The 57,671-nt window shown below is 41.6% G+C and carries 45 protein-coding genes and 1 pseudogene (1 of these 46 running past the window's edge); 23 read left to right on the top strand and 23 right to left on the bottom strand.

Going from position 1 to position 57,671, the window contains the following annotated elements:
• Positions 1-1,267, top strand: partial view of a hypothetical protein gene (locus tag IQ246_RS08135; protein ID WP_194001843.1) — the 3' portion only. Its footprint begins 245 nt before the window's first position; the window shows 1,267 of its 1,512 coding nt (coding positions 246-1,512); its start codon lies beyond the left edge, outside the window; the stop codon is at positions 1,265-1,267.
• A gap of 265 nt (positions 1,268-1,532) precedes the next feature.
• On the opposite strand, the gene IQ246_RS08130 is transcribed toward IQ246_RS08135, so the two are convergent.
• A complete protein-coding gene (locus IQ246_RS08130; protein WP_194001833.1) occupies positions 1,533-3,689 on the bottom strand; it encodes a polyribonucleotide nucleotidyltransferase in 2,157 nt (718 codons plus the stop codon).
• A 101-nt stretch (positions 3,690-3,790) separates the two neighbouring features.
• Positions 3,791-3,916: a hypothetical protein gene (locus tag IQ246_RS30805; RefSeq protein ID WP_255515496.1), complete on the bottom strand. Its 126-nt coding sequence runs from the start codon at positions 3,914-3,916 to the stop codon at positions 3,791-3,793.
• 147 nt (positions 3,917-4,063) lie between these two features.
• Between IQ246_RS30805 and IQ246_RS08120 the strand changes: the two genes are divergently transcribed.
• The 5 genes from IQ246_RS08120 to IQ246_RS08100 all read left to right on the top strand — a co-directional run bounded on the left by IQ246_RS08120 (position 4,064) and on the right by IQ246_RS08100 (position 10,664).
• Positions 4,064-7,336, top strand: coding sequence for a DEAD/DEAH box helicase (locus tag IQ246_RS08120; protein WP_194001831.1), 3,273 nt, complete (start codon positions 4,064-4,066; stop codon positions 7,334-7,336).
• 291 nt (positions 7,337-7,627) lie between these two features.
• Positions 7,628-8,464: an SWIM zinc finger family protein gene (locus tag IQ246_RS08115; protein WP_194001829.1), complete on the top strand. Its 837-nt coding sequence runs from the start codon at positions 7,628-7,630 to the stop codon at positions 8,462-8,464.
• A 155-nt stretch (positions 8,465-8,619) separates the two neighbouring features.
• Positions 8,620-8,919 (top strand): CU044_2847 family protein, encoded by a 300-nt coding sequence (locus tag IQ246_RS08110; RefSeq protein WP_194001827.1) that lies wholly within the window; start codon positions 8,620-8,622, stop codon positions 8,917-8,919.
• 470 nt (positions 8,920-9,389) lie between these two features.
• Entirely contained in the window at positions 9,390-10,127 is a 738-nt protein-coding gene (locus IQ246_RS08105) for a Crp/Fnr family transcriptional regulator (protein ID WP_194001825.1), read from the top strand.
• Positions 10,128-10,253: 126 nt separating this feature from the next.
• Complete coding sequence (locus IQ246_RS08100; protein WP_194001823.1) at positions 10,254-10,664, top strand: response regulator; 411 nt, start codon at positions 10,254-10,256, stop codon at positions 10,662-10,664.
• A gap of 163 nt (positions 10,665-10,827) precedes the next feature.
• On the opposite strand, the gene IQ246_RS08095 is transcribed toward IQ246_RS08100, so the two are convergent.
• The 6 genes from IQ246_RS08095 to IQ246_RS08070 all read right to left on the bottom strand — a co-directional run bounded on the left by IQ246_RS08095 (position 10,828) and on the right by IQ246_RS08070 (position 18,792).
• Entirely contained in the window at positions 10,828-11,532 is a 705-nt protein-coding gene (locus tag IQ246_RS08095; RefSeq protein WP_194001821.1) for a class I SAM-dependent methyltransferase, read from the bottom strand.
• A 188-nt stretch (positions 11,533-11,720) separates the two neighbouring features.
• Positions 11,721-12,707 (bottom strand): catalase family protein, encoded by a 987-nt coding sequence (locus tag IQ246_RS08090; RefSeq protein WP_194001819.1) that lies wholly within the window; start codon positions 12,705-12,707, stop codon positions 11,721-11,723.
• 136 nt (positions 12,708-12,843) lie between these two features.
• On the bottom strand, positions 12,844-13,530 hold the full coding sequence (locus IQ246_RS08085; protein WP_194001817.1) for a class I SAM-dependent methyltransferase: 687 nt from the start codon (positions 13,528-13,530) through the stop codon (positions 12,844-12,846).
• Between the two features lie 275 nt (positions 13,531-13,805).
• Positions 13,806-16,598, bottom strand: a complete 2,793-nt coding sequence (secA, locus tag IQ246_RS08080) for a preprotein translocase subunit SecA (protein ID WP_194001815.1) — start codon at positions 16,596-16,598, stop codon at positions 13,806-13,808.
• Between the two features lie 345 nt (positions 16,599-16,943).
• Positions 16,944-17,507 (bottom strand): cytochrome C, encoded by a 564-nt coding sequence (locus IQ246_RS08075; protein WP_194001813.1) that lies wholly within the window; start codon positions 17,505-17,507, stop codon positions 16,944-16,946.
• A gap of 142 nt (positions 17,508-17,649) precedes the next feature.
• Positions 17,650-18,792, bottom strand: a complete 1,143-nt coding sequence (locus IQ246_RS08070; RefSeq protein ID WP_194001811.1) for a BMP family ABC transporter substrate-binding protein — start codon at positions 18,790-18,792, stop codon at positions 17,650-17,652.
• A 336-nt stretch (positions 18,793-19,128) separates the two neighbouring features.
• Between IQ246_RS08070 and IQ246_RS08065 the strand changes: the two genes are divergently transcribed.
• The 3 genes from IQ246_RS08065 to glpK all read left to right on the top strand — a co-directional run bounded on the left by IQ246_RS08065 (position 19,129) and on the right by glpK (position 24,534).
• On the top strand, positions 19,129-20,667 hold the full coding sequence (locus IQ246_RS08065; RefSeq protein WP_194001809.1) for an acyl--CoA ligase: 1,539 nt from the start codon (positions 19,129-19,131) through the stop codon (positions 20,665-20,667).
• Positions 20,668-21,392: 725 nt separating this feature from the next.
• Entirely contained in the window at positions 21,393-22,571 is a 1,179-nt protein-coding gene (locus IQ246_RS08060; protein ID WP_194001807.1) for a helix-turn-helix domain-containing protein, read from the top strand.
• A 427-nt stretch (positions 22,572-22,998) separates the two neighbouring features.
• Complete coding sequence (glpK, locus tag IQ246_RS08055) at positions 22,999-24,534, top strand: glycerol kinase GlpK (protein ID WP_194001805.1); 1,536 nt, start codon at positions 22,999-23,001, stop codon at positions 24,532-24,534.
• A gap of 178 nt (positions 24,535-24,712) precedes the next feature.
• Here glpK and IQ246_RS08050 read toward each other — a convergent pair whose 3' ends face one another.
• Together IQ246_RS08050 and IQ246_RS30205 are read right to left on the bottom strand one after the other, a co-directional pair.
• On the bottom strand, positions 24,713-25,750 hold the full coding sequence (locus tag IQ246_RS08050; RefSeq protein ID WP_194001803.1) for a hypothetical protein: 1,038 nt from the start codon (positions 25,748-25,750) through the stop codon (positions 24,713-24,715).
• A gap of 10 nt (positions 25,751-25,760) precedes the next feature.
• Positions 25,761-26,006, bottom strand: a complete 246-nt coding sequence (locus tag IQ246_RS30205; RefSeq protein ID WP_244141959.1) for a hypothetical protein — start codon at positions 26,004-26,006, stop codon at positions 25,761-25,763.
• Between the two features lie 1,043 nt (positions 26,007-27,049).
• Here IQ246_RS30205 and IQ246_RS08045 point away from each other — a divergent pair.
• Positions 27,050-27,613 carry a hypothetical protein gene (locus IQ246_RS08045; RefSeq protein WP_194001801.1) on the top strand — a complete coding sequence of 188 codons (564 nt, stop codon included), beginning with the start codon at positions 27,050-27,052 and terminating at the stop codon, positions 27,611-27,613.
• Between the two features lie 194 nt (positions 27,614-27,807).
• Here IQ246_RS08045 and IQ246_RS08040 read toward each other — a convergent pair whose 3' ends face one another.
• On the bottom strand, positions 27,808-28,275 hold the full coding sequence (locus IQ246_RS08040) for an Hsp20/alpha crystallin family protein (RefSeq protein ID WP_194001799.1): 468 nt from the start codon (positions 28,273-28,275) through the stop codon (positions 27,808-27,810).
• A gap of 269 nt (positions 28,276-28,544) precedes the next feature.
• Here IQ246_RS08040 and IQ246_RS08035 point away from each other — a divergent pair, with 269 nt between their 5' ends.
• A complete protein-coding gene (locus IQ246_RS08035) occupies positions 28,545-28,736 on the top strand; it encodes a hypothetical protein (RefSeq protein ID WP_194001797.1) in 192 nt (63 codons plus the stop codon).
• Here IQ246_RS08035 and IQ246_RS08030 read toward each other — a convergent pair.
• Positions 28,726-29,589 carry a lysophospholipid acyltransferase family protein gene (locus tag IQ246_RS08030; protein ID WP_194001795.1) on the bottom strand — a complete coding sequence of 288 codons (864 nt, stop codon included), beginning with the start codon at positions 29,587-29,589 and terminating at the stop codon, positions 28,726-28,728. The genes IQ246_RS08035 and IQ246_RS08030 overlap by 11 nt on opposite strands.
• Before the next feature lie 1,057 nt (positions 29,590-30,646).
• Between IQ246_RS08030 and IQ246_RS08025 the strand changes: the two genes are divergently transcribed.
• The 7 genes from IQ246_RS08025 (at position 30,647) to IQ246_RS07995 (ending at position 41,648) form a co-directional block, all read left to right on the top strand.
• Positions 30,647-33,724 (top strand): peptidase domain-containing ABC transporter, encoded by a 3,078-nt coding sequence (locus IQ246_RS08025; protein ID WP_194001793.1) that lies wholly within the window; start codon positions 30,647-30,649, stop codon positions 33,722-33,724.
• 99 nt (positions 33,725-33,823) lie between these two features.
• Positions 33,824-35,368, top strand: coding sequence for an HlyD family efflux transporter periplasmic adaptor subunit (locus IQ246_RS08020; protein ID WP_194001791.1), 1,545 nt, complete (start codon positions 33,824-33,826; stop codon positions 35,366-35,368).
• Positions 35,369-35,451: 83 nt separating this feature from the next.
• Positions 35,452-36,219, top strand: a complete 768-nt coding sequence (locus IQ246_RS08015) for a peptidylprolyl isomerase (protein WP_194001789.1) — start codon at positions 35,452-35,454, stop codon at positions 36,217-36,219.
• Between the two features lie 837 nt (positions 36,220-37,056).
• The gene (locus IQ246_RS08010; RefSeq protein ID WP_194001786.1) at positions 37,057-37,356 is read left to right on the top strand and encodes a hypothetical protein; all 300 of its coding nucleotides are present in this window, start codon (positions 37,057-37,059) and stop codon (positions 37,354-37,356) included.
• Between the two features lie 771 nt (positions 37,357-38,127).
• Positions 38,128-38,673 carry a hypothetical protein gene (locus tag IQ246_RS08005; protein ID WP_194001784.1) on the top strand — a complete coding sequence of 182 codons (546 nt, stop codon included), beginning with the start codon at positions 38,128-38,130 and terminating at the stop codon, positions 38,671-38,673.
• A gap of 635 nt (positions 38,674-39,308) precedes the next feature.
• Positions 39,309-40,205, top strand: a complete 897-nt coding sequence (locus tag IQ246_RS08000) for a calcium-binding protein (RefSeq protein WP_194001782.1) — start codon at positions 39,309-39,311, stop codon at positions 40,203-40,205.
• A gap of 147 nt (positions 40,206-40,352) precedes the next feature.
• The gene (locus IQ246_RS07995; RefSeq protein WP_194001780.1) at positions 40,353-41,648 is read left to right on the top strand and encodes a calcium-binding protein; all 1,296 of its coding nucleotides are present in this window, start codon (positions 40,353-40,355) and stop codon (positions 41,646-41,648) included.
• Between the two features lie 1,149 nt (positions 41,649-42,797).
• Here IQ246_RS07995 and IQ246_RS07990 read toward each other — a convergent pair.
• From IQ246_RS07990 to IQ246_RS07965, 6 genes are all read right to left on the bottom strand, one after another.
• Positions 42,798-43,322 carry a tetratricopeptide repeat protein gene (locus IQ246_RS07990; protein WP_194001841.1) on the bottom strand — a complete coding sequence of 175 codons (525 nt, stop codon included), beginning with the start codon at positions 43,320-43,322 and terminating at the stop codon, positions 42,798-42,800.
• Positions 43,323-43,580: 258 nt separating this feature from the next.
• Positions 43,581-44,396 (bottom strand): transporter substrate-binding domain-containing protein, encoded by an 816-nt coding sequence (locus tag IQ246_RS07985; RefSeq protein ID WP_194001778.1) that lies wholly within the window; start codon positions 44,394-44,396, stop codon positions 43,581-43,583.
• 12 nt (positions 44,397-44,408) lie between these two features.
• Positions 44,409-44,765: a 50S ribosomal protein L20 gene (rplT, locus tag IQ246_RS07980; protein WP_194001776.1), complete on the bottom strand. Its 357-nt coding sequence runs from the start codon at positions 44,763-44,765 to the stop codon at positions 44,409-44,411.
• A 21-nt stretch (positions 44,766-44,786) separates the two neighbouring features.
• Positions 44,787-44,984, bottom strand: a complete 198-nt coding sequence (gene rpmI, locus IQ246_RS07975; RefSeq protein WP_194001774.1) for a 50S ribosomal protein L35 — start codon at positions 44,982-44,984, stop codon at positions 44,787-44,789.
• Positions 44,972-45,229 (bottom strand): hypothetical protein, encoded by a 258-nt coding sequence (locus IQ246_RS07970; RefSeq protein WP_194001772.1) that lies wholly within the window; start codon positions 45,227-45,229, stop codon positions 44,972-44,974. The genes rpmI and IQ246_RS07970 overlap by 13 nt, the downstream gene beginning before the upstream one ends.
• Positions 45,230-45,253: 24 nt before the next feature.
• On the bottom strand, positions 45,254-47,704 hold the full coding sequence (locus IQ246_RS07965) for an ATP-dependent helicase (RefSeq protein ID WP_194001770.1): 2,451 nt from the start codon (positions 47,702-47,704) through the stop codon (positions 45,254-45,256).
• A gap of 269 nt (positions 47,705-47,973) precedes the next feature.
• On the opposite strand from IQ246_RS07965, the gene IQ246_RS07960 reads away from it, so the two are divergent.
• Positions 47,974-49,665, top strand: a complete 1,692-nt coding sequence (locus tag IQ246_RS07960) for a glycosyltransferase family 39 protein (protein WP_194001768.1) — start codon at positions 47,974-47,976, stop codon at positions 49,663-49,665.
• 70 nt (positions 49,666-49,735) lie between these two features.
• Here IQ246_RS07960 and IQ246_RS07955 read toward each other — a convergent pair whose 3' ends face one another.
• Complete coding sequence (locus IQ246_RS07955) at positions 49,736-50,821, bottom strand: RuBisCO accumulation factor 1 (RefSeq protein WP_194001766.1); 1,086 nt, start codon at positions 50,819-50,821, stop codon at positions 49,736-49,738.
• A gap of 394 nt (positions 50,822-51,215) precedes the next feature.
• On the opposite strand from IQ246_RS07955, the gene IQ246_RS07950 reads away from it, so the two are divergent.
• Positions 51,216-52,172, top strand: a complete 957-nt coding sequence (locus IQ246_RS07950; protein WP_194001764.1) for a response regulator — start codon at positions 51,216-51,218, stop codon at positions 52,170-52,172.
• A gap of 90 nt (positions 52,173-52,262) precedes the next feature.
• Here the strand turns inward: IQ246_RS07950 and IQ246_RS07945 are convergent, their stop codons facing one another.
• Positions 52,263-52,412, bottom strand: coding sequence for a hypothetical protein (locus tag IQ246_RS07945; RefSeq protein WP_194001762.1), 150 nt, complete (start codon positions 52,410-52,412; stop codon positions 52,263-52,265).
• On the opposite strand from IQ246_RS07945, the gene ubiE reads away from it, so the two are divergent.
• Together ubiE and IQ246_RS07935 are read left to right on the top strand one after the other, a co-directional pair.
• A complete protein-coding gene (ubiE, locus tag IQ246_RS07940; RefSeq protein ID WP_194001760.1) occupies positions 52,390-53,082 on the top strand; it encodes a bifunctional demethylmenaquinone methyltransferase/2-methoxy-6-polyprenyl-1,4-benzoquinol methylase UbiE in 693 nt (230 codons plus the stop codon). The genes IQ246_RS07945 and ubiE overlap by 23 nt on opposite strands.
• Positions 53,083-53,161: 79 nt before the next feature.
• Positions 53,162-54,397, top strand: a complete 1,236-nt coding sequence (locus tag IQ246_RS07935) for a DUF445 domain-containing protein (protein WP_194001758.1) — start codon at positions 53,162-53,164, stop codon at positions 54,395-54,397.
• Positions 54,398-54,460: 63 nt separating this feature from the next.
• On the opposite strand, the gene IQ246_RS07930 is transcribed toward IQ246_RS07935, so the two are convergent.
• Together IQ246_RS07930 and IQ246_RS07925 are read right to left on the bottom strand one after the other, a co-directional pair.
• Positions 54,461-55,051, bottom strand: coding sequence for a Uma2 family endonuclease (locus IQ246_RS07930; RefSeq protein ID WP_244141958.1), 591 nt, complete (start codon positions 55,049-55,051; stop codon positions 54,461-54,463).
• 106 nt (positions 55,052-55,157) lie between these two features.
• Positions 55,158-56,057, bottom strand: a complete 900-nt coding sequence (locus IQ246_RS07925) for a bifunctional 2-polyprenyl-6-hydroxyphenol methylase/3-demethylubiquinol 3-O-methyltransferase UbiG (protein WP_194001756.1) — start codon at positions 56,055-56,057, stop codon at positions 55,158-55,160.
• 548 nt (positions 56,058-56,605) lie between these two features.
• Between IQ246_RS07925 and IQ246_RS07920 the strand changes: the two genes are divergently transcribed.
• On the top strand, positions 56,606-56,794 hold the full coding sequence (locus tag IQ246_RS07920) for a hypothetical protein (RefSeq protein ID WP_194001754.1): 189 nt from the start codon (positions 56,606-56,608) through the stop codon (positions 56,792-56,794).
• Positions 56,795-56,884: 90 nt separating this feature from the next.
• Here the strand turns inward: IQ246_RS07920 and IQ246_RS07915 are convergent.
• Positions 56,885-57,429, bottom strand: a pseudogene (locus IQ246_RS07915) (ISAzo13 family transposase); the annotation flags it as partial.
• Positions 57,430-57,671: the final 242 nt, after the last annotated feature.

The raw sequence follows: 57,671 nt of genomic DNA, 5'->3' as shown, positions 1-57,671 counted from the left end.
AGTAAATTCATTGATAACCAATGCAGATATTAAGCTAGAAAGCCAAATCAGATGTAGAAGAATCTATCAGTTAATCAAAGATGCCAATTACATTGAGGATTTAGCTGCTCTGCACTTATTAGATTTTATAGTTTCTTCCTCGAAGGCTGAGTCATCAGTTGGTGAGCGCTACAATATTTCTAGTCAAAGTTGTAAATTGATAAAAATTGAACAATGTCTGGAAGATGCCTTGACTAAATCTCAATTAAGTGAAGCTGAGAAGCAGTCAGTGCAAGGAATATACCAATGTATCAGAGCAGGAGAAGGTATAGCTGATTTTGACGTTCTTAATAATCTTGATTCTATTATTCAGAGTTCTTCACTTGCGAACGAACTCAAAGAATTTTACTTTCAGTACAGTGTTACATCTAGGGCAATTACTACTGATTTATTTATTGTTGATTTAATTAATAGTTCCTCTAGTACTTCCACCAGCAGTATAGACAAATCCAAGCTACTTGATGCCTACTCTCAACTTAGAGATGCTAAAGAAGTTTCTGAACAAGAGGTCTTGATTTCATTAGATTCACTCATATTAAATTCTGATATCCCAGATGATTGTAAAGTAATTTACAAGTTGATGCGTGAGCCAGTAACCAACCGTCAAGGAAAGAATCAAAAAGATGATGATATCTTTGCCAAAGTAAAAAAAGTTTATGACTCAGTTAAAAAAGCATCTGGGGTTGTTCCTGCTGTTACAACAATCGGTACAACTATAGGCGCAAAAGCAGGAACAGGAGCAGCATTTGGTACTTTTTTTGGAGGTGCAGCAACTAATGCAACCTTAGCTTTATTAGGGGGTGGTTCTGTTGCTACGGGTGGCTTAGGAATGTTAGGCGGATTAACCGTAGCCACCGGTGGAGCTGCTTTGATTGGTGCAGCAGCTCTAGTGTCTGTTGCTTCTATTGCTCAAATGGGTTCTGAAGAGAAAAAGAATTTAGGAATCGCAGCAGGAGTAGGAGTTGCAAGTAGTGCAGCGGCTGTTGGAACAGCTTGGGCCGCTATGAGCGCCTTTGGTGTGGCTGGTACAGGTACAGCGATTAGTGCTTTATCAGGAGCGGCAGCTTATAGTGCTGCTATGGCAGCTCTTGGCGGGGTTGGTGTTATGACTGGAGGGGCTGCCGTTGTTGCATTTGGCGCAGGTTATGCAGCTTGGAAATTTCTTGGGGGAAATAAAAATGATCCTAAACGCCAACTAAAAGAGTTGGAGGCGAAACTATATTCCTAATATTTCTAATAAAAGAATTAAATGATTGCAAAAAATCCTTTGGTAGAGACGTTGCATTGCAACGTCTCTACAATGGTTTATCTGTCACATTTTTTTCAATTGGGATAATTTCGTCGAGCCTGCGAAAGCAGGCTTTGTTTTTATAGCCGCGACTTCAGTCGTTCGGCTCCATAATCTTCTTGACAATTGATTCAGAGAAGCATACGGCGATGCCAAATGCGTTGGCATCGCGGATTTTAGATGCAATCTAAAATCCTAAATCGATTTAACGATTCACTGCCGCAGCTTCTCGCGCCGCAGCTGCTTGATCTGGGTGGATACCCAAACGTGTGAGATTAATCCGACCTTTATTGTCAATTTCGCGCACTTTGACAATTACTTCGTCTCCGACTGCTACTTCATCCTCAACTTTACCAACACGGTAGTCAGCTAGTTGAGAAATATGGATCATGCCTTCTTTTCCAGGCAAAAATTCCACAAATGCACCTATTGGTATAATCCGAGTAATGCGTCCTACGTAGACATCCCCTTCATGCAGCTTGCGGGTCATACCTTGGATGATGTTACGTGCTCTTTTTGCCTTGCTCTCATCCACAGCGGAAATCGTCACGGTGCCGTCATCTTCGATGTCAATTTTTGCACCGGTTTCCTCGGTAATGCCCTTGATAGTCTTGCCTCCGGGGCCGATAACCAGACCAATCATGTCTGAATCAATCTTGATTGTTAACAGACGTGGGGCATAGGGTGAGGTTTCAATGCGTGGTTGCTCAATGCAGGCGAGCATTTTTTCCAGAATGTGCAGCCTGGCTGATTTGGCTTGATGGACGGCTTGGGCGATAACCTCCAAAGACAGTCCGGAGATTTTCATATCCATTTGCAGGGCAGTAATCCCAGCATCTGTCCCGGCAACTTTGAAGTCCATGTCGCCTAAAAAGTCTTCAATGCCCTGAATGTCGGTTAGGACTCGTACTTCGTCGCCTTCCTTAATCAGACCCATTGCTGCGCCACTGACGGGTTTGAGAATTGGTACACCAGCATCCATTAAGGCTAGGGTGGAACCGCACACCGAACCCATGGAGGTGGAACCGTTGGAGGAAAGTACTTCCGATACGATGCGAATCACGTAGGGAAATTGTTCTTTCGATGGTAGTACAGGTAAGAGCGATCGCTCTGCTAATGCCCCGTGACCGATTTCACGCCTTCCTGGCGCACGCATTGGCTTGGTTTCCCCGACTGAGAAAGGCGGGAAGTTGTAATGATGCAGATAACGTTTTTGTTGATCTAGCTGCATGTCATCGTTGAGGTTTTGGGCATCCCCTGGTGTACCCAAAGTACAAGTGGATAATACCTGAGTTAGTCCCCGGTTAAATAACCCACTGCCGTGGACTCGCTTTGGTAAAACACCAACTAAACAAGAAACGGGACGTACTTCATCGAGTTTGCGACCATCAACGCGGACGTTATCTTCGATGATTTGTCGGCGCATGAACTTCTTGGTAATGTCTTTAAAAGTGTTACCAAGTGCCTTGCTGTTTATAGTTGCGGCAATTTTAACTGGGTCTTGTTCTGGTAGTTCAACGATCGCAGTTGCAATTGTGTCTTTGACAATATCCAAAGCTGCATCGCGTTCCGGTTTGGTGAATTCAAATTGCGACAAGATTTTTTTAATTTCGCTGCTGGCGCGATCGCTGATATAGTTTTCCAGCGTCTGGTCTACCTCTGGTGGTGCTTCTTGCACTACTTGTAGACCCAATTCTGCCAATAAATCTTGCTGCGCTTTAATTAAGTCCCGTACCGCTTCGTAGCCAAAATCAATCGCCTCGATAATATCTCGCTCTGGTAACTGATTTGCTCCTGCCTCCACCATGATCACGCCATGTGGTGAACCTGCTACGATCAGATCTAAGTCTCCAGCTTCAATTTCTGCATAAGTGGGGTTAATAATGAAATCATCTCCCACTAAACCAACCCGCACTGCCGCCATTGGCCCATTAAAGGGAATTTGGGCAATTAGGGTAGCAATTGAAGCCCCAGTAACCGCCAGTACATCGGGTGGTACTAGCTCATCCATCGATAGCGTTAGGGCAATAACTTGCAGGTCATCCCGTAACCATGAAGGGAACAGAGGACGCAAGGGACGATCTATAAGACGGCTGGTGAGAATTGTTTTTTCTGGTGGACGACCTTCCCGGCGCATAATTCCTCCGGGAATTCTACCAGCGGCATATAGCCTTTCTTCGTAGTCTACTGTGAGCGGAAGAAAATCAATGCCTTCTCTGGCTTGCGATCGCGTAGCCGTCACCAAAACCGCAGTGTCCCCCGATTGTATCAAAACTGACCCACCAGCCTGGGGAGCTAATAGGCCGACCTTCAGCCGAATATCCCGTCCATCGAAGGATATTGACTTATCAACTTCTGCCATTCAGTTTTTTTTCCTTCTCTTTCGCTATTCTCTCTCTGTGGCAATCCTAACATTTATGCCCTATGGCTGACCTTTGTTACATACAAAGATGCACAAGTCGTTCAATGCCAAGGACGATACATCGACAATGGGTCTACCACTTGTTTATCTTTTAGCTTTACTGCACCGGGAATACGCCCAATAGTCTGAAATTCTAACGATTGCCAAAGTGTAATGGAAAATATCATGATTAATAATATTTATGATGCCTGACTAATTTGATGTTCTTATTATATTTAATTGTATGATTAAATGAATGATTTACAACACAGCAATTAAGTAGAAAAAACAAATATTTCCTGCTTGAAGTTGGTGAAAATACAATTAATTAGCAAATGGCGATCTTACACGGTAATTGGTTATTAAAAAATCAAAATGGTTGTTTATTTGTTTGGGGCGAAATTTGGCGATCGTCGCGGGTAAATTTCGATTTGAGTGCATCGCCAGATGTGCCACCACATCCATTGGCAATGACATTAGTTGAGTTAAGCGAGTGGTTGCGATCGCAGAACATGACAATTGCCGACTTAACGCAGCAACCGCAAGCTACCTTCGCGAATACAGGGCGAACTCGCAAAGGCGCAAATACTACTGAATTAAATTTACCAACGCACTCCCAAATAATTTCTCTACCAACTTATATTTCAGAAAGTAACGGGGGAACGGTATTAATTTCCCCAGTACATTCTGCCTCTACCACAGTAGACTTGGAAACAGAATCCCCACAATATTTACAACCGTGGCGAGTTGAGGGTTTTTGTCTTAATCCCACCGCAGCGATAAAATTTCTCACTTCTATTCCCTTAAATGCTGTTAATGGAGAGGATGCCTTTTGGGGAGGAGATCTACGTTTTTGGTCGCAAGCCGCCCGCTGGAGTTTAGATTTAATCTCGCGCTGTAAATTTTTACCGACAATTCAACAGCAATCTGATGATTCTATCGCTGCGAAGTGGCAAGTACTCTTAGACAGTGCTGTAGACGGAACCCGCCTAGAAAAATTTTCGGCGAAGATGCCATTAGCTTGCCGCACTTATCAAGGAGAAGAGAAAGGGGAGAGGGAAAGAGGGGAACAGGGGGGAGCAATATCTTTCTTATCTTCTCACCTAGTAGTGGACTTCCTCATCAAACCTCAAGAATTGTTGTTGGGATTTCTCAATAGTACGATAGATGCCCAAGTGCGAGAAATGGTGAGTTCTCAACCTCCAATGGAAGCCAAGGTGATGGCATCTCTACCGTCTGCGGTGCGACAGTGGTTGCAATCTTTAACTAGTGCATCTCATATAGTGAACACAGATGCAATTGGAGTTGAACGACTGGAAGCGGCGCTCAAAGCTTGGACTATGCCGCTACAATACCAATTAGCTCTAAAAACTCTGTTTCGCACCTGTTTTCAACTGCGTTCCCCGGAGCCTGGGGAAACAGATTGGATATTGGCGTATTTCCTTCAGGCGGCTGATAATCCAGAGTTATTGGTGGATGCAGCAACTATTTGGAACAATCCCGTTGAGCGATTGGTTTATGAAAATCGGACAATTGACGAACCTCAAGAAACATTTTTGGGTGGTTTGGGATTAGCTTCAAGATTGTATCCCGCGCTCGCATCCAGCTTAGAAACTGAATATCCCCAATCTTGTCGTCTCAGTCCCATACAGGCGTATGAGTTTATTAAGTCTGTGGCTTGGAGGCTGGAAGATAGTGGTTTGGGCGTGATTTTACCTCCAAGTTTGGCAAACCGCGAAGGATGGGCGAACCGTTTGGGATTGAAAATTACTGCTGAAACTCCCAAGAAAAAACAAGGAAGTTTGGGGTTACAGAGTCTGTTGAATTTTCAATGGCAATTGGGAATTGGCGGACAGACTATTTCTAAAACCGAGTTTGATAAACTTGTGGCATTGAATAGCCCACTTGTAGAAATTAACGGCGAGTGGGTGGAGTTGCGTCCCCAAGATATCAAGACAGCCCAAGCCTTTTTCGCCTCTCGCAAAGACCAAATGGCGCTTTCTTTAGAAGATGCTTTGCGTCTTAGTACAGGGGATACCCAAGTTATTGAAAAGTTACCAGTAGTCAGCTTTGAAGCATCTGGAGCATTGCAAGAATTAATTGGGGCCCTAGCCAATAATCAAGCGATCGCACCTTTACCTACACCTAGTGGCTTTCAGGGACAGTTGCGGCCGTATCAAGAACGAGGTGCTGCTTGGCTAGCCTTCTTGGAGCGTTGGGGCTTGGGCGCGTGTCTAGCCGACGATATGGGATTGGGTAAGACCATTCAGTTTATCGCCTTTCTTCTGCATTTGAAAGAACAAGGTGCATTAGAAAAGCCAACTTTACTAGTTTGTCCAACTTCTGTTTTAGGAAACTGGGAAAGGGAAGTTAAGAAATTCGCGCCAACGCTGAAGGTTTTGCAGTATCACGGTGATAAACGACCTAAAGGGAAAGCCTTTGTCGAAGCAGTTCAAAAGCACGATTTAGTCATTACTAGTTACTCATTAATTTATCGAGATATCAAGTCATTACAAAGCCTTTCTTGGCAAGCAATTGTTTTAGACGAAGCGCAGAATGTCAAAAATCCCGATGCGAAGCAGTCACAAGCAGTCAGACAATTAGAAACTACATTTCGGGTTGCTTTGACGGGTACACCAGTAGAAAATAGATTACAGGAATTGTGGTCGATTTTAGATTTTCTCAATCCTGGATATTTGGGTAAGCGACAATTTTTTCAACGGCGGTTTGCCATGCCAATTGAAAAGTATGGTGATACAGCTTCTTTGAGTCAGTTACGTGCATTAGTCCAACCATTTATTCTGCGCCGTCTGAAAAGCGATCGCGAAATCATTCAAGACTTGCCAGATAAGCAAGAAATGACCGTCTTTTGCGGTTTGACTGCGGAACAAGCTGCGCTTTATCAAAAAGTTGTAGAACAATCTTTGGCAGAAATTGAATCGGCTGAAGGATTACAACGTCGGGGAATGATTTTGGCTTTACTAATCAAGCTCAAACAAATCTGCAATCACCCAGCCCAATATTTGAAACAAGCTACATTAGAGCAACATAATTCCGCCAAACTTCTGCGGCTAGAAGAAATGTTAGAAGAGGTTTTAGCAGAAGGCGATCATGCTTTAATCTTCACTCAATTTGCTGAGTGGGGTAAATTACTCAAACCCCATCTAGAAAAAAAACTTGGGCGAGAAATATTGTTTTTATATGGGAGTACCAGTAAAAAACAACGCGAGGAAATGATTGACCGTTTTCAACACGATCCTCAAGGGCCGCCAATTATGATTCTTTCATTGAAAGCAGGTGGCGTAGGACTGAATTTAATACGAGCAAATCATGTATTTCACTTTGATAGATGGTGGAACCCAGCCGTAGAAAATCAAGCTACAGATAGGGTATTTCGTATTGGTCAAACTCGCAACGTACAAGTACATAAATTTGTCTGTACTGGCACTTTAGAAGAGAAAATTCATGACATGATTGAAAGTAAGAAACAATTGGCAGAACAAGTTGTAGGTGCAGGTGAAGAATGGCTGACTGAACTAGATACAAATCAGCTCCGTAATTTACTATTACTTGATCGCAATGCAGTAATTGATGAAGATGCAGAATAAGTAGAGACGTTGCATTGCAACGTCTCTACAATGCAACGTCTCTACAATGCAACGTCTCTACAATGCAACGTCTCTACAATGCAACGTCTCTACAATGCAACGTCTCTACAATGCAACGTCTCTACAATGCAATGTCTCTACAATGCAACGTCTCTACAATGCAACGTCTCTACAATGCAACGTCTCTTAACCCACCTGAAAAACATATAATTCTCAACTTTGATAAAATAAAACGTCTTGACAACGTGGGATATTTACTCACTAATACTTAATTAATAAAATTGGAAAATCATGACTAATTATACCCTTCAGGCAAGTCGAGAATGGTGGTCACAACGATGGCTTGATTTGCTAGATTCTTATCGGTTTAAAAAGCGTTTAGAACGTGCGAGAAACTATGCTCGTCAGGGAAATATCTTGAGCATCGAGTTTAAAGGTGCAAAAGTCTTGGCTAGAGTACAAGGTAGTGAAGCAGAACCTTATAAAGTTTCCCTTTCCCTTGACCCCTTTAGTGATGAACAGTGGGGTTATATAATTGAAACAATGTCACATAAAGTAACTTTTGCTGCTAAGTTGCTAGCAGGAGAAATGCCACAAAATATTGAAGAAGTGTTCACAGCTAATGGTCTTTCCTTATTTCCTTTTACCCTCTCTGATATCCACAGTAAATGCTCTTGTCCTGATAAAGCAAATCCTTGCAAACATATTGGTGCTATTTATTATCAGTTAGGCGATCGCTTCAGTGAAGACCCGTTTGTACTATTTCAATTGCGTGGACGTACAAAAGAGCAAATTATTAGCGATTTACGAAAATTACGTGGTGTTAAGGTTGAAGCTCAGACTATTGAAACGCCTGAGACTCAACAGTTAGTTCCCAACAACCAATACTCGGTAAAAATTGATGCTTTCTGGCAATATAACGAGCCACTAGAGTCATCTTTGGTAGTGATTGCGCCGTCAAGTAGTGAGACGATATTAGATGTATTAGGAGCAATTCCCTTAGCGAAAGAGGCAGAAAATATCGCAAACCTAAATTCTAGTGATGTGGTAATGAGCTATTTGGATGTAGTTTACAAAGATGTTAGCCAGAAAGCATTTTTAGCCGCAATGAACGTGGGAGTGAGTTGACTGGGTAAATTTAGGTTATTCCCTGGTGCTCCCTGCTTAACATCAGGATAGGGTGCTTACGTACAACAGGGAGCCGAGGCTACCTGGAAATTAAAAGTTCTCTTGAATACTAGTGATTGAATGTTATAAAAGCAGAGTAATCCAGTCAAATCAACATGGAACTCCAAACTAGAATTATTTCGGTAGAACTTGCTGATGGTACACATATCCGAGTTGAAGCTACACTAATCGGCGAACGCAAAATAAATTTTCAAACTCAACCCTTTAATGAACTAACCGTTGCTATAGAATCTCTTACTAAGGAAATTGCAGAAGTAGTACATAAAGCTAAGCCAGACAGGGCAAGTGTAAAATTTGGTGTAGAAATTTGTATTGAATCAGGTAAGCTCATACCTTTGCTATCCAAAGGTACTTCCACAGCCAATCTGGAAATTACCTTAGAATGGGGTCACTAATTGGTTACTCAATGACACTGCTTATCATCTCAACAGATTAGTCATTTGCGTAACGAAAACCTAACGTTAAGTTAATTGTTGCTGCCTTTCCTAAAAGGTAACGACGCTCTAATAAGTTTTTCTTTCAGATTATTTCTAAAAGTCTCTTAAAAAACGCCATACAAGCTTAACTTGTCAAAAATGGTCTTTTGCTAAGTAAATTGAGATTATTTTACTGTCTACATTCAGATATAAAAAATCTATGTGTTACATGAGACTTATTTAGTTCACAATTATATTTTTTTTCATAATATAAATAGCTAATGTCATCATGTTAAGCTAGAAATTAAGTCAATAGAAATATTAATTAGTTTTTATTGCAAAAATATCTTTAGGAAATACTCTTTTGGACGTTAGGAATAAAATTTTATTTTTTCTCCTTATGCCTTAAGTTGCCTTTTCTAGGGTGGGCTATCTTAAGGAGAATCCTAATGTCAGTTAACGAAAATATTTTGAAGCAGCCAGCAAACAAACTGCTCGCAGCTTTGCCTACCTCTGAGTATGAGCGTCTAATTCCCCACTTGAAATTTGTTGAACTCTCATTTAACCAAATTATTTACGAGGCAGGAGAACCCATCACACACGTCTATTTTCCCAATCAATCAATGATTTCTATAGTCACGATTATGGAAGATGGCTCAACAGTTGAAGCTGGAATAGTGAGCAATGAAGGCATGGTAGGTATCCCCGTAATTTTAGGAGGCGACACAACAACCACAACAGCTATGGTACAAGTCGCAGATGGTGCTATGCGGATGGATGCAGATGTACTCAAAACAGAGTTCAACCGGGGTGGAGCACTTCAGAGCCTGCTGCTGCGCTATGTACAAGCCCAATATACTGAACTTGCACAAGGGGTTGCCTGCAATCGTCTTCATACACTGGAGGAAAGGCTCGCTCGTTGGCTGCTAACGATTACTGACCGTTTGGAATCAGTGGATTTTCTACTCACTCAAGAACTTATTGCCCAGATGCTCGGTGTGCGCCGCTCCGGTGTCACAGTAGCAGCTAGCACCCTTAGCCGAGCAGGCATAATCCGCTATAACCGTGGTCGCATTAGCATCCTCAATCGAGAGACTTTGGAGGCTACTTCTTGTGAGTGTTATCGGGTCATACAAGACGAATTTACTCGATTACTGAGCAATAAGCCTAGGCGCAATTCTAGATAAATTTTTTGATTATCTATGTGCGAAACCGGACAGACTCAACTAAATGATTAGATTTAATCTAAAAAAAGTGTGCATCTTTATGTAATTGCTGTTCCAAGTGTAAAAATTACACGGTCGGGGGAATTAATGTCTAGCGAATCCGCATTTTTCAAAGGTCTACGCCTGCTCGTTGTCGATGATGACCCTGATACGAGGACGTTACTTACCTTTCTATTTGAATTGGACGGAGCAGAGATTATAACGGCTGCTTCGGCAGGTGAAGCTATGGAGATTATGTCATTTTTTAAACCAGATATCCTTATAATTGACATCTGCTTACCAGATGAAGACGGTTACTCGCTGCTCTTGAAAGCCAGAAATCTGGAATCAGGGCGAGAAAGAAGGATTCCAGCTATTGCTGTAACCGCATCTGCTAGCGAGGAAGGGCACATACGTGCATTGTTAACAGGTTTTCAAATATATCTATCCAAGCCAATAAACTTAGACGAGTTAGCCTCTGTGGTTGCTGATTTGGCTGGACTCAAACAATACGCGTAAAGGGCATTGGGAGATTGGGTGTGGCAGTTCTCGCATGGGTAAGGTAGAGAAAAAAATAATTAACCACAGATGAACACAGATAAGTAATCAGACAAAATTAATTACATAATTTTCTCCAAATTCTTTCAGTATTTTTTCAATAGGTGATTGATGCTTCATTTAACTATCCCTTAAATGCCATCCAACCACCTACCCACAGCCCAGTATAGAAGCGAATCACACGGCTGAAACCTGCTTGCTGAAGCAGTTCTAAAATTTTCGCTTCTGAGAGCGGATAAATAGCATTATTGAAGCTTTCCAGGAGTTGCTTCTGCTTGTCTACAGAAAGCCCTGTTTCTTTCCAATAGGCGTGAAGCGTAGCAATAATTTTTTCTAATTCAGGGCTTCCTTTTGTACCAAAAACATCAACTAAAATAAACAGTGCCGATGTTTTTAAACGTTGAGCAATCCCTTGTAAGAAAGCAAGTTTACCATCTTCACCTGGGATAAAATGCATTACTAAAATGCTCGTGGCTGCATCATAGACGAGATAATCTGGTAAATCTTGAACATATCCTTGAATGATTTTAATACGTTTAGATAGTTGATGTTGAGTTATTTTTTGCTGTGCGATCGCCAACATCTTTGCTGAAGGATCAACACCCAAAAGCTCCCACTGGGGATTGCCTTGCCCCAAGCGAACTAGCTCCATTCCCCCACCTGCACCGACAATTAATAAATTTGCTGTTTCCGATAAACAGGAGCGCAAACAAGCCTGCACAAAAGTATGCATTACTTCATAACCCGGCAATGCCAGACGTACTATTTGCTCGTATTCATCTGCCGCAATCGGTGAATTGGTATCGAAATCGATAATTTGCTGTGACATATCTTTCTCGCTTAATTTGGTTTGACTGTCAGGGTAAGATGTTCAATAGGCTACTATTTATAATTAGATATAACAAGGAAAAGTGCTAGTATTTTGAGTTACAGCGCTTTTCAGAATGAGTAGACCACAAATCCTAGAGTGAACAATACCAGTTCTACAAGAAAAACGCTGTAATTACGAACTACGAGTTACGAATCATTTTGGTCATAGGGTTGAGGCTCTCTCAGACGCTGCTGAATATGCTCACGGCGATTCCGAGTCGCTTCTTGGTAAATCTTCTTGCGAGCTAGATTTAATACACCAAGTGGCTGATGTTCAGGTAGTGTATGCCAAGGCGTAAATGACAAACCCTCATCTAGTCTTTTGCGTTCCTCAGTATTAAATATTTGACTGGGAATCTTAATTGTTGCCACTTTAACAAATGGTGAGTCTGTCTGTTGCCACTCAATTGTTGAGTCTTCAATAGGAGTTTTCTCATCATTTACATACAACTGAACTAGGAAGTCAAAATAGGCATCCTTGCCTTCAGTTGTCAGCTGGTTAACTATTGCCTCTCGTAGATAGTTCTCTGAGTCAGCAGGTGAGTGAGAAGTTTCGTTATCAGAATGGGGACTTACAGAAAACTTGATCGCTTGGTTTCCCAATTGATAAGAGGTTGTACTCCAGTAGTGGATACTCAAAGGATTAGAAACTTGATGTGCGTTCATCTTTGCTAAAAGTCCAAGCTCGTATGACATCGAAGCTGGATCGAGTTCTCCCTTTTGTAACTTGGCAAGGTCAACATAACCTTGCAGATTCCGCAGAAAAAAGATGGCGCTATTTACAAGTACAAAATCCTGGGTTTTTTCTTCATCATCCAGAACTTTCTCTCCTTCCACATTCATCAATTTAATTGCCATACCACGAACATCAGGTTCTTTATCAGGCTTGAACTTTCCTCTTTCCTCTAATCCTCCAGCATTAGAAAAACGAATCCAAACAGGATAATTTCGCACAGTTTTAAAAACACCAACTTGCAACGTTTCAGGAAGATTTTCTTCAATGATAAATTCTCCCCAAAGCAAACCGTGACTTTTAGGGTGAAGTTGTCGCAGATCGGGCCCTTTCTGTTCTTGCTTTGCTAAACTATCTGCCAAAATTGCGTCGATAATAGCTTCCTGCTGTGGGTTAGTCATATACAGCTCCTAAAAATACACAGCAAAGCTTAACAGGAAGAATCAGTTTGCGATCGCACTTTCACAATAATTTTCTATTCTGCTAGTTGAACTTATACAAAAAGTGGAAACCGTGTTGATGCAAATCTACTTCGCCTTACGGATTAGTTGGTCGGTAGCCCCCAAATACGGCAAAGCTAAAATTTTTATACCAGCAATCCACATCTTCAAAACCTGCGGCTTCTAGCCAGCTTAGCTGAATATCCAGGGTTGCCATGCGATCGTATTCCATACGTTTTTGTGCAGCTTTAAGAGCTTCCTCTGAGATACCCAAAGCGCGGACAGAATCCAGCCAGTTCTGGCGATAGAGTTTTTCTAAATTAGGAGTTTTGCCCAAAACCTGATCAGCATTGACAAACATCCCTCCTGGATTGAGGACGTTGTAAATCCGCTGATCAAGACGTTCCTTGTCAGCATCGCAGAGATGGTGAATCGATAAGGCAGAAATTACAAGGTCATAGGAACCACCCAAATTAGCCTCAGCGTAGTTACCAATCAAGATTTTGGGAGATTTACCCATTTTGCTAAATCGAGACTTAGCTTTCTCTAACATCTCACCAGCTAAGTCCAGCAAGGTGAATTCTGCATTGGGAAACATTGCCTGAACCATACCTGAGAAAAGTCCAGTACCAGCACCCAAATCTAAAACCTTCAAAGGTGTAGTGCGCTTACCTGGGATGATCTCAACAGCAGTTTTGTAAAAGTCATCAAAACAAGGAATTAGGATACTACGTAGATTGTCATAATCTGTTGCGGCAGTATTAAAAGCTTCTTGAATATTCATGTTTTAAATTTTAATAGAGGTAGTACCTTCTGCATTGAACTCACAAATTGACTCATATCCACAAAACTAACGTTTTACTTTTAGGGAGATCCAATAAATAAATCAGCCCAGCCGTATCAATAATATTTTTGGCAAAACCGAGAGATTTAGGCGCTTTCGCCTTGAGGGCGAAAGCGACGGCTGGGCTGATTTATTCTTGGCAAGTGCCTTAGCATAAAACAAAGACGCAAAAGCACTCTCTGTGCCTCTGCGTCTCTGCGTTAAATATTCCCTACTTATACCACCTCTGATGGTGTTTGCATTGGGGGCTGAGGCTGTGGCTGGAACATGAACAACGAATACACCACATCTCGGCGGATGTTGACCATCATATCCAAGAACAATTCATAACCTTCACTCTTATACTCAATCAGCGGGTCTTTTTGACCATAGCCACGTAATCCCACCGATTCGCGCAAGGCATCCATTTGTTGCAAGTGTTCTCGCCACAGGGTATCAATGCGTTGCAAAATAAAGAAGCGTTCGGCTTGGCGCATAAGTCCTGGCTGAATTTGGTCAATCTGCGCTTCTTTGAGGTCGTAGGCAATCCGCACCTGTTCGTGGAGGAAGGCTTTAATCTCACTAACAGACATATCTTCTAATTGATTTGCCTGTAAATCTGCTAGCAGATAGACGAATTCTTTGACCTTCTCAACCAACTTTTCTAGCTCCCACTCTTCAGAAGGCAAGTCTACGTTGATGTAGTAGTCAACGATGTCATCCATCGTTTTTTCGGCGTACTTGATTACTTGTTCTTTTAAATCTTGACCTTCTAACACCCGGCGGCGTTCGGCGTAGATGGCGCGACGTTGGTTGTTCATTACCTCGTCGTACTCAAATACCTGTTTACGGATGTCGTAGTAGTAAGTTTCGACTTTTTTTTGTGCGCCTTCCAAACTGCGGGTGAGCATTCCAGATTCAATGGGCATATCTTCTTCGACTTGGAAGGCATTCATTAATCCAGCAACGCGATCGCCACCAAAAATCCGCAGCAAGTTATCCTCTAAACTGAGGAAGAATCTCGTTGTACCAGGGTCGCCTTGTCGTCCTGCACGTCCGCGCAACTGGTTGTCAATTCGTCGCGATTCGTGGCGTTCTGTACCAATGACGTGCAAACCGCCGATTTCCACTACTTCGTTATGTTCGCGGGTAGTGAATTGTTCGTACTCTTGCTTGACGCGGTTATAAGCTTCCCGCAATTTCTGGATCACCGGATCGTCGATGGGAGCTTTTTCTGCTGCCACAGCTACCTTGTCTTCTGCTTCTAGTTCGGGTAAGCTGCGTTCACCATACTCACGTACCGCAATTTCTACTGCTTCTTTTAATAGCTGTTCTGTCTCTTTTGTCAACTGGGTAGGGAAAATTTCTGGGGAAGCCCGCCAAGTTTTGACTTTTTTTCCAGGAACAAAACCTTGACCACCACTACTTGCACTCGGCAGACCACCAGCTTTTTGCACACTAAACACATCTTCATCTTCTGGCTGAACAATCCGCGGCATAAAGTATTCCCGCAGCTTTAGACGTGCCATGTATTCGGAGTTACCACCCAGGATAATGTCTGTACCCCTACCAGCCATGTTGGTAGCAATAGTTACAGCACCTTTGCGCCCTGCCTGGGCGACTATCTCTGCTTCACGTTCGACGTTTTCTGGTCTGGCGTTGAGTAGTTCGTGGGGAATCTCTAGTTGCTTGAGTAATCGGCTGAGATACTCAGATTTTTCTACACTAGTGGTTCCTACTAATACGGGTCTGCCGATTTCGTGCATTTCGGCACATTCTTTTGCGATCGCTCCCCACTTACCTGGTTCTGTCTTAAAGACCATATCAGACAAGTCTTCGCGTCGTCTGTCACGGTTGGTGGGAATTACCGCAACTTCTAGTTTGTAAATTTTTTCAAACTCCGGTTCTTCCGTCTTTGCGGTTCCCGTCATCCCACCCAGTTTTGGATACAACAAAAACAGATTTTGATAGGTAATCGTCGCCAAAGTTTGAGTTTCTGGCTGAATTTCTACGTGTTCTTTGGCTTCAATAGCTTGGTGTAGTCCATCACTCCAACGCCTTCCGGGGAGGACTCGACCGGTAAATTCATCTACAATCACCACTTCCCCGTTGCGGACGATATAGTTTACGTCCTTCAAGAACAGTTCTTTGGCTTTAATTGCATTAAAAACGAAGTGTGCCCAAGGATCTTCTGGGTCAAATAAATCTGTGACTCCCAAAAGATTTTCTGCTTCTGCAAAGCCTTCATCTGTCAGCAATACGTTCCGAGCTTTTTCATCTACATCGTAATGCTCGTCTTTTTTGAGAGTCAATGCTATTTCAGCTGCTTGCAGGTATTTTTCTGTAGGTCTTTCCACCTGCCCGGAAATAATCAGTGGTGTCCGTGCTTCATCAATTAAAATCGAGTCTACTTCGTCAATCACGCAGTAATTGAACGGGCGTTGCACTACATCTGCCATTGATGTCGCCATGTTATCACGCAGATAGTCAAAGCCTACCTCGCTGTTGGTAACATAGGTAATGTCGCACTCATAGTTTCTCTGGCGTTCACTGGGAGTCATGCTTGCCTGGATTAGCCCCACACTTAACCCCAAGAACCGATGCACCTGTCCCATCCATTCCGCGTCCCGGCGAGCTAGGTAATCGTTAACGGTGACGACATGTACACCTTTACCACTAAGGGCATTTAAATAACTCGGTAAGGTGGCGACTAGGGTTTTACCTTCACCTGTTTTCATTTCGGCAATTTGCCCTATATGCAGAATGACACCACCTAATAGTTGGACATCAAAATGCCGCAAGCCTAAGACTCGGCGTCCTGCTTCCCGGACAACAGCATAAGCTTCTGGCAAAATGTCATCCAGAGCTTCGCCTTGAGCAAGCCGCCCTTTAAACTCTGCGGTTTTACCTTTTAACTCATCATCGGAAGTAGCTCTAATTTCTTCCTCTAAAAGGTTAATTTCAGTAATGTAAGGTTGGTATTTTTTAAGCTTACGAGCGTTGGGGTCGCCCAACAATATTTTTAGCATGGCAGGTTATGGAACTGAATCAAGGGGGATAGGGATTAAATGAGTGGCATTAATTATAAACGTTTAACCCAACTGAGCCGTCTTATTCTTGATGGGTGTCAAATGAGAATTAACTCAAAAACAGGAGCAAAACCAGCTAATCAGTTTACTAAATGATTGGTTTTAACTCTTATCTTATATTTAGACTTCCTTCATAGTATCATTTCGCCCCCATCTCAGGACACGGAAGGCTACCCATGCTAAGGTAGCGATCGCCGCAGTGCGAGGAGTGGAGGAGGTAACTAAAAAATATATTAGTCATAATATTTTCTTGTCCCTCTATCCCCTATCCCCTTCCCCCACTCCCTATCCTTCTTCTTTAATGCGGCGAAAATTGAACTCACTAGCGCTGGGATGACAGCTAACACAGCTGCCAATTTGCACGGGACGTGGTAGCTTGACTTTTGGATGCAAAGCTTTGAAATAACGTGAGTTGTTGACGCGGTAGGGTGTTTCTTCCTCTTTTAGTTGGGTACGGGAGAAAGTCGAAAGATATTTCCATACCAAAACCCGCGGCGGATCGACTAGAGGTTGTAGTTGTGCGCCGTAGTGCTGCGAGTCTTGCAGGAGATTTTTCCAAGTTTGGCTGGGTAAGACTGCTGGTGGCAAAGCTATGTGACAAGTGGAACAGTTTTCCACATACAGTTGTTGCCCCAATTGGTACTGTGCAGGTACTATGTCCACGGTGCCAATTTCGGAAGTGGGAGTAGCACTTATAGCGCTAGTAGCCGAGGACAGAAGCCAACCCATAGCTAGACTCCAAACCAAAACCACTAAAAGTAAACCAAAAGGCTGGCGTTTGAGTTTGCGATCGCTGTAAAACCGGCCCTTTTCGCGATCGCGGGATTTATGCTTAACAAGATTTGACATTCCTCACATTTGTATTAATTAGAGATTGAGTATATAAATACACTTTATTTAACACTCATATAACTGTAACTGAATTTCTATTATTAAATAAAAAATAAGATTTCTGACAAAGCTTTTATCTCGCCAGAGACATGAAATAGGATTAGGATTTATCCTTGAGAATTGACCCTTCAATCCCTTCAACATACCAATCCATCGCTAGTTGTCCCTGATCATCTAACACCTTGCCTTTTGGTACTCGCACTACTCCCTTTTGGTCTGTCACTGGGCCATCAAAAGGATGAGCAACACCTTGAATAAACTCATCACGCTTTGTGTTCACTAATTGTTGCACATCAGCCGGAATCGCTTGATTCATTGGGGAAATATCTACCATCCCTTCACCAATACCATCCCAAACCGCTTGTGATTGCCATGTACCACTCATCACAGCCAAAGCTTTATCTGTATAAAATTTGCCCCATTTATTCATTGCAGATGTCAGATGTGCTTTTTGACCGAACTTACTCATATCAATATTGTAACCAAAAGCATAAATGCCTTTTTCCTCAGCCAGTTGCACAACAGCGCCTGAGTCAGTATGCTGCGTCATCACATCCGCATCTAAATTGATCAAAGCTTGAGCTGCGTCTCTTTCTTTAACTGGATCGTACCAGCTTTGCACCCAAAGCACCCTAACTTTTCCTTGGGGATTTGTTGCTCGCAGTCCTTGGGCGAATGCACCTATCCCTCTAATGACCTCCGGAATGGGGTAGGCTCCGATAAAACCAACTACATTAGATTTGGTCATTTTCCCAGCAATCATACCGGTTAAGTATCGCGGTTCTTCAAAGCGTCCTAAATAAGTGCCAACATTGGCAGTACGTTTGTATCCGGTACAGTGTTCAAAGACCACGTTGGGAAAATCTTTGGCGACTTTAATTGTCGGGTTCATGTAACCGGAGGAAGTTGTAAAAATTAACTTGTTGCTATCTAATGCCAGTTGGCGAATTACCCTCTCCGCATCAGCGCCCTCGTTGACATTTTCGACAAAGGTAGTTTTTACCTTATCCTGAAGATTGGCTTCCATTTCTCTGCGACCTAAATCATGGGCATAAGTCCAGCCAAAATCCCTTACAGGGCCTACATAAACAAATCCCACCTTTAAGGGTTCATTTCCTACCACAGGCGATGCCGAGGGGGACACTTGACTCTGTGAATTGGAATTTCTACCCTGAATACAGCTAGCCAAGGCAAAACTAGATCCTGCTAAAGTGGCATACTTTAGAAAATTCCGACGATCCATATTTATTGATTGGTTTACTTGCTGGAAAAGATTTTTGGGATTGTTAGTAGCGACAGACACACCATTTACTTAATTTTAGCTTTTAATTTTTGCTGGCAACTTATTCACAAAAGAAATCAAACAATGGTTGATATTATACAAAATAACAATATTTCTTAATAAAAAGGATTAGGTATTGAGTATTAAGAAGAATTTAGTACCCCTCGTTATTAGGCGGAGCTTCTCAAAAGACGTTATTAAACTGGAGTTTGGTAACGAGGCGAAACGTATATTAAAATACAGGTTTTTGCCCAACAATTACTCCTACAAGGAGATGCGGTTTCCTAGAGGTCACTAATGAACTTATTTGAGCTTTTAGCAGGGCAAGATAATCATCCAGCTTTGATCACGCCTGGTGGAGCATCGCTGAGCTATAAACAATTGCGTGAGAATGTTATTGAACTGGTATCTCAGCTTAACAGCTTTGGGTTGAAACGAGGCGATCGCTCCACCAACACCTCCGGTGAAAGCTCTGATCGCATTGCCATTGCCATGACTAATGGTTCACCAATGGCAATTACTTTTATTGCTGCTTCTCTATGTGGCACTGCTGCACCCCTAAATCCCAAATACAAGCAAGAAGAATTTGCCTTCTACTACGAAGATACTCAAGCAAAAGCGCTGATTACTCTGTCTGGGATGCCAGAAGCGGCGATATTTGCCACCACACCCGATATGATACTAATCAATGCCAGGGTCAACACTGACGGCACATTGAGCTTTGAATTAGTCAAAGCAGGCTCAGCACCAGCAGAATCATCAAATTCCCCTGCTCCTGCTGATCTTGATGATGTAGCGATGATTTTACACACCAGCGGCACAACCAGTCGTCCTAAGCGTGTCCCCATTCGCCATCGCAACCTACTTGCCTCAGCCAACAATATCATCGGTGCTTACTCCCTAACAGCATCTGACACCACGCTTTGTTTAATGCCACTATTCCACGTACACGGACTGGTAGGGTGTTTGTTAGCAACCTTGGCATCTGGCGGTACACTAGTTTGTCCCAATGGTTTTAATGCCTTAGAATTTTGGAAACTGGTAGCAACCTTCAAACCTACCTGGTACTCCGCAGCACCTACGATGCACCAGACAATTTTGGCCCGCGCCAGCCGCAACACAGAAATTGTCAAAGCCAACCCCTTCCGCTTCATTCGCTCAAGTAGTGCTCCTCTACCTCCAATTATTATTGAACAGCTCGAAGCAACTCTAAATGCTCCTGTGCTGGAATCTTACAGCATGACCGAAGCATCTCACATGATGACGACCAACCCCCTACCGCCGAAAGTGCGGAAACCCGGAACTGTTGGTTATGGCTTCGGTGTAGAAGTCGGCATCATGGATTCTGAAGGCAATCTGCTCCCCCAAGGAAGTTTAGGTGAGGTAGTAATCAAAGCACCTAATGTCATTGACGGCTATGAAAATAACCCAGAAGCTAATGCCGTTGCTTTTGTTAACGGTTGGTTCCGCACAGGCGATCAGGGTACGCTGGATGAAGATGGTTATCTCCGCCTGACTGGACGTATTAAAGAACTGATTAATCGGGGTGGGGAAAAAATTTCTCCTTTAGAGGTGGATGATGTCTTGCTGCGCCATCCTGCTGTTATAGAAGCCCTTGCCTTTGCTGTACCCCACAAAACTCTAGGAGAAGATATCCACGCTGCTGTAGTCCTCAAAGCAAAAGCCAGTAAAGAGGAACTTTTAGCACACTGCTCAACCATGTTGGCAGATTTCAAAGTCCCGAAGCAAATTCACATTCTAGATCAACTACCCCGTGGTGCTACTGGTAAGTTGCAACGGCTGGCTATGGCGAAGTTGCTTAACATTGGACAGTAAAGTTAAGTAAAAAAAGAGGAGTGACGAGACATGATAGCATTTACACCTCACTTATCACTCCTTGGATCTCGCGCGTTGATAAGCTGTTACGCATTTTCCAATTACACCAAGTTACTATTTCTCCCATCCTCTAACTAAAGAGGCGGATTATTGTTAATTGACTATGTATTGCTCCATACAAATTTTTTAGTGATTCAACTGCTGGGGGAGCAAAGCCGCTCCAGTACCGGGTACTAGGAAAAGTTTTTTAAAATTTGGTGGCGGGTAAAAGCCCCCACCATAATTTTTCTATATTTATGGTTCTTAATAATATTTTATAAATATAAAGTATTAGATAAATCATTGAATTGTATTCATGAACACATACAAATTTAACAATAATTCTACGCCTTTAGTATTAGTAGCTTGGTTCCTGTGGTGGAAGCTGCGGTAAATATTAATACTTACTGTGTTAACTAGATAACTAATAGCAAGAAACATCACAAATATTAAATTAGTGAGTAGTAGAAACTATGATTAAATAACAGATGTAATTTAATTTTGAGATATAGCACTTCCCAGACATTGTTTTACTCCTATTTCTACAAACAAATGCCAGATTTTTTTACTCTTGATTCGCTTGCTAGTTAGCTTCCTCATTTGCCAACAATAAGCTGTAAAATATTTTTCGAGGAAGTGTCTCAGAATTTTGCTCAACCTCTGCAAGCAAGTAGCGGGAAGATAAAGTGAACATAGAACTATTTCTCCAACGCACAGAAGCATTGCACAAGCGGTTAACAGATTTATACCAAACTGTTACAGTATTACCTTGGATTCCACCAGACCTCCTGCCGGAAGCTTTTAAAGAACTTTATGGCACCTCAAAGGTAGTGCAGTTAGCCGTAGAGGAACTATACCAGCAAAATGAGGAACTCATACAAACACGAAATTTTCTAGAAGCAGAACGCCAACGTTACCAAGATTTATTCGAGTTGGCACCAGACGGCTATTTAGTAACTAATGCTGAAGGCATAATTCAAGAAGCTAACCTAGTGGTTGCAAGATTACTCAATATTTCAAAACATTTTTTAGTGGGAAAACCAATAATTAACTTCGTTCCTTTAGAAGAACGTCACTATGTTCGTAGTCAGCTGATTCAGCTATGCCAATCGGACAAAGTTAGAGAATTAGTAATACGCTTCCAGCAACGTCATGGTGAGTCTTTTGATGCAGCTTTGACAGTGGCTGTTGTCCGCAATCAGCAAGGTAAGGTAATATCTCTACGCTGGGCGCTACGTAACATTAGTGAGTGTCGGCAAGAATTAACTCTAGAGAATAATGACAGTGGCCTCATGGGCGATCGCTCCATGCAGAAATATTCCAAAGGAGAAAATATTCCCGTCAACCCATTAGAAATTTTGTATGTTTATCAGGGTTTGGTTAAATTAAGTACTTTCTGTGAAACAGGCGAAGAAATAGTGATAGGGTTAGCAACAGCTGGAATGGTTTTCGGCTCTAGTATGACCTCTCTAAATATTTACCAAGTAACAGCCCTCGCTGATGTCGAGCTAGTATCAATTCACGTAGCAGAGATCGCTGCTAAACCAACGCTCAGCCATGCCCTATTACCAAAAATAAAACAGCGGTTACAGCAGACAGAAGCTTTTTTAGTCATTTCTGGAAGACGGCGGGTACAAGAGCGTTTGCACCATCTATTGCAACTTTTAAAACAGGAAGTCGGCGAAACTGTGTCGGATGGAACTCGTTTTAGTGTTCGCTTTACTCATGAAGATATTGCTAATGCCTGCTGTACTACCAGAGTAACAATTACCCGATTGATGGGCAAATTACAACAACAAGGTATGATCAGTTTCGACTCAAAAAAACATATTATTTTGAAGGATTTTGTTAATTACAGCAGTTAGCATTTTCAGAAATCATACGTAGAGACGTTACATGTTTATATGTAGAGACGTTACATGTAACGTCTCTACAGGGTTTCGGGTTTTATTTATATAGAATTGCTACATACCTGATGTTAAGCTGTTACGCAAACAGGACTTACGCAAGTGTCATATTTTTAACGCCAGAGGTTGTCCAGAGTCAAAGGTCAAAAGTCCAAGAAACCTTGATTCTTGACCCTTGACTCTTATAACAGAAGCTTTGTGTGCCAGTTGCGTAAGTCCTAGCAAATAAACTTGCATAGTTACTCATCAAGATTGTCAAGAGTCAAGGCTAACTGGACTCTGGACTCTGGAATGCGTGACTATTTAAACTAACAAGATGTTCAATTTAGGTGCGCGACAGCTTACCTGAGTTGGTAAAATCGCTATCACGGCATTCAGGGCGGCTATGCAGACACTTGGCAGCAACACTTCATCATTGGGCTACATTTTAGCACTGGACTTGGGTACAACAGGCAACCGCGCCTTTGTGTTTAACGCAGACTGCAAGATTGTCGGCCAAGCATACAAAGAACTAACGCAATATTACCCTCAGCCGGGATGGTTAGAGCATGATCCCTTAGAAATCTGGAAGGATACCTGCTGGGTGATGCAAACCGCAATTGAGAATGCCCAGATTCCACCATCGGAAATTGTTGCGCTAGGGCTGACGGTGCAGCGAGAAACCTGCTTGATTTGGGATAAAACTACAGGTAAACCATTGCATCGGGCGATTGTTTGGCAAGATCGCCGCACCGCTCCCCTTTGTCACCAGCTACAAGAGCAAGGTTATGCCCAAGAGATTTACGATCGCACCGGATTGATTATTGATGCCTATTTCTCCGCCACCAAACTCAGGTGGCTGCTAGACCATTTTGCAGACGTTGACTTAAAAAACTTCTTAGCAGGCACTATTGATAGTTGGGTGCTGTGGAACCTCACAGGTGGGAAAGTCCATGCCACCGATCACAGCAATGCCAGCCGTACAATGTTAATGAATCTCCAAACCTGTGAATGGGATGAGAGATTACTAGATATATTCCAGATTCCTGCTCATATCCTGCCGCAAATTCAGCCCAGCTTGGGAGTATTTGGAGTCACCGATACTGCAATGCTTGGCGCTGAAATTCCCATCACTGCCATCTTAGGAGATCAGCAAGCATCTTTGTTTGGTCATGGCTGCGATCGCCCCGGTTTAATGAAATGCACGTACGGCACTGGTAGCTTTTTAGTAGCTCACACGGGATCTAAACCAGTGCAATGTCTACGACGGGCTACGCCTACGAAACATCAGCTAATTTCCACTTTGGCATGGACACAAGCAAATCAAAGCGGAACTTTGGATGTAGGCTATGCCCTAGAAGGCAGTATGTTTACTACTGGAGCTTGTATCCAATGGTTGCGTGATGGCATCAAGCTGATTACAACTGCTGGGGAAACGGAAACGATGGCAAATCAAGTTGTAGACAACGGCGGGGTATACTTTGTACCTGCATTTAGTGGGCTGGGCGCACCTTACTGGGATATGAATGCCAGGGGAGCCTTTTTCGGCATTACCGCCAGTGTCCAACCACAACATCTAGTCCGTGCTGTCTTGGAAGCGATCGCCTATCAAGTTCTGGAAGTCGTGCAAGCAATTAATGCATCTAATAGTACTCCAATGGGGCGATTAATTGTAGATGGTGGTGCTTGCGAGAATAATTTCCTGATGCAATTTCAAGCTGATGTGTTAGGTATTCCAGTTGAACGCCCGATAATGCGCGATACCACTGTCCAGGGTGTAGCATGTGCAGCAGGTCTAGCTGTAGGATTTTGGCATAGCTATGAAGCACTGGTGCGTCAACGGCAGATTGAACGCGTGTTTGAACCAAGGAGTAAAAGCGCTTTGTCTAACTTCCCTACTTGGCAAAAGGCAGTTAAACGCACTCTCGCTTGGACGGAATAGTTAAGGCGTTTTATTGCTCATGGGTAGCCGCTCCACTAAGAGGGTACTGGGTACTGGGGAACTATTCTAAAATTTGGGAGCGGTTAGAGCAAATTCCATAATATTTCCGCTTCAAACCCAGTCCCTAGTCCCCATTACCCCATATCCCCAGAGGGGGCCCCACCTTCCCCAATCCCCTTTATCGTGCGCCTCCCTTCGATACCAGATTGAAGTCCCAGGTGTAAAAGCCGATTTGATCAGGAATCCTAGAGAATCTACCTGTCCGATGACCTCTAGATAATTCATTCAGCACTTTATTTTTAATCTCTCTAATTTCCTGAGAATCTAGTTCTCCATAAAGTCCGGTGATGACTTCAGCAACGCTGAAAACTTTACCTGGATTTTGTTCTAGAAGAGAGGTCATCGCATCAATTAAAAATTGACCTTCAAATGCTCTGAGCATCGGTACTACTTTTGTCTTCGGGGGTACAAAAGGTTTCTTCTTTTTGTGTCTGACATTCCTGACAGAACCATTACCATTACCTGGGATTATCAAGCTCAAATCCAGAGTGTAACAACCAGGTTCTTCGGGGACAGCTACCCAAGCATTCCTTTCTCTCCCTTGGGTAAGAGAGGATTGGACTCTACCTTTAACTACTCTGAATAGATTTGACTCCAACTCACCGTAAAGCGATCGCACGATAAAATCTATATGACACACTGTCCCAATGTATTCTTGCAACAGCTGTTTTATGGCTTCCATCCGAGAGAGAGCTTGATACTGGGGTAGCATTGGAACTTCCGACACCCTTATTGAGTTATCGTTGCTCTCTAAGGGTGTCTCTGTGACTGGTGATGTACTTGGAAGTTGGCTTTCTTCTGTATCAACAGCAGAGGAGGAACTTTCTATCTCAAAGTTGTCTGAGTCTTTGAGTTCTGACTGTATGGACTCGACTAAATCGATTTGAGAGATATCATCATGCGGTGATAGAAACAGTAGCGAGCCTTCTTGAGAAGGTTTTGAAGTCTCATCAATTGTTGCAAGTCTTGATATCTGATTATTAGGGTTTGAAAAAGACCAGTTAGACAACAATGCTTCTACATGGTCGAGCTGCGATCGCGCCTGCACAAATAAGCGTTCGTACTCTTCGGTGAGGCGAGCGTAATAGTCTCTTAATTCCAATAAGGGAGAGAGAAATGTGCCCGGAGGTGGTTCTAATTGTCCTTTTGATGTCATAGAGCTTCAATCAATTTAAATCAGTATCACTTTTATAAGACATTGGTCTAGGTTTAGCTTTGTGAGCTGTTGGTTGGGATTTTTTGTGCGCTTGGGGAGGGCGACACGTTTCACAATATAAAGGTCGTGGCCCAAAAGTCTCGCGTTTTGTAGCCTCATTGCACTCCTTACAGACAAAGTTGAAAATACGAGTATGAATCTGTCTTTTGTGCGCTCTGACAGTATATTCCCTAACATCAATGAGTTTACTTGCCATAATCAGGAATTGTGAATTTCCGTCGTATCAATGTCCTATCAATATAGCTATTCAAGCAAATGAAACTGCATCAGTGTGTGTTTACGTGGAAGTTTTATTCAAATCAATGAATTTGACGCCAACCACAAGGTACAGATGTTGCTTGGCAAAGCAACATAACATGAGAGTTACTCATCGGCTATCTCTTCAGTATTAATTCATGATGAGCAAACACTACCAGCATCTTTATAGCGCTTGATTGGGTCAACGATTTCTACTCCTAGTGCTTATCAATAACTGTTTTTGCCTAATGCGATGCACTCTAGATGCAGAGTGTATAGCTTTCAATTAAAACAAAATCCCTAACCATCATGCCAGTGCTGTAACTCAAGTACTACATCTAGCATTGACCTCGCCTACAGAAGGCAGGCACAAATTGGTTTAACTGGATAAGACTACTCTTCTACAACACTAGCTTGAAGACCTTTATAAGGACTTAAACAGATTGTAGAAATCTTACCAAAGTATTTACGCTTCAGCCCCTAATTTTATTGATTGGGATGAATTTTATATGTGGGGATGTAAGCGCAGGCGATTTTCATCGCCGTCATTTGGGGAGTTAGGGATTAGGAAGCGCGGGATTTTTCACTTCCACTGCTTATGAGCAGTAAATCAAGTCATTACCAGTGGCTCGTAGCCCATCATAAAAATACCCCACCGCTCAATCGAACCCCTCTTCCTTGTGGTAGAAGGGTGTCCAATGACAAAGCCATTTTCGTAAATAAACGACGAAACGATGGGTGGAACGTAAAACAGTGAAAATTGTATGTATTCTTCCCAACTTTCGGGTGACGCTCCTTCCTCGCTCTAAGCGTACCCCTACGGGGCGCATCTCTTGTAGAGAAGGCGCTACGCTAACAGCAGTGGCCTGGCTGTCGGGAAATCCTCCCAAGAACACTGCTTCACTGCTTTGCGTCTACGTTTATTGGATAATTTATTTATTGGGAATCTCCTACTCCATTGAGATTAGTAATAAATATATACTTTCCATACGGAGAAAAAAGATGCTTGATCTCGCTAAATTAAGTCGGTTTACTCAGTTAATGACTTTTGTAGCTTGTGGTACTCTTATGCCTGCATTTCCCATTCATATTTATCGATCCTCGGTCTTTGCACAAGAGATGAAGTCCACCGCTACTCCCTTGTTGATATCTCAAAATCGTCGTGACTACGATCGCGATACACGCAGACTCCGAGCAGAATCGGGGCCAGATGACAGAGGACGTTGGCGATTTTATAAACCAGAAGATGTCTCGCGGGATGCCATGCAAGCTCAAGGTTGCACCGATGTTGGTACTGGGGGAGCAAGTTGGCGTTGTCCACGCCGCAGTATCAGGGTAGAGGTGGATGATAATAGGCGTGATTATGGACGTCGTGACTACGATCGCGATACACGCAGACTCCGAGCAGAATCGGGGCCAGATGACAGAGGACGTTGGCGATTTTATAAACCAGAAGATGTCTCGCGAGATGCCATGCAAGCTCAAGGTTGCACCGATGTTGGTACTGGGGAAGCAAGTTGGCGTTGTCCGCGTCCCACTATAGAAGTGGATAATAGGGATGACTAAGCTGTCGCGCACCTAAATTGAACATCTTTTAGTTTAAATACAGGACTTAGGCACAGGTAACGGAAAACGGTTTTCAATTGAACAGAAGCAATTGTGGCGCTGAAAAAAAAATAGGATTGACAGGAATTTATGGATTGAAAATTGCACTGCCAATCCTGTTTATTTTCGGCTTGAGATGAACTAAAGCGACGAAATTAACCGAGATTAACCTTAACAGCTCTGTGTTTTTCTGATTCAGCTTTCGGCAAAGTTAAGCTGAGAATGCCATTTTTGTATTCAGCTTGTACTTTATCGTTTTGAACCAAAGAAGGTAACGGAATTACTCGCTGGAATTTACCATAACGGAATTCAGATCGAGTTACACCGTTTTCTTCTGTCTTGGATTCATATTTCCGCTCACCGCTAATAGAAACTGATTCAGGGGTTGCTTCTACATTTACATCTTTTGCTTCTAGACCAGGTACTTCTAGTTTCAAGTGAATTGCATCATCAGTTTCTTTGAGTTCGGCAGCAGGAATGATGGTAAATCCAGTCCTTTCATCACCATCAGTTGATACCAACCTGTCAAACAAGCGATTCATTTGCCGCTGTAAGGTGTCAATTTCTCGGAATGGTTCTAAGCGTTCAATATCCCGAAATGGATTCCAACGCATCAGTGCCATATATATCACCTCTAAGATTAAATGTTGGGTTTCTAGGAGGCTTAATTTCAAGCTTCGTAGCTTTACCGACAACCAGGATACTTTTTTCAAGCAATCCTCAATGTTTAAAAGCTCAATCTAAGCTTCCTAGTTATCACATTAGGTCAACGTTAAATTTCAGTAGGTTCGGTTTTATAGCTATGAGCGATCGCAATAACCGTACTCTATCAGAAGCGTTACAGTTCTTGACGAAATTTGTTTAGATCCGTATTATTTATAACTTGCGCTATATGCCCCATGCTGCCTATACCAGTATTACTGGTAAAAGCATGATTCCAGATGAGAAAGCACTGATGATGGTTCAGGAGTTCCAGCAGGAGTTGAATGAGACTGAACAGTGGATTGATCCGATGAATCAGCAACGGTTTGTACTTTATCCTTATCTCAAGCCTTCCTTAGTTCCAAATAGCTTTAGTGCTTGATGATCTGTGACTGGGCACGTAAGTTAACTAAGTTGTCTAACTCTTGCTGCATTTGACTTGTGACCAATTCATAGCAGGCGTTGACATACTGGCGATCGCTAGCAGCTTCTCGACCGTAGCGTTCAAAGATAATCGGAGGACAAACCCGCGTATATATAGGCACAGGCAAGGGAATGTTAGGCAGTGGCCCAAATGCTAATCCCCAAGGCAGTCCTAGATAAATAGGAAAGACTTCCGGATCAATCCCCAACAGCCAAGGCATCCCCCACTCATGGAGTTGATGCACAATTTTGTAACAGTCAGCTAGTACAATCAGCGTATCGTGAGCACCAACGGAAATCATAGGCACAATTGGCACATTCTCCCGTAGTGCCAGCTTGATAAACCCTTGTCGCCCCGCAAAATAGATTTTGTGACGTAAATAATGCGGTCGGAAGACATCTTCTGCTCCACCCGGATAAACCAACAAACTTGCTCCAGAGCGCAAGGCAGCGTAAGCCATTTTAGGATGAGCTACAATTGCTCCAGTTTTAGCAACCAGTTCCGCTATTGGGGGGCTAACCTGCCAGGCTTTGGGATGCATCAGACCATAAACAGGTCGCTCTACACCAAATCGGCGGAACCAGTCATACATCATCATTACCATATCGGGAGCCGCAAGTCCCCCATTGTGCGAACCGACAAATAAGACTTTTTCCTGAAGTGGAATATTCTCCCAGCCGCTAGTTTGAACTTGAAAATAGTAACGATATAAAAAGTCTAATAGAGGCATCAAAGATTTGATGAAGCTTGGATCTCGCTTATCTAAAGACCAACCGACTTTTTGGTTTAGGGAATGTTGTATTTTTGACATCGAAGCATCTTAACAGGATTGCTAAAGGTCAAACAATCCTTTTTGTTTTGACTACAAGAAAATATCAGTAGACCGAGCGCGGTTTTTGGTTTCTCAAAGACCCGTCACGGAAATTGAAAATATATGAGCTAAACTCAAGCATTACCGTGCGTAGACGCAGCCCGTCGTAGACATCGTCACTCGCTATGACAAGCTTAAGATCTATTTTATCGGTGCAATTTACCTCTCTACTATGTGATCTGGCTCAACTGATGACACGCCCTACAACTAAATTTCTTAATTTAGCTGTGATGACAAACATATAAAGAATGTGATTTAAAACACATGGTACGAAATTACATAGCCTATATTATCGTTTTAATTATCAATACAGCAAAAATACGTTTAATAACCTACTACTAAGATCGGCTAGCTTCACTTAACCACTAAATCATAAGGTAAATAATCTCTCAAAGATGTGTCTGTCATTACTTTGGGCTAAGTACATCCTAGAGGACAAACAAAATTTGGAAAAATCTAACGTATTCCAAGAAAAATGATCGGATTATTTAAGAATAACTGAAAAATCACCAAAACCTTTGCATATATGGCTATGGGATGAAAGTGTATTTAGTTTAACAGTGAAATGTAGGTGGTCTTGTTATTAAATGGGAGCGCAAGATTAAAAATAGTTCGTAATTCGTAATTAAGTTTTGCATTAGCGTTCGCCCTGGTTTCGTAGAGAAGCGTTAGCGAGTCCGCGTTCGCTTTTAGCGTCTCGTAGAGAGCGTCTGGGGATTTTAACCCGACCCCAAAACTTGTCGCGCAATATAAGCGAGGGACTTAGACCCTTCAAAAATGTTCAAAATAGTGGTCAGCCGATGCGCGTCTACAGTCTACATCTGTGGTTAATTATTTATTTTTGTACCTCACTCAAGTGAGAACCACTATAAGTTTGACTAAACTAAGCTCTCGCTCCTTAAGCTGACTTGCGGGAGACTTAGTTTCTCTCATCGCATTCACGAATCTTTTAATCTGATTCAGATTCATAACTAAATTATGTTTTGGAGATTAGAAAATGCCATCAGTATTTTCTAGGCAACATTTGAGTGAAAGGCTCTTGTATGTCCTGGGTGCAGCACTTTCAGAAAAAGAGTTACAAGACTTTATAACAGTAATGGAAATTGTAGAACCACCAGTAGCAAAGCAGTTTTGGCAATCTGCACATACCAATTCTGGTATTTACATTATTCTTACAGGTAAAGTCCGACTGTTGGATAGCTCTGACAATTTAATTACTACACTTTGTGCATGGTCTTGTTTCGGCGAATCGACTCTGTTTCTTGAAGCTGATTTCGCTCCTTACACAGCCAGAGCTTCGACAAACTTAAAACTTGGTTATTTCAGGCAAGAGGCATTGCAAATTTTGATGGATAGATATCCGAAAATTCGTGATTGCCTCCTTGCCCGTGCTGAACTTTGGGATTTACTGCTATTGTGTCGTCAAACTTCCCAATTTCCGTTCCACAAATCACAAATTACAGAAATAGTCAAAGCTTTATCCCTTTTTGAGCGACACCAGCTAGAAACTGGTTTTGTAAGTACACAAATATCCCAGGACTCCCAATTATGGTTATTGTACAAAGGTCAACTGCGACATTCTGAAGGCTATTTTTTGACATCAGGTAGAATCTTTGCACAACCCAAACAAGGTGATTGGCACGCAACGCAATCAACAACTGCTTACATTCTGAAAAATTCTAATCTGCAAACAGCACTAGAATTGTTTCCGGAATTAAGGAATTGCGGATTAGAGACTGGAGACGGGGAATTAGTGACTGAGAGTTGGGAAGTGGAAACTAAGAATAAATATTCCCAATCTCCAAAATCTAAAATCATTCCTTTTCCTCAACGAGATCCCCAATCACAAGCAAATCAGCAAAGCTCTCGTCCTTACTTTCCTACACCCAAGGTTGCAGCCGGGCATTTATGGGGACGCTTCAGCAAGAGCTATCCTTTCTTTGCTCAACACAGCGCCTCCGACTGTGGCGCAGCCTGTTTGATAATGATCGCTCGTTATTGGGGTAAGCATTTTAGCGTCAATAAAGTGCGGGAGCTAACTAACGTCACTCGTAGCGGTGCATCTTTGCCTGCTTTAGCAGCTGCGGCCGAAACTCTTGGTTTTATCAGCCGTCCGGTGAAAGCCAGTTTAGATAAATTAGCAGAGCAATCCTTACCAGCGATCGCTCACTGGGAAGGCAAACATTACATTGTCATTTATGAAATTACCGACAAGCAGGTGATTGTCTGCGATCCGGCGATCGGTCAACGCAACCTTACCCGTACTGAATTCAACGCTGGTTGGACTGGTTATGCACTACTTTTGCAACCCACCGCAGCACTGCAAAACGCCGAAGAAGCTAGTAGCTCATTGTGGCAATTCTTTGACTTGATTAAACCTCACTGGAAAGTTCTACTAGAAGTATTTCTGGCTTCTTTGTTGCTCCAAGCGTTTGGGTTGATCACACCAATATTTACCCAATTATTGCTAGACAGAGTGATTGTCCAGGGTAGCACCGTCACTTTAACCGCGATTAGTCTAGGGTTGCTGATTTTTGGGCTGTTCAGTATTGTGATGAACGCCGTGCGTCAATACCTGCTATCGCACACCGCTAACCGTGTCAGCGTTGCACTGTTGGTAGGTTTTATCAAACATACCTTCCGATTGCCCTTATCGTTCTTTGAGTCTCGTTATGTTGGCGATATTGTTTCTCGTATCCAAGAAAACGAGAAAATCCAGCGTTTCCTCACAGGCGAAACACTATCTATCATTCTGGATTTATTGACAATAGTTATCTATCTGGGAGTAATGTTCTTGTACAACAGAGGCATGACATTGCTAGTGCTATTGATTGTGCCGCCATTTTTTATCTTGGCGTTAGCAAGTACAAACATTTTGCGCCGGATGTCCAGAGAGATTTTTAATGCTGGATCTGAAGAAAATAGCTATCTAATTCAATCTCTTACAGGTATTCGTTCTATCCGCTCAATGGCAATTGAGCAAACAGTGCGCTGGCATTGGGAAGAACTGCTTAACACTTTGGTAAAAAAAAGTTTTAACGCACAGATAGTTGGCATTCGTTTGCAAGTAATCAGCGCCAGCATCGATAGTGTGATATCCGCAGGATTGTTGTGGTATGGGGCCTGGTTAGTAATTCATAACGAACTCACCATCGGACAATTGATAGCTTTCAATATGCTGATGGGTAATGTCATCAGTCCCTTTAAGCGATTGGCAGTGGTTTGGAATCAGTTACAAGAAATCTTCATTTCTGTGGAACGGCTGAATGATGTCTTGGGGGCAAAACCAGAAGAAGACTTACTCACCTCTTCCCGCAAGCATTTACAGACACTCCGCGCTCATATCCGCTTCGACAATGTTACTTTCCGCTATCACCCAGAAAGCGATATTAACATCCTAGAAAATATCAACTTTGAAATTCAACCAGAGCAAATGATTGCTGTTGTGGGGCGTAGTGGCTCTGGAAAAACAACCCTGAGTAAGTTAATTTTGGGCTTATATCCACCCACAAATGGCAAAGTCTTAATTGACGGTCATGATATCAAAGAAATTGCTTTGCGATCGCTACGGACGCAGATTGGTGTGGTTGATCAAGATAACTTCTTGTTTGGCGGTACAGTTCAAGAGAATATCAGTATTGCTCATCCAAATGCCTCCCTAGAAGAAATTGCAGAAGCAGCACGTTTGGCTGGAGCAGATGAATTTATTCAACAATTACCAATGGGTTATGAAACCCAAATAGGTGAAGGTGGCGGAATGCTCTCCGGTGGACAACGCCAACGCCTAGCAATTGCTCGTGCTTTATTAGGAAATCCCCGCTTGCTAATTTTTGATGAAGCCACCAGCAACCTTGATGCTGAATCAGAACGCATCATTCAGAACAATTTAAAAACAATACTCAAAGGGCGAACCAGTTTAGTAATTGCTCATCGCCTTTCTACCGTGCGTAATGCTGACTTAATCCTGGTCTTAGATCGGGGTGTCTTAGTAGAAAGCGGTACTCACGAAGCATTAATCGCCAAAAGAGGCCATTATTACTATCTGAACCAACAACAACTCGCCCAAGCAGGTTGATATAGCCGGAGGCTTAATGACATTCACGGTTTCACAACATCCTAATCTATAGACTTTTTGCTATATCAATCAACACTCATCAGTTCTAAATAATTATTTATGCCACAACCATCTCATAATTCATCATCTGCCATTGCTCATAGAGAAACAGAACACCATGATCAAACTGATGTCAATCCTGATGAATCTCTTGAGACTGATCATCAAGTAGAAGCTAAAGATTGGTTTTACGGAACTGAAGAACTACTAGATGCTTTACCCAGAGTCTGGGTACGTTCTGTACTGTATGTAATGCTTGGCTTTGCTGTTATTGTCTTACCTTGGTCAATGCTCTCTAGAGTAGATGAGACAGGAAGCGCTAGAGGCCGTATGGAACCTAAAGGAGCAACACAAAAATTAGATAGTTTATCTGGAGGTACTGTTACTGCTGTCAGAGTCAAAGAAGGAGACACCATCAAGGCAGGGCAGATTTTACTGGAAATAGAATCTGATGTGCTGCAAACAGAACTGCAACAAGCTCAAGCCCAGCTCTTGGGACTACTCAGTCAGCAGACGCAATTAGAACTACTCAAAAATCAATTACAGTCAACAATCAGTGTCCAACAGCAACAAAATAAATCTCAAGAATTAGAAAAAATCGTTCAGATTAACCAGGCGCGGCAGAATTTTAATGCTAAACAAAGTAACTACAACTTACAAAAATTAGAAAAACAGGCGTTAGTTAGTCAAGCACAGCAGCAGATTCACACTACTCACGATAATCAAAAGTCAGCCCAAGCTCGTTTGAGTATAGATTCCAGACAAGTCCAACGCTTTAGTCAACTCGTGAATGATGGTGCTGTTTCGGCAACTCAGGTTGATGAACTCAAAAAAGAACAACAAGAAAGTAAAAGACTCTATGAGAAAGCGCAGTCTGACATCAAACAAGCCCAATTGCGCTTAACTGAGGAAACGAATCGCTACCAGGCGACAATCAATTATTTGGGGTCTGATATCGAGCAAGCGAAACTCCAATTGCAAGAAGAACAGAGCAATTATGAAAGCGTCGTTCAAGCTGGAAAACTAGCTGTGCTCAAAAGTCAAGAACAACTAAAAAACCTGCAAACACAAATTACAACACTGCGATCGCAAATCATTCAAACCACAAGCCAGATCGCATCCTTAAAGTTTCAGTTAGGACAAAGAGTGGTGCGATCGCCTATTGATGGGGTGATTTTTGAATTACCTGTCTCTCAATCAGGAGCAGTACTTCAACCAGGCCAGAGGATTGCCCAAATTGCCCCTAAAAATGTTGATCTTGTACTTAAAGCTAATATACCCAGCCAGCAAAGCGGCTTCCTAAAAGTGGGAATGCCAGTAAAAATCAAGTTTGATGCTTATCCCTTCCAAGAATATGGAGTCGTACAAGGACATGTCTATTGGATTTCACCTGATACGAAAGTGCAACAAGTACCTCAAGGTAATGTCGAAAACTTTGAGTTAGAAATCATTTTAGATAAACCTTATATCCAGAATGGCAAGCAGCGTATTCAATTAAGCTCTGGCCAAACAGCAACAGCAGAAGTGATTATCCGCCGTCGCCGGGTAATTGACTTCATTTTAGATCCATTTCAAAAAATGCAAAAAGGCGGTTTGGAGCTTTAGTCAAAATGCTACGTGTGGTACTAATAATTAGTTTATTGTTACCAATCCTTTCTAACTCCCTTAATTATTAGAGATATCGTGTTATGCCCCAAAGTTTGACCATTTCTAGTTCAGACATCATTCATAGTCTCAAACTTTCCTGCCAAATACCTGATGTATTGCAAGCAATAGCATCCCAAAGCATTATTAGCGAAACGGCTAAACAGATAGGAATTACAGTCACGCCAGAAGAACTACAGCAAGAAGGAGATGATTTCAGGTTGGCGAAAAAGCTTGTTAAAGCTAAAGACACTTGGGCATGGCTAGAAAAACACCGCCTGTCTGTAAATGAGTTTGAAGAATTAACCTATAATAATATGCTTTTAAAGAAGTTAGCGAATCATTTATTCTCAGATCAAGTTGAAAAGTTCTTTTATGAACGTCAACTAGATTATGTGGCTGCTATTACTTACGAAGTCATCTTTGAAGATCGAGACTTAGCTTTAGAGCTTTTTTATGCTCTAGAAGAAGGCGAAATTAGCTTTCCAGAAGTCGCTCATCTATATATCTCAGAATCAGAACTCCGCCGTACTTATGGATACCAGGGATTACAATACCGCAAAGATTTCCGTCCAGAGATTGCAGCGGTCATATTTACTGCTGCACCATCAGAAGTTCTCAAACCAATTACGACTACCAAAGGGGTGCATTTAATTCTGGTGGAAGAGGTTATTCAACCCAAGCTAGATGAACAGTTGCGACAAAAAATTATTACAGAATCATTTTCTGACTGGTTAAAGCAACAAGTCCAGGTTATGGAGCTTTGTCTACAAATAAATTCGGAAACCAATTTACAAAGGAGAAATTACTAAAGCAATTTTAAGTCAGTTATTCACCTGTGTTAAATACTTGGTTAAATCTTCAATGCTCTCCAATACATGTGAGGGTAGAAGTCATGTTTGTTAACCCAATCAACCACAAGACTATTTTCCTGGAATGAGGCAAGCGATCGCTCTTTTTTTGTGTAAGCGAACTGCTTTATAAGCTAATGTCTAACTTGGACACAAATTCACTAATCATTTGTCATGTGTCCTTTGTTCTTTATAAAAATTTTGGCTAATGAAAAATGATAAAAGACAGCCCTCATGAATGATTGTGCAATTTAAATGTGTTTTAATTTAGCCTTTCCAGTCACACTGCTGACCAATTGGTGTACTAACCTAGTACTGCTGCGCGTAATTCGTAATTCGTAATTCATAATTTGTAGTTACTTTGTAGCAAGGGTTTTAGACATTTCAAATGAGTACTTAATTTTCGTCGTGCTGTACTAGGCTTCTCAGTTCCTCAATTGGAGCGTTTTTTTGGAATATTTTTGCGATCGCACGAGCGTGTTCGATTAAAAGTTGGTTTTTTTACTCAGTTTTAACAGTTTTGATTAAAGCGATCTCCTAGTTTATTTACTTTTGTAGAAGAATAAAAAACTAAAGAGAAAACGGTTTTTTTGTCTAAATATTACGGTTTTTATCTATGATTACTAATAGATATTTTGATGATTAAAACTGAAAATTAGGATGAAAATTTATAGGATTTTTTTGCCAAGGTTATTGACTTTTTATGAAAGCAAATATATAGTTATAAATGTAGCCAAGAAAAAGAAATTGGCTGCAAACAAAACCTCTCAAAAACACTTAGATTTCAGGAGAAAATCGATGATAATTTCTGACCTAAACTACTTGGAAAACACCTCTGAAGAAGTCTTTGGCGGTCGTGGTACTAATATCAACAACGTCTTTACTTCAGACAAGGTAGTGAAAGCTGTTGTTGACGAAAGTTACACCAAGTCAGTTACTACTAACTTGGCTGGTTTAACAGGATCTACATCTGAATTAGTTGTTAGCTCCGATGCTAGCGGTAAGTCAACATTCACTAGCGTTATCGGTGGCGTACAAACCGAAGAAGGTCGTTCTGAAACCTTTGTTAACGCTATTTCCGTTAGCAGTGGTCACTAATTGATTTAACTGGATTAGTTTAAGGTTAAGCCTGAAAACAAAAGCAGGCTAAGACGAGTAATAAAACCAACACTCCATAGCAATTGTTTTGTTGGGTTATTATATACTCTGCTTAACCTACAGTTGAATACTTAGAACTTGCTGAAAGCTATAACTTAAATATAGTTTTCAGCAGGTTTCTAAATTTATATTCGATATATTAACATAGTTGCCTAGATAATTGCAAGGCCTATGTTTTTATACTAGCCCTTTTAAGGTGATTCGTAAAATAAGATTGTTTTTTCTCAGCGCTCTCTGTCTTGAAAAGTTCAGAGCGCTGGAAACCGATGCTCCGACTTTTTGCTGTGTCTGTGCGGTTCCAAGTAATTTATCTAACCGCAGAGACGCAGAGAACACAGAGGCAAGAAATAAAAAGGGGATTTTTGGAGCCATATTTTTACCCACCTTGAAAAGGCTTGTTTTTATACTGACAAACATGTGTTCATTAATGTAGCAAGCCTGTTGTTACCCCTGAATCGTTCGTGAATTACTTATAAGGAAGACCTCAAGACAGTGCTACCTTCTGTTTACACGAGATTTTCATACTTTGATTCAGCTACGCCGTAGAATGCTAACGCACTAGTGCAATAGCATTCAATTCTTGTGTCAAGCCTGCTAATGCTAACGCTTCCACAGTTTAGCCTCTAATCACAAGTATCACAGTTGACGCTTCAATATCAGGCGAGTTGTAAGGCTGGTATTGCAGCTCTAACAGGATCAGGAGAGAGTGCAATGAATAATTCTAAAGCTAGAATCTCTACTAGCAGTGTTTTTGTCATCGGTCTATCCTACACGAATACAAGTGGTGCTGGCAGTAGTATAAACGTAATATCTACTTCCCCTTTAGACCAGACAATTAGTCAAAACAAGGAAGTTTTCATACCCGGAGCAATATCGAATAGAACTACTGTAGCAGCCACAGATTCCTTCATTAGGTCTTTAATCAGCATTAATAGCGCCACTCCCCCATTTACGGATAAAATATCCAATCAAGAAGCTGACTTTTTTGGGAACAGCGCCATTTTGAGTAACATAGACCCTGACATCTTGATTGGTACTGGTGGTAACAACTATGTCCAAAGAACTGAAGGGAACAATCTTCATTTCACCGACTTGAAAGCATCTGGAAGTTATGGGATTGACATCGTAGCAAATAACATTGTCCCAAAAAACTTGTTATTTTCAGGCTTCGATTCAACTGATAATGCCAAAGTTGACGGCATTTTAGTTCCATACCAAGACACTTTCTTGTCTGTATTCGGTGGGAATACTTTCTAGACGGTCGTCCCTTTAACAAACATAACTGCGTGTTGCAAGGAAAGAGGGAATCAAAGCCTATCCCTCTCTAGGTAAAGGTTTGACATTTAACCCTCTTTTGTTACTCTCGGAAGAGAGTAATCTATAACCTTGATTAGCTGATTTACTTTGAAGTTGCATAATTCAAATCACTAGCAAGACGCGGGGATGCAAAGATGCAATTGAATCTACCATTAGGCTTGCCCGAAATATAAATTTGGGCACAAAAAAATGGTAGAACAGAGATTTGAGCGTCTACCATTGATCTACCATTTAGACTTCGTTTTCATGTATACAAGCAGATAATTCTTACTGTTTGTGGGTTGGTTAGATTAATAATTGGTAGTTTAGTTTTATCCACTTAATCAACAGTGATATTTCCGCTGATCAATAAGATACAGGGAGTTGATATTTGTTGGGCTAAACTATCATAAATTATCTCTAATCCTGATTAGTACATTTCTGTGAAGATATCAAAGCTGATGCTCAAAGCTTTGCACAGACTGGCTTAGAAATTATCGAACAGGTCTATTAGCTTAGTATAAGATTTTTGGTAAAAATCTTGATTTTAGCTATTTGGTCAGAAAATAAATGCTCAAATTGAGGAGATAAAAAATATGGCGATCTTACGAGGGACTAGTGGAAATGATGTATTAAGTGTACCTGGCGGAGACACTAATATTGATCGTTACAGTATTTATGGTCTTGGCGGTAGTGACAACTTAACTGGCGGAGGTAGTAACGACAATATTTTTGCAGGTAATGGTGGTAATTCTATACTGAATGGCGGAGGTGGCGATGACGATTTGTTTGGCAACCTTGGTGACGATACCCTGAATGGGGGTAGCGGTAATGACAAGCTGAATGGAGGCCTTGGTAACGATGCTCTGAATGGGGATAGTGGTGATGACAAGCTGAATGGAGGTGTTGGCAATGACATCCTTTATGGAGGTCTCGACAATGATACTCTGTTCGGGAGCATTGGAGATGACTTGCTTTTTGGTGAGGGTGGCGACGACCAACTCTATGGAAGTGCTGGTAGTGACGTACTATTTGGGGGCGATGGTAACGATAATCTGAATGGAAATAGTAACGGCTCTCCTGATGCTGCTCCCCAAGGATTATTTGAAGACTATCTGGTTGGGGGTGCTGGTAGTGACATTCTAAATGGATTTGGTACTGGTGCTACAGGAACCTTTGAGGTAGATACATTAGTGGGTGGTGGTACAGTTGACGCAACCGGCACGATCACAGATTTTTCTCCTGATGGTACAAAAGACATATTTGTGCTTGGGGATGCTAATGGTTCTTTTTATGCAACTGCTGGCTCCGCTGACTATGCGATTATTTATGGCTTTGAGAAAGGTATTGATCAGTTGCAGTTGAACCCAACCGGGACTTATACATTCAGCACTACATCTGCTTTCAGTCAACTCGATACATTGATTTTTGCTGAACTTCCTAGCGGTCGTGAACTGATAGGTATTGCAGTAGGCATTGATATTATTGCCTAGATATAGGATTCCTATTTGATTTTTGAAAAAACTGCGTACACCTTTAACTCCCTTCTTTCCCATTCCCTATCCCCTATCCCCCATTTCCTGTCTCTACAAGTCAGTTCACGAATCCAATCGGATTACTATATAGCAATCCTATGTGAGTTGTCAAAATTAACGAGCCGCTTTCTTTGCAAGTCTAAAAAAAACACAGGAAATTTTATGCAGTCAGAAACTCTATTTCTTCAACCAATTGTAGATCCAGTTCCTAATCCCAATCCTAACTTTGCTAACTCTCAAGGGTTCGCTTTTTTCTCCAATTACAGTCAAAACCCTTCAGGAACTTTGACTAGCATTCAGGGAGAGACATTGGTCAAAAGCGGTGTTGCTCAAGCGATTCTTGACGCCAAAGCTACTTTTAAAAGTGACCCAACTTTTTCTTTACTCTTCGGTAACATTACTGGCATTGGTTTAGGTGGTTCCTTTGAGGGAAGCGCCAACGTCCAAACTAAAGTGGTTGCGAGTTTTGCAGTTGGTGCTAAACAAAACTTCTCATTCAATTTTTCAGCAGATATAGAATTAAAAGCCAAGGAAATTGAAAATGACAAGACTGAATATAACAAAGCTACGTCAAAAACCAGTTTTGTGGTGTTAGACACCAAAGATATAAATCAACCCAAGGTCTTAGATTATTTTGGCATCCAAGGTAAGTTAATTTCCTCTGAGCAAATTAGTGATTTTAACCTGGGAGTTAGTAGTCGTTTCACTATCAAGAATTACGAAAGAACTGGTGATATTAATGGTAATAATGGTGAAGACTCTCTTACAGTAAGAGCCATGGGTGCTTATCGAAATGTGTTTAAAGGCAATAGTAAGATAACTATAGTACAAATTAATAACAGTGGCGTTGAATTTACAGGAGACACTTTAATCGGCAATTTGGGTGAAGACGTCACCTATGGCACTATCCGGAATGATCAACTAAACGGAAGTGATTATGCGGACAAAATTTATGGCAGTTTTGGAAATGACAGACTAGATGGATACAAAGGTGATGATGTCCTCGAAGGTGGTAAAGGCGAGGATTTATTGTATGGATATCAGGGTGATGATAAACTTTATGGCGGTTGGGATGATGATCTCCTGAATGGTGGCGATGGTAATGATGTTTTAATTGGTGGGGATGGTCATGATAAATTTGTTTTCAACCATAATGATAGCTTGCTTACAAATGAGTTTGATGTAATTAAGGACTTCCAAGTGGGTATCGATAAAATTGTATTCCAAGGGTGGGGTTATGTTAATGGTGATGATTGGTTAAGTCAGATGTTTTCTCAAGGCAAGATATCGGATACTGAAGATGGTGTTATCTTTAATCTGAATACGGAATTAAATCAAGTAACATTATTACTCTCAGGCGTAAGCTCTAGCCAAATTAGTTCTGGCTCAGTAATTTTTTAGAGTAAATCCCGATTGTTCACAAGTTCAGTATACCGAAAAGTTCTGCGATCGCTACTTTGCTCATTAGCATCGTAGAACTTTTTCATCTACTGGTTTTGAGGTGCTGTTGCAATTCATAACTAGACTTTTGAGTAACTATTAAGTTTTAACAAAAGTAAATTTTATTACATAGCCAATTATTTATTTACAGCTAAAATAATTCATCCGTTTGATTGGTAATCATTTGGCATTTTGGCAACTTGTTTTCATAGTATTTTGATATATTGCATAAATTACCAAGATGTTTTTACTTGTTATACTAAAGACGGGTTTAATCCCGTCTTTTTTGTTGTTAACTATTTGGCATATTGGCACAACACTACAATTATTCTGTGATTTTTTGATAAAATTGCAGAGATCAGCCATAGTTATAAACATTTAACTGTAGGGTGCGTTACACTCTTCAACGCACTCCACATATTTAAAATTCATATTATTAATCAAAATTTTTAGCTTCTAAATTCTTGAGCTAGAGCCTCGAAAGAATCTCTGGCTCAAGAATTATTTGTCTTTTGAGGCATTCAGAGATACTAGAATAATGTCGTATCAGGTTTCAGAATATTTGCACACATCCTATAGGAAGATGACCTAGAAACAGAATCATGAGTAAATTAATTCGGGATGTTGTTATGCACTGGATTTATATATGAGGTTTGGCGAGCAGCCAAACCTTTTTTATATCTATTACTATCCTAGAGTTTTTCACAGTAGCGCCAACAGCGTTGGTTTTATAGGGTGCTGATTTTCCAATATTTGAATTTACTGTAGTTAAGTATTCATCAGCAACGAAAGTCAGTAAACAACCATCTGAAGAGTAATTATTAATCTAATATAAACTAAGTACAGCATTTCATTAATTAGTAGCGAATTTCTCCATCATCTGCGCTACTGTATATGACCATTTGATGGGTTTGGCAGACTCGTTGTAACGGACAATAAATCCTAGTGATATAGCAGTGAAGACAGTGATAGTAATAGCTATCAAAAAAAAAACGCAGCCTCTTAATCATCCGTTTACATTCTTTCAACAAACGTATACTTCTCTATTTCCTAGCTATTGCTTGGAAACCGATAGATTAAGAGACTAACGTTAAATTAATTTGCTAACAGTTACGCAGAAACCAAACGGCGTAAAGATTCAGCGCGGCGTTTAGCAGTAGAGTTATTGGGAGAAAATTTTAGTGCTTCTTCGTAAGTTTGTAATGCCTGAGCAGTTAATTTTTTTCGTTCGTAAGCATGACCAAGATTATTTAGCCCTGTCACGTAGTCGGGTTTATTTTTCAGGGCTTCTTTGTACTGACGAATCGCTAAGTCATATTGCTCTTGAGTAAAGTAAACATAGCCCAGACCATTGTAAATGGGGGCGACATTTTCTTCCCCTTCTTCTTGGGCGGCTTTAATCGCTTTTTGAAACAGTGCGATCGCCTGAGAGAACAATTTCTTTTCTGAATAAATACTGGCTAACTCGTAATATTCTTGAGCCGTACCTTTTTCTTTCTCTAACTTCTTTCGCAATCTTGACAGAGAGCTTTCAAGCTTGCGAGTTTTGAAAATCTGGCGAGAAACACCCACAAGTGTAAATGCGAGCAAACCCACCAAAATCGAGAGATAAACAACGGCTAGATTGTTATCCATCATGTGCAAATACAATTATTAAAAGTTACTTCTGTATCTATTATCAGGTTTTTGTCAAGGGTCAAGGGTCAAGGGTCAAGGGTCAAGGGTCAAGGGTCAAGGGTCAAGGGTCAAGGGTCAAGGGTCAAGGGTCAAGGGTCAAGGGTCAAGAGTCAAGAGTCAAGGGTCAAGAGTCAAGGGTCAAGGGTCAAGGGTCAAGAGTCAAGGGTCATTAATTATTCTCTTGCTTTGCTCTGGCACTCAGCACCAATAATGACTTTATGGTAAACCCCAATATTGAGCACGTTCCTTGAGCCAGCCTTCTGCTATGTAACCAGCGATCGCTTCATTTACTCTTCGTCTTAACTCATCGTACTGCAACCCCTTGGGCATAACCACAGATAAGGGTTCAGTTGATAGTTTGGTTGGCAGTAGCCGATATTGAGGATATTGTTGCACCCAACCGCTCAGTACGCTAGTATCTGCGGCAAAAGCTACAGCGGTATTACTTTCTATTTGCTCTCTTGCCTCGTTGTAAGAATTTACTGCCACTAACTCGGCATTTGGCACATAGTACCGCACTTGGGCAATGGTACTGGAGTTATTAAGTACGGCAATTTTCCGCTTTGCCAAATCGCTCAGTTGCTGTACTGAAGCATCTTTTGTAAGCAGTACAGCGCCATCAAAGTAGTAGGGAACGCTGAAGCTAACTAGGCGTGAGCGTGACTCGGTTGCTGTCACCCTGGCGATCGCAAAATCAACTTTCTGATCTAAAACTACACTCAAGCGATCGCGGTTTGCTACGGGTTTTAACTTGATAGCATCTGCTTTGCCTAGCAAGTCACTTGCTAAACGCTTGGCTAAATCAATTTCTAAACCTTGTAAATTACCGCTGGCATCTTTAAATCCCAAGGGACGCAAGTTATCTTTGACGGCAATGGTTAAATAGCCCCGCTGCTGAATTTCTGGCATTTGGGCGGCAGATACGATGAATCCCGTCGCCAAAATTGAACAGCAAAGAATGCAAACTATGGTAGCGGATAATACCAGATGTAACCGATTAATTGCTACCGATCTGTTACATCGGTTATTCATCCGTTACCACCTTTATCCTTTAGCTTGACTTGCCAATTCAGCAACTTTGCTGAAGCTTGTTGGATCGAGAACTGCCAATTGTGCCAACATCTTCCGATTTAGTTGGATATCGGCTTTTTTCAGATTGCCGATTAACTGACTGTAACTCAAACCGTGTAGCCTAGCAGCAGCGTTGATGCGAGTGATCCAAAGACGGCGAAAATCGCGCTTTTTGTTTTTGCGATCGCGGTAGGCACTCCGTAGTGCCTTCATCACTTGTTGGTTGGCGGTTCTAAACAGAGTTGAGTGGGAACCGCGAAAACCTTTAGCTAGTTTGAGAATTTTATTGCGGCGTTTACGAGCTACGTTACCGCGTTTTACCCGAGTCATAACTTAATATTCCTGAAGGACTTACAAATATGGGAGCATCAAGCGCACATTATCTTCATCGCGTTCGTGTACAAGTGCAGTCTTGGACAAGTTACGCTTTTTATTGGAACTTTTATGCTCTAAAAGGTGGTTTTTGGAGGCTTTACGACGTACGATTTTACCGGTGCCGGTGGCACGGAATCGCTTCGCCGCTGCTTTACGGGTCTTTAATTTAGGCATGTGCTGGCTTTAATTAGACACAATCTATCATTATATATTAAGACAATTAAATCGAGTGAATCGTTAGTAATTTTTAAATCAGCGATTTTTAACCCAGAACACTTTGAGGCATCGCCTAAAATTGTATCTGCGATCGCCTTGGGCAATTCATTGAAAGCGACGGGAAACTCCATCCCCAGGTATCTGTAGAGGGATAATCGCCCCGCCGCTTTGGGCGAATGGCACTTGTGGGTGGAGTTTTTCATGTATCAGAATATATCGACTAATGCTTAACCCACACATTCCGGAAACTGACGCTTTAATGCTCCAAATACGGGACAAGGCGCTTGTTCTTGTAAATTCTCCGGTTTGCTCCAAGTAAAAGGTGCTTTTTGTGCTGCTGACATCCACAGAAGCTGCTTTGCTCGTGTCATCGCAACGTAGAGCAAACGGTATTCCTCAGCAGTTTTCAGATGTTTTGCTTGTTCCCACGCTTGTGTCACATCCGGTATATTAGATTGTCCGTGGAAAGCGGCGCGAATTTGGGCACGAGCCACTTCTGATAAAGTAAAATTGCCTAAAAATTGACTTTGAGGTGGAACCCAAAACCTACCGGGAATCAAGTTTTCGTGCAGAAAGGGAAGAAATACATAGTCCCAATCCAGCCCTTTGGCTTTGTGCATGGTAATAATTGTCAGTTGACCAGTACGGGTATAACGTGCTTCTGAATCATCAGTTTCCACAGGTTCAAACCGTTCGGAATTGACTATTTCACTTAAGGCTGACAGCATCGCCCCCATGGAACTATTGCCAGCTATTTGCTGATTTACCCTTTCTGCAAGTTTGTCAGCAGTAGCTAGTTCTGCTTGGTCGTAGTTTAATGTCAAGGCAAGGAAGGAAATTAGCTGATACAGAGGCAGTTCTAAGCGAGCGCGGAGTAAACTGCGGCAGAAATGTGAGGCTTTTTGTACTGCTTCTGGCTGGGGTGGAGCTAAGGGGCTAGGATACAAAAATTCTTCTGGGAGACTAGCAAGAGCGTTGAGGTCTTGGGTGGGAATTAACTGGCGCTGCACCAAGGCTTCTAAAGCGGCTTTGAGATAATCAGGGGAGTGGGGGCGATCGCAAAATTGCAGTAATGCCAAAACTTCTTGCGGGACATGAGAGCGGCGATCGCGTTCTCCTACATCGTAAAGTGTAATTTTATGCTCTTTGCACACGGGTGTAAGCGCCTCTGCCAACCATCTCCCTTGACGATTTTCTCGCACTAAAACCGCTGCACTGATTTTTGTTGGATCTTGGACAAATAACTCAATCACTCTCTGAGATAGCAATTCAATTGTGTGATGAATATCACGAGGAGTATACAGTTCTAGTCCTCTTCCTACTGGTGCTGGATTGGCATTAGGTTGGGGATCGCCAAGGTTAACAGGATGAATTGCTTGAGGACGGAAAGGGAGGGGGGAAGTTGGAGGAGTGGAGAAGGGGGAGAGTAGAGAAGAATAATCACTCCTGTCTCCTGACCCTTGACCCTTGACCCTTGACTCTTGACCCTTTACCCCATAAAAGCTATTTACCCATTTGAGGGCAAAGTTAGCAGCTTCGATGATCATTCTAGTACTGCGACCGGCTTGATCCATCGTTGCTAATCGTTCGGCGCGATCGCACTCTTCACAAAATTGCCGGAAGTAAATCGGATCGGCTGGGGTAAATGTAGAGTTAATTGCTTGGTTAGGATCACCAACTCGCACTAAATTAAGTGCTGAGTTATTATTCTCCCTCTGCTCCCCCTCTTCCAAAGAGTCACTCGCCAAAATTTCCAAAAGCTGCGTCTGAAGAGGACTAGAATCTTGGGCTTCGTCTTCAAAAACGGCGAAAACCTGATTTTGCTCAATGCGACGGGCGCTGTGGTTTTCAAGAACACGCAGCGCGGCTAAAATCATATCGTCATAGTCGATGAAGTCACGCGATCGCATTAAATTTTGATATTGCTCGTACAAACCAGATGCAACCCGCAAAATTGCATATTCATCTGTGGTTTGTTGACTCCACTCCCGTAGCTTTTCTGGCGATATACCTGAGCTTTTTGCTTCGTGAATTACCGTAATCGCCAATTCCGGTAATACTTCTGTTCGTAGCACCGACTGGCGACGCAATCTTTCTGTCTCTTCACCGTCAAATTGATCACCTTCCAGCAATCGGGAATATCGTCCTGGATTGTTAGCAATCCATTGTTCTACAGCAGTTCGGATAAAGCGATGGCTTTGGCTTGGCGTGATTAATGTGACATTTTCTAGCTGTAAACCCGATAAGTCAGAATGGCGACTGGCAATATTTAATGCCAGACCATGCAGAGTATAGACAGCAAAACCTGTCTGAGGTAGAGATAAATCATCTCGTAAGTATTTGCGAATCTTTGCTTTAATATTAGCGGCGGCGGAGCGAGTAAAGGTTACGACCACCAACTGACGACGGGAGGATGAGCGTGAAGTAGTAGAATTTTCGTACTGATGTGCGATCGCGATCGCCGCCGCCGCCGCCATACCTGTGGATTTACCAGCACCAGGAACGGCGGAAACAGCCAGTGGCCCAGATTTCCAGTCAGCCATTTGCTGTTGTCCGGGACGTAGACTGTTGCGGATTGCTAAAGTCTTCTCCCGCAAAGAAACAATAGGTGATGGCTGAGATAATTTTGATTGGAGAGATTCTTGAGGCACCGTAGCAGTAAAGTTAGCGTCTGACATATAAAATTTTAGATATTGAATATAATTTCCAAAACCTAGATATTAATCAGTTATCAATGGTCAGTTGCCGTTGTTCACTGATAAGCTAAGGGACTTCCAAGTTGCACATTCACTGGCTAAAACCTTCATTAATTATTTGTCATGTGTCTTTTGTAAATACTTTTGACTAATGACAAATGATCAAGGACAGCCCTCATGAATGATTGTGCAATTTAAATGTGTTTTAGCTTAACTGTTCACTGTTTTAATAGATTGCTAATAGCTAAATAATGACAAATCGCAGACTTTATCTACATTATCTGGGTTTAGTTGGGGCGATCGCACTTGGTGCTATCTTACGTTTTTGGCATTTAGGCTTAAAACCCTTATGGATGGATGAGATAATTACTGCCATTTTCAGCTTGGGTAAAAATTACAATGACTTACCTTTAGATGTTGTGTTTCCTCTTGAGCGCGTGCAGGAGATTTTTACTTTCCAGCCTGGGGTTAGTTGTTCTCAAATTGCCCAAAATGTTACTACCCAGTCTACGCATCCGCCGCTATTTTTTTGCAGTATGTATGGCTGGTTAGAATGGATGACTCCTTTGGGTTCAGCATGGGTGGAAAAATTGCGATCGCTACCAGCTCTATTCGGTGTGTGTGCGATCGGGGCAATTTATGCTGTCAATCGTATTGCCTTTTCTAGAACATCTGGAATCATGGCAGCGACGATCATGGCTGTTTCTCCTTTTGCTGTTTACCTTTCCCAAGAGGCACGTCATTATACCATGCCCATGCTACTTATAACTTTAGCGTTATTAGGGCTAATGCAAATTCAGCGGGATATGTTTGAGCGATCGCGTATTAGATTTTGGGTTTGGCTATTATGGGCAATTATTAATAGCATTGGTCTTTACGTTCACTACTTTTTTGCTTTGGCTTTCATCGCTGAAATTGCAACACTACTTATATTGATGTACTGGGGTAAGGCAAAAATACTGAACAAACACCAAATTGGGCTTGCTCTGATTTGCTCCACAAGTGGTATTGTAACTAGCTTCATTCCTTGGTTGCTAGTGATATTGAGCCATGCTCAGCGTTCTGAAACCAGTTGGCTACCGTCTCCTTCTCCTATTGCACCTTTATATCAAACTCTTATTAGCTGGGTGTTGATGGTGATTGCTCTACCTGTGGAAAACCAGCCTTTACCAATTGCGATTATTTATGGCTCTTTAATGGTGATGTTTGCTATTTGGGTAGGGTCGCAAGTATTCAAAGGTTTAAAGCTGCTGTGGTTACAAAGTACAACTCATTTAGCAACATTCACGCTTTTAAGTTTTACTATTTTCGTGTTATTACAATTTTTTATTATTGTTTATTTTTTCGGTAAAGACATCACCATTGTTCCCCGTTATCACTTCGTCTACTATCCCAGCTTTTGCGCCCTCCTTGCAGCTAGTCTTGAAATTAAAAATCACCGAATTTCTATATTTATCTTTTTATTTATTGGTTTAATTAGTTGTGTTTTGGTTGTTTCTAATTTAGGGTTTAAAAAACCTTTTCAGCCTGAGCAAGTCGCCCAAAAGATGAACCTAGAACCTTCTGTACCAATAATGTTAGTGATAGGATATAGCAATTATCAGGATGTGGCATTGGGATTAAGTTTTACTACAGCATTAGAACAAATCAGAAGTCAAATTCCAACGGATAAATCTAAAGACTTGAATTCAGCTATTAGCTCTGATAGTTTTGCATTTTTACAGAAATATCCTGATTTAACTGCTGTCTGGAAAAACCTTTCCCAACTACCTGCACCAGCAACATCTAAGCTGAATTTATGGATTGTTGGTTCTGGAATGAGAAAACGAGATTATCCGCAGCATCTAGAACTTTCTGGACAAACTGCTTGCACCATAGATCCCGCGCAGCACCATCGCATAGGTGTTTCTTATCAGCTTTATCGATGCACTAAATCTCAATAATTGTGCATGTAACAAGCCGATAAATTAAAGCAACCATCCACATAATGACAGCTAAAAATACTGTCAAGCCCTATTCGTCAATCTGCCAAGAATCTTTGGTTAGTTCTTCATCGAGGATTTTTTTAGCACGTACAATGATGATGATTTTCCCTAACAGAGGAATTTCTGGTTCAGTTTCCAACCACTGAAAATCTAACTCCCCAGCGTTATCAACAACAAAGTAGCTAGAAACATCCCATTGGCGTTGGGCGCGATCTATAACTACCAGCACTGGTTTTGGCTCGCTTTGTGCCTGATTGGGCAAGCGATCGCTATTTGCTAATATCACTACTGGATCTTCTGCTCTCAATAGCACTTGCCAACCTGGTAATGGTACCCAAGCTTGCTCTCCAGAAAACTTGACCATCCGAAATGGTTCAATTGCTGTCACCAAAGGTACAGCTTGCAATTCTTGTCGTGTCAACGGCAACTCGCCCACTACGGGCACGATCCGGGGTAATTCTTCTTCAGATTCCAGGCGATAAAAGGGTAAAATTGGTGCTGGACGCTTGGGAATAACACTAAAATCAGTCAATAGTTGTTCGATTTTTTGCCTTGCTGTTTGCGTATAAGCAAAGCGCAAACCTTTAGCAATTAGACGCGATCGCTGTTGTAAATCTGTATTTTGGCGTGCTAGTTTCCAAGCTTGATAAGCAACGGCATCTCCCGGATGGGCAGAAAACCCTTCTGGCAAAATGTTGAAATAGGAGAACTCTTTGATTGATTTAGCCACTTCTCGCGCTTCATCAGCGTCAATTTTGTGGATAAAGGCAAGTTCGGCGGCGGCGGCGCGTTCTTCTTGATTAAGCAAACGTAGTTCGTACAAAATATCACTACCGCGTGCAGTGTAGTGCGATCGCGTTGCTTCCGATGCCCCGAACTTTTCTAAAGAATTGTAAACTTGGGAACCAACAACCACCTGATTTTGTTGAATCGGCTCAAATCCCGTCGCCTCAAAAATTTCTTGGGGATTGTAACCGGCTTTTTGCAAGTAGGCGATCGCTACTCCCCATTCCACCCAGTTGCCTTGCTTTTGCCTCAGCTTTCGTAAAAACTCTTGTGCTACATCATTAGCAGCGTTATCAGGATCTTGAGTATTGGGTGGTAGGTCAGTCATAATCGGAGTGCGAGCTTTAACTTGAGAGGATAATTCATAACCTCATCAGTAAGTCTTATTCTAATCTTTAACTGTCTGCACGAAACTACTATACCGTCAGATTAGATGAAAAGTTAGGAAGAATACCAACACTGAACGCTTACATTTCTTCACTGTAAAGCTGCATTCTTATGTTTATTTACACCTAATTATTTGGTTATGTCGATTCTGGCTATCTAAATTCCTTCCAGTAAAGATAGTTTGAGCAGACAAATCTTACCTCTAGCGCTCACGATGAGAGGATTTAACCTGCCTTGATTTATATCCGCAAATATCCGCAAGGCTTATAGACTGTTCTCAACTACGCTTGGTATGGAATATAACAAAAAAGTGCGTATTTAAAGGAATTATTTTTATGCATAATCTCAATCTTGAAATTGATAAAGTCCAGCATCAATTGATGATTCTAGAACGACCGAAAAAGCTCAAAATCCTGGTAGTTGACGATGAGCCAGATAATCTCGATCTGCTTTATCGTACCTTTCGGCGTGACTTTAATGTTCTCAAAGCCGATAGTGGGATGAACGCTCTCCAAGTCTTAGCAGCAGAAGGAGAAGTAGCGGTAATTATCTCTGATCAACGGATGCCAGAAATGAAAGGAACTGAGTTTCTCAGTAAGACTGTACCTCAGTTTCCTGATACTGTAAGGATAATTCTGACTGGATTTACTGATATTGAAGACTTAGTAGAAGCAATTAATGCGGGGCAAGTCTACAAATATATCACTAAGCCTTGGGATCCAGGGGAACTGAAGGCGGTGGTGCAAAGAGCAGCAGAAACCTACGATTTACTCAAGCAACGTACAGAAGAATTACGCCGTGCTCATGCCCAAATGGCGCTACTAACTGTTCTGGTGCAAGTAACCCAAGCCGCTTCTAGCTTAGAGGAAACTCTCACACCAATTGCTAGAGCTGTTAATGAGACTTTTGCGGCGGATGGTTGCATCTTGCAACTCACAGAGGAAAATACTCTGGTTGCAACTCAAGGGAATTACAGCGATACAGGTACAATAGAAAATTGGTTAGCACAAGATCCACTTACCAGCGAGGCGATCGCCACTGGGCAAATACAAGTCTCCTTAAATGTACTTAAAGACACCAAATTAAATAGTATTGCCCACTACCAAAACACGGGTGTTCAAGCGCACTTAGTTATCCCAATTAACTATCGAAATGAACTTTTGGGAGTATTATCACTTCAGTGGAAACAACCCTGTATTTTGCGAGAAGATGAATTCAAGCTGATTGAATTATCAGCGCAACTGGTGGCGATCGCTCTTACTAGTAGTCGCTTCCATAAAACCAGTGTGTAGTTGTCCTTTGTCATTTGTCCTCGTTCGCGCAGCGTCTCCCTTAAGAGAAAGTTCTGTTCGCCGTAAACCGACGCACCCTGCGGGATCTTGCTACAGACTTCTCTGTTTGTCCTTTGCAAATGACCAATGCCCAATGCCCAATGCCCAATGCCCAATGCCCAATTCCCAATGCCCAATGCCCAATTCCCAATGCCCAATGCCCAATGACCAATGACCAATGACCAACGAAATCCGCACCATTTTTAACCGTATTGCTCCAGTTTATGACCAGTTGAACGATTGGTTGAGTCTGGGACAGCACCGAATATGGAAGGAAATGGCAGTTAAATGGAGCGCAGCTAAAACAGGAGATATTTGCCTTGATTTGTGTTGCGGTAGTGGGGATTTAGCCTTGCGTTTAGCGCGGCGTGTGGGAGCAATGGGACATGTATACGGAGTAGACTTTTCCCCAAACTTGTTAGAAACTGCCAAAGAACGCTCTCAAAGGCAATATCCCCAACCTGCTATCACCTGGGTAGAAGCCGACGTACTAAATTTACCTTTCGACGACAATCAATTTGACGCCGCGACAATGGGCTATGGTTTAAGAAATGTTACAGATATTTCCCGTAGTCTCCAAGAGTTATACCGTGTCTTGAAACCAGGTGCTAAGGCTGCGATTTTAGACTTTCACCGACCGAGCAATCCTCAACTACGCACTTTTCAGCAGTGGTATCTGGACGGTTTTGTCCTACCAGTTGCCAACTATTTAGGTTTAAAGGAAGAATATGCTTACATTAGTCCCAGCTTAGATCGCTTTCCCATGGGAAAAGGGCAAGTAGAGTTAGCTCGTCAAGTTGGTTTTGCAGTTGCCACACACTATCCCATTGCGAACGGTATGATGGGAGTGCTGGTAGTCAGTAAGTTTTAAGTTGTAAGTTAGGAGTTTAAAATTAAGCTCATAACTTAAAACTCATCACTCATAACTCCTAACTTTTTTAATTCTTCCCTTGGATTGGTCTCATTTTTTGCTTTATGTATCTCCCCCCATACTGGGTGGAGTTATCGGCTATTTCACAAATGATATAGCCATTAAAATGCTTTTTCGTCCCTACCGAGCATTTTATATTGGTGGACGAAGATTGCCGTTTACCCCTGGATTGATTCCCCGCAACCAGGAACGTCTAGCTCTGAACATTTCTAATACAATCATGGGGTCGTTACTGACACCAGAGGAATTGCAAAATTTGGCGCGGCGTTTGTTACAAACGGAACGTGTACAAGCAGCAATTATCTGGTTGTTGCGACTGGCAATTGAACAGGTAAAAACAGATAATAACGAGAAAAGTGCCAAAATTGTGGCAGGAATTTTGCGGGATTTATTAGGGGAATCCTTGCCACGTTTGCTGAAGGTTTTAGCGCGACGCGAAGACTTTTTGGAAGCCCAGATCAATCAAATTTTTGACCAGATATTGTTGGAATTTCAACTGAGTGGAGAACAATCCACGCGGCTTGCTGATTGGCTATTGCAGATAGTTTTGCCACCAGATGTGCTGCGACAGGTAATAGTTGATTTTTTAACAGATCGTACGATTCAAATTATTGATGAAGGCTTTCGGGAAAAAACCAGTGGCACTTATTGGGTTGTGGCAAATCTGTTTGGATTACGCAATACTCTGACGAGGTTACGGACTTTTTGCCTGGATGATAAAGAGACTACTAATGCTCGCTTGCAAGAATTAATTCAAGAATTGCAAATGCGCGATCGCCTTAAGAAGTTGCTGCAAAATTTATCTTTGCAAAACTTGCCAATTGGAACAGTACGCCAACTGCGAAAGACCACCCGCGAAAGTGTTCGTCATTATCTACAAACTAGTGGCAGCGATTTTCTACAAGGATTAACTGATTCTGTTGACTGGGAAAATATTGCTGTATTACTGCTAAATCGTCTTAGTAATTCACCTGTTGTGAGTGCTTCTTTAGAGGTAGTGAGTCAAGAGTTGGCTATTATTTTAGATAAGTATTTAGAAAAAGATTTAGAAGCAATTATGGCGCAGGCAATTCCAATTTTGTCGATAGATCAAGTGATTGTTGACCGCGTAAAATCAACGTCACCCGCTGATTTAGAAGCTGCAATTGAGGGAATTGTGAAAAATGAATTGCAAGCTATTGTGACTTTAGGCGGTATTTTGGGTTTTGTTGTAGGGTCATTTCAAACAGTGTTTTTGCTGTTTAATCAATGGTAGTTTCGATTAAAACTATAGTCGCAAATTGCATATATATTTAAATAAGTGAAGTTGAGCGATCGCCTAATTCAAAATCTGTGCTAAATCCAGCACAAACCCAGGCAATACATCCTCTCCTAATAAGCTCGTAGGGGATTTCATAACTTCGACATCCTGTCCTGGGCGGTAAATTTCTACCCTTTGGTTCTGAGGGTCAATTAGCCACCCCAGACGCACACCGTTATCAATGTACTCCTGCATTTTTTGTTGCACAGTTTTTAAGCTGTCTGAAGCATAGCGTAATTTTACCGCAAAATCGGGAGCCATGGGGAGGAATCTGGTAGGGTCTGGATTTAGGACTTCTAATCGCTCCCGGCTCACCCAAGATGCATTAGGAGATCGATTTGCACCATTGGGAAGTTTGAAGCCCGTTGAGGAGTCAAAAACAAGGCCTGTACCATCACCATCAGCCCAATTGCCTAAGCGCTGTGTCAGTCTACTATTCCGATTTCCGCTTCCCCATCCAGTTGGTGGCATGATAATTAATTCTCCCTCTGCCGTGCGCTCAAGTCGCAAATCTTGATTATTCTGACAGAGTTGGAAGAACTGTTCATCTGTTAACTCAAAGGAATATTTCGCCAACAGCATCGTATCCGTATCCCGGCTGTACCCCATTAGCGATCGCACCTTTTTTAGCCGATCTCACAAAATCGCATTGCTCCCGAGAAGCTATTTGTCACTCTAAAGTCCAACAAAAATAAGACTATTAGACACGCCCTCATTACCGAGGAATCTGCTTGCATAAAATAAATGCACCTGGGTTATAGCCTGAAGTCAACAACCGTCCGATTACTTGTTTGGGTGATAAATCTGCAACCATAAATAGTAGCGGTTGGACATCTAAACCTACTCGATCTGCCAAATATTTCATCGACTTCCCTGTGAAACAATTTATATGTTCATCTGGATCGTAAAAGATATCCAGGTTGTAACCGATCCTAACTTTAGTATTGATTCTGCGAATCAGATTGCAAAGCAAAAAGGTTGTAAAAAGATTTATTGAATATACAGGTGGAACACCTATATATATAATTCCTTGAGGGCTTAAAAGATCCTTCAACAATGTCATAAATTTATAGGGATCGTTAACGTGTTCTAAGACTTGCTCACACAATATGACATCAAATTTCTCTTTGGTTTGAAAAGTCTCATCAAGCAATCTTTGCTCTATATTAACCCCAAAATTGGTGATTCCGTATTCTGCCATTCTCTTTTCAGGTTCTATTCCAAGTGCATACATGCCTCTAGTTTCTGCTAAAGAAAGTGAAAGACCAGTTGCACAGCCTACATCTAAAAAACTCTGAGGTTTTCTCTGATATATCTTTTCGTAAATAAATTGTAGTTGGTCTAATTTTTTGTTAAAGTATTTGATTTTTTCTTCTTTTTGATTTAGATAGTATTGAACACCATCCCAATTAAAGTCTTTTTTTTGTGCATACATTATTGGAAATAAACTAAAGTGACTACACTTAGAACAGCAATAAGCAGTTACTTTTTCCTCAGTTCTTCGTGATTGTATTACATCAACTACTCTTAAATAAAGATTGCCACAAATTCTACAAGTGTTGTCTTGTTGAGAATTAGATGAAGTTAGTAGGTTATAATTGATTGATCTAGTCATCGAAGTAAACTCCAAAATTTAAATATGAAAAGCACAAATTTTATGGTGTTAATAATTGAAAAATTTGCTGCCTTAATAGTTTTTGCAAAGGTACATATTAAACAGATTAATCTAATAAATATGAAGATTAACAATAGCTTAATACTTATTAATTAATCTTTGAAAGATAATAATAATGACTAAATTTGTTTGCTCAGGAGCATACTATTATGTATAAGAAATTACTATATATGCAAATAAATATTGTATTTTAGACTAAAACAAAGGGATAAGTCTGCTAAGGAATAAACATTCAGTAGACCGAAAACTTCTGCGATCGCTCTGTGATAAATACCTGTGAACCTGATTGTTGTCTGAAAAGCTGTAATTTTTGATACAGTTTTTAGAAAAAGCGTTGACAAATATTACATAAGTAAAACTAATAATTTGGATATAAAGGTAAGGAAGGGTAGCTCTCGCACCAGAAGATTGTTCTGGTGCTGGTCTTGGAATTTTTGTAAAGTATTGAGGTGAAGAAGCAAAATTTTCGACTTAGAGGATTAATTAGTTTGGCTATGACTGCAATTACCCCAGTTCTAACTGATAGTAAAACTTTGAACGAAGTAGTGAACTGTTTAAGCGAAAATATTCCAATTCAGACTCAAGGCAAGTGTGAACAAAAAAATATCTTTGAAATTTTAATTAGGGCAGCCACCCAAAGAGATCGCATAGAAAACACAAGTAAAGTATTAAAATAAGTTTGAGTTACTAACTTAACAAGGGGATGCTTACCTTTCCATGTCATATTTTGAGCAAAATTTAACGCCGTTTCTACTTCATCCAAAATATAGACGTAAAATGCTCAAGTCATCTATAGCTGATTGATTAACTATTGCTAATTGCTCGAAAATTGCGTCAGTTTCTGGAATTTTTTTTGAGGTAAAACTTTTGCGACTCGTTTGAGTCGATAACCTAAATAATTCAATTTGACGCGAATTGTTTCTGATGTGGGTAATTCTTCATCACTATAACTAAATTTCTCTATTAACAGCTTTCTTACTTGACTTGCTGTTAAGCGTGTATATAGTCTTTGGCTTTTAAAACTTGGGTCAGTTTGGCTTTGGGAATCAACTAATTTTTTGATATCTTCTAAAATGTTTGGTAAATGTTCTTCTGCCTTATAACGCCCTTTCGCCGAATAATTATCTACACAGGTCATCCCACTAATTAATTCTTTAATACCTTTGCGAATAGTTTTTCTATCCCATCCTAATTCTTTTTGAGCTAGTATTTGTCCTCCGTAGCCTAAAGAGATCACAGTTTGCCCTTGGAAACGCCGTCTGGCTGCACCTTTCAATTGAGTTGCTGTTTCTTTAGCATACTGCCAAGAAATAAATGCCCAGCCGTCAAACAAGCGATCCTCAACACCCACGAATAATTTCAACACACGGCTGGGCATTTATTTTTATGGATCACTCTTAAGCAAACTTGAGAGCGAATCAGTTAATTCAATTGACACTCTTAGCTCCTCGAAAACTTGAACCTGACATAATTGAATTTACTACAAAAAGGGAAGTCAGGGCTACCGTTCGGTAGCCCTGACTTCCCCCTCTACAATGATTATCATTATTACTA

The sequence above is a fragment of the aff. Roholtiella sp. LEGE 12411 genome (assembly GCF_015206995.1).
Taxonomy (GTDB): Bacteria; Cyanobacteriota; Cyanobacteriia; order Cyanobacteriales; family Nostocaceae; genus Komarekiella.
Note: the sequence above shows the minus strand (reverse complement) of the source record. Positions and strands in the feature narration are given on the sequence as shown.

What these genes read in the sequence shown, in the direction of transcription:
- IQ246_RS08130 (WP_194001833.1), bottom strand. Translation starts at nt 3,689, where the DNA reads ATGGCAGAAGTTGATAAGTCAATATCCTTCGATGGACGGGATATTCGG.
- IQ246_RS30805 (WP_255515496.1), bottom strand. Translation starts at nt 3,916, where the DNA reads ATGATATTTTCCATTACACTTTGGCAATCGTTAGAATTTCAGACTATT.
- IQ246_RS08120 (WP_194001831.1), top strand. Translation starts at nt 4,064, where the DNA reads ATGGCGATCTTACACGGTAATTGGTTATTAAAAAATCAAAATGGTTGT.
- IQ246_RS08115 (WP_194001829.1), top strand. Translation starts at nt 7,628, where the DNA reads ATGACTAATTATACCCTTCAGGCAAGTCGAGAATGGTGGTCACAACGA.
- IQ246_RS08110 (WP_194001827.1), top strand. Translation starts at nt 8,620, where the DNA reads ATGGAACTCCAAACTAGAATTATTTCGGTAGAACTTGCTGATGGTACA.
- IQ246_RS08105 (WP_194001825.1), top strand. Translation starts at nt 9,390, where the DNA reads ATGTCAGTTAACGAAAATATTTTGAAGCAGCCAGCAAACAAACTGCTC.
- IQ246_RS08100 (WP_194001823.1), top strand. Translation starts at nt 10,254, where the DNA reads ATGTCTAGCGAATCCGCATTTTTCAAAGGTCTACGCCTGCTCGTTGTC.
- IQ246_RS08095 (WP_194001821.1), bottom strand. Translation starts at nt 11,532, where the DNA reads ATGTCACAGCAAATTATCGATTTCGATACCAATTCACCGATTGCGGCA.
- IQ246_RS08090 (WP_194001819.1), bottom strand. Translation starts at nt 12,707, where the DNA reads ATGACTAACCCACAGCAGGAAGCTATTATCGACGCAATTTTGGCAGAT.
- IQ246_RS08085 (WP_194001817.1), bottom strand. Translation starts at nt 13,530, where the DNA reads ATGAATATTCAAGAAGCTTTTAATACTGCCGCAACAGATTATGACAAT.
- secA (WP_194001815.1), bottom strand. Translation starts at nt 16,598, where the DNA reads ATGCTAAAAATATTGTTGGGCGACCCCAACGCTCGTAAGCTTAAAAAA.
- IQ246_RS08075 (WP_194001813.1), bottom strand. Translation starts at nt 17,507, where the DNA reads ATGTCAAATCTTGTTAAGCATAAATCCCGCGATCGCGAAAAGGGCCGG.
- IQ246_RS08070 (WP_194001811.1), bottom strand. Translation starts at nt 18,792, where the DNA reads ATGGATCGTCGGAATTTTCTAAAGTATGCCACTTTAGCAGGATCTAGT.
- IQ246_RS08065 (WP_194001809.1), top strand. Translation starts at nt 19,129, where the DNA reads ATGAACTTATTTGAGCTTTTAGCAGGGCAAGATAATCATCCAGCTTTG.
- glpK (WP_194001805.1), top strand. Translation starts at nt 22,999, where the DNA reads ATGCAGACACTTGGCAGCAACACTTCATCATTGGGCTACATTTTAGCA.
- IQ246_RS08050 (WP_194001803.1), bottom strand. Translation starts at nt 25,750, where the DNA reads ATGACATCAAAAGGACAATTAGAACCACCTCCGGGCACATTTCTCTCT.
- IQ246_RS30205 (WP_244141959.1), bottom strand. Translation starts at nt 26,006, where the DNA reads ATGGCAAGTAAACTCATTGATGTTAGGGAATATACTGTCAGAGCGCAC.
- IQ246_RS08045 (WP_194001801.1), top strand. Translation starts at nt 27,050, where the DNA reads ATGCTTGATCTCGCTAAATTAAGTCGGTTTACTCAGTTAATGACTTTT.
- IQ246_RS08040 (WP_194001799.1), bottom strand. Translation starts at nt 28,275, where the DNA reads ATGGCACTGATGCGTTGGAATCCATTTCGGGATATTGAACGCTTAGAA.
- IQ246_RS08035 (WP_194001797.1), top strand. Translation starts at nt 28,545, where the DNA reads ATGCCCCATGCTGCCTATACCAGTATTACTGGTAAAAGCATGATTCCA.
- IQ246_RS08030 (WP_194001795.1), bottom strand. Translation starts at nt 29,589, where the DNA reads ATGTCAAAAATACAACATTCCCTAAACCAAAAAGTCGGTTGGTCTTTA.
- IQ246_RS08025 (WP_194001793.1), top strand. Translation starts at nt 30,647, where the DNA reads ATGCCATCAGTATTTTCTAGGCAACATTTGAGTGAAAGGCTCTTGTAT.
- IQ246_RS08020 (WP_194001791.1), top strand. Translation starts at nt 33,824, where the DNA reads ATGCCACAACCATCTCATAATTCATCATCTGCCATTGCTCATAGAGAA.
- IQ246_RS08015 (WP_194001789.1), top strand. Translation starts at nt 35,452, where the DNA reads ATGCCCCAAAGTTTGACCATTTCTAGTTCAGACATCATTCATAGTCTC.
- IQ246_RS08010 (WP_194001786.1), top strand. Translation starts at nt 37,057, where the DNA reads ATGATAATTTCTGACCTAAACTACTTGGAAAACACCTCTGAAGAAGTC.
- IQ246_RS08005 (WP_194001784.1), top strand. Translation starts at nt 38,128, where the DNA reads ATGAATAATTCTAAAGCTAGAATCTCTACTAGCAGTGTTTTTGTCATC.
- IQ246_RS08000 (WP_194001782.1), top strand. Translation starts at nt 39,309, where the DNA reads ATGGCGATCTTACGAGGGACTAGTGGAAATGATGTATTAAGTGTACCT.
- IQ246_RS07990 (WP_194001841.1), bottom strand. Translation starts at nt 43,322, where the DNA reads ATGGATAACAATCTAGCCGTTGTTTATCTCTCGATTTTGGTGGGTTTG.
- IQ246_RS07985 (WP_194001778.1), bottom strand. Translation starts at nt 44,396, where the DNA reads ATGAATAACCGATGTAACAGATCGGTAGCAATTAATCGGTTACATCTG.
- rplT (WP_194001776.1), bottom strand. Translation starts at nt 44,765, where the DNA reads ATGACTCGGGTAAAACGCGGTAACGTAGCTCGTAAACGCCGCAATAAA.
- rpmI (WP_194001774.1), bottom strand. Translation starts at nt 44,984, where the DNA reads ATGCCTAAATTAAAGACCCGTAAAGCAGCGGCGAAGCGATTCCGTGCC.
- IQ246_RS07970 (WP_194001772.1), bottom strand. Translation starts at nt 45,229, where the DNA reads ATGAAAAACTCCACCCACAAGTGCCATTCGCCCAAAGCGGCGGGGCGA.
- IQ246_RS07965 (WP_194001770.1), bottom strand. Translation starts at nt 47,704, where the DNA reads ATGTCAGACGCTAACTTTACTGCTACGGTGCCTCAAGAATCTCTCCAA.
- IQ246_RS07960 (WP_194001768.1), top strand. Translation starts at nt 47,974, where the DNA reads ATGACAAATCGCAGACTTTATCTACATTATCTGGGTTTAGTTGGGGCG.
- IQ246_RS07955 (WP_194001766.1), bottom strand. Translation starts at nt 50,821, where the DNA reads ATGACTGACCTACCACCCAATACTCAAGATCCTGATAACGCTGCTAAT.
- IQ246_RS07950 (WP_194001764.1), top strand. Translation starts at nt 51,216, where the DNA reads ATGCATAATCTCAATCTTGAAATTGATAAAGTCCAGCATCAATTGATG.
- ubiE (WP_194001760.1), top strand. Translation starts at nt 52,390, where the DNA reads ATGACCAACGAAATCCGCACCATTTTTAACCGTATTGCTCCAGTTTAT.
- IQ246_RS07945 (WP_194001762.1), bottom strand. Translation starts at nt 52,412, where the DNA reads ATGGTGCGGATTTCGTTGGTCATTGGTCATTGGTCATTGGGCATTGGG.
- IQ246_RS07930 (WP_244141958.1), bottom strand. Translation starts at nt 55,051, where the DNA reads ATGGGGTACAGCCGGGATACGGATACGATGCTGTTGGCGAAATATTCC.
- IQ246_RS07925 (WP_194001756.1), bottom strand. Translation starts at nt 56,057, where the DNA reads ATGACTAGATCAATCAATTATAACCTACTAACTTCATCTAATTCTCAA.